This window comes from Aeromonas sp. 604176 (assembly GCF_049170755.1).
GTDB lineage: Bacteria > Pseudomonadota > Gammaproteobacteria > Enterobacterales > Aeromonadaceae > Aeromonas > Aeromonas veronii_A.
This window is the reverse complement of record NZ_JAAKNE010000026.1, coordinates 1-43,890: the sequence shown is the minus strand read 5'-3', so window position 1 is coordinate 43,890 and position 43,890 is coordinate 1. Positions and strand designations below refer to the sequence as shown.

General features: G+C 57.5%; 44 protein-coding genes and 1 riboswitch. Of the genes, 29 read left to right on the top strand and 15 right to left on the bottom strand.

The annotated features are described in order from the left end of the window. Positions 1-6: 6 nt before the first annotated feature. Positions 7-216: a cold-shock protein gene (locus tag G5358_RS06995; RefSeq protein WP_005302803.1), complete on the top strand. Its 210-nt coding sequence runs from the start codon at positions 7-9 to the stop codon at positions 214-216. Positions 217-306: 90 nt separating this feature from the next. Beyond that, on the top strand, positions 307-612 hold the full coding sequence (locus G5358_RS06990) for a hypothetical protein (protein WP_021231075.1): 306 nt from the start codon (positions 307-309) through the stop codon (positions 610-612). On the opposite strand, the gene G5358_RS06985 is transcribed toward G5358_RS06990, so the two are convergent. Beyond that, a complete protein-coding gene (locus G5358_RS06985; protein ID WP_005334209.1) occupies positions 599-847 on the bottom strand; it encodes a TIGR02647 family protein in 249 nt (82 codons plus the stop codon). The two genes, G5358_RS06990 and G5358_RS06985, sit on opposite strands and share 14 nt — an antisense overlap. A 245-nt stretch (positions 848-1,092) precedes the next feature. On the opposite strand from G5358_RS06985, the gene G5358_RS06980 reads away from it, so the two are divergent. Both G5358_RS06980 and G5358_RS06975 read left to right on the top strand, forming a co-directional pair. Beyond that, positions 1,093-1,641: a hypothetical protein gene (locus G5358_RS06980; RefSeq protein ID WP_216954128.1), complete on the top strand. Its 549-nt coding sequence runs from the start codon at positions 1,093-1,095 to the stop codon at positions 1,639-1,641. Positions 1,642-1,800: 159 nt separating this feature from the next. Next, entirely contained in the window at positions 1,801-2,193 is a 393-nt protein-coding gene (locus tag G5358_RS06975) for a DUF2750 domain-containing protein (RefSeq protein ID WP_005334204.1), read from the top strand. Positions 2,194-2,287: 94 nt separating this feature from the next. Here the strand turns inward: G5358_RS06975 and G5358_RS06970 are convergent, their stop codons facing one another. From G5358_RS06970 to G5358_RS06955, 4 genes are all read right to left on the bottom strand, one after another. After that, positions 2,288-4,138 (bottom strand): extracellular solute-binding protein, encoded by a 1,851-nt coding sequence (locus tag G5358_RS06970; protein WP_421323842.1) that lies wholly within the window; start codon positions 4,136-4,138, stop codon positions 2,288-2,290. 128 nt (positions 4,139-4,266) lie between these two features. Then, positions 4,267-5,013, bottom strand: a complete 747-nt coding sequence (locus G5358_RS06965) for a DNA-binding transcriptional regulator YciT (RefSeq protein ID WP_005350628.1) — start codon at positions 5,011-5,013, stop codon at positions 4,267-4,269. Positions 5,014-5,107: 94 nt separating this feature from the next. Further along, on the bottom strand, positions 5,108-7,540 hold the full coding sequence (locus tag G5358_RS06960) for a formate C-acetyltransferase/glycerol dehydratase family glycyl radical enzyme (protein WP_421276090.1): 2,433 nt from the start codon (positions 7,538-7,540) through the stop codon (positions 5,108-5,110). A 4-nt stretch (positions 7,541-7,544) separates the two neighbouring features. Next, the gene (locus tag G5358_RS06955; RefSeq protein ID WP_421276091.1) at positions 7,545-8,441 is read right to left on the bottom strand and encodes a glycyl-radical enzyme activating protein; all 897 of its coding nucleotides are present in this window, start codon (positions 8,439-8,441) and stop codon (positions 7,545-7,547) included. 128 nt (positions 8,442-8,569) lie between these two features. Here G5358_RS06955 and fsa point away from each other — a divergent pair, with 128 nt between their 5' ends. Beyond that, the gene (gene fsa, locus G5358_RS06950) at positions 8,570-9,223 is read left to right on the top strand and encodes a fructose-6-phosphate aldolase (RefSeq protein WP_245095160.1); all 654 of its coding nucleotides are present in this window, start codon (positions 8,570-8,572) and stop codon (positions 9,221-9,223) included. Between the two features lie 132 nt (positions 9,224-9,355). Further along, complete coding sequence (locus G5358_RS06945) at positions 9,356-9,535, top strand: hypothetical protein (RefSeq protein ID WP_005344504.1); 180 nt, start codon at positions 9,356-9,358, stop codon at positions 9,533-9,535. Positions 9,536-9,552: 17 nt separating this feature from the next. Here G5358_RS06945 and G5358_RS06940 read toward each other — a convergent pair whose 3' ends face one another. Next, positions 9,553-10,752 (bottom strand): HD-GYP domain-containing protein, encoded by a 1,200-nt coding sequence (locus G5358_RS06940; protein WP_421276092.1) that lies wholly within the window; start codon positions 10,750-10,752, stop codon positions 9,553-9,555. A 168-nt stretch (positions 10,753-10,920) separates the two neighbouring features. Between G5358_RS06940 and rsuA the strand changes: the two genes are divergently transcribed. Continuing rightward, positions 10,921-11,613 (top strand): 16S rRNA pseudouridine(516) synthase RsuA, encoded by a 693-nt coding sequence (rsuA, locus tag G5358_RS06935; RefSeq protein WP_128816503.1) that lies wholly within the window; start codon positions 10,921-10,923, stop codon positions 11,611-11,613. A gap of 19 nt (positions 11,614-11,632) precedes the next feature. On the opposite strand, the gene G5358_RS06930 is transcribed toward rsuA, so the two are convergent. Then, positions 11,633-12,532: a DMT family transporter gene (locus G5358_RS06930; RefSeq protein WP_216954115.1), complete on the bottom strand. Its 900-nt coding sequence runs from the start codon at positions 12,530-12,532 to the stop codon at positions 11,633-11,635. A 156-nt stretch (positions 12,533-12,688) separates the two neighbouring features. Here G5358_RS06930 and G5358_RS06925 point away from each other — a divergent pair, with 156 nt between their 5' ends. Continuing rightward, the gene (locus tag G5358_RS06925; protein ID WP_421323841.1) at positions 12,689-14,326 is read left to right on the top strand and encodes a peptide ABC transporter substrate-binding protein; all 1,638 of its coding nucleotides are present in this window, start codon (positions 12,689-12,691) and stop codon (positions 14,324-14,326) included. Positions 14,327-14,336: 10 nt separating this feature from the next. Beyond that, positions 14,337-14,879, top strand: coding sequence for a phosphodiesterase (gene yfcE / locus G5358_RS06920; protein WP_216954112.1), 543 nt, complete (start codon positions 14,337-14,339; stop codon positions 14,877-14,879). 36 nt (positions 14,880-14,915) lie between these two features. On the opposite strand, the gene G5358_RS06915 is transcribed toward yfcE, so the two are convergent. From G5358_RS06915 to flgA, 3 genes are all read right to left on the bottom strand, one after another. After that, positions 14,916-15,332 carry a flagella synthesis protein FlgN gene (locus G5358_RS06915; protein ID WP_421323840.1) on the bottom strand — a complete coding sequence of 139 codons (417 nt, stop codon included), beginning with the start codon at positions 15,330-15,332 and terminating at the stop codon, positions 14,916-14,918. After that, on the bottom strand, positions 15,329-15,649 hold the full coding sequence (gene flgM, locus G5358_RS06910; protein ID WP_005344518.1) for a flagellar biosynthesis anti-sigma factor FlgM: 321 nt from the start codon (positions 15,647-15,649) through the stop codon (positions 15,329-15,331). The genes G5358_RS06915 and flgM overlap by 4 nt, the downstream gene beginning before the upstream one ends. Before the next feature lie 92 nt (positions 15,650-15,741). After that, the gene (flgA, locus tag G5358_RS06905; RefSeq protein WP_216954405.1) at positions 15,742-16,425 is read right to left on the bottom strand and encodes a flagellar basal body P-ring formation chaperone FlgA; all 684 of its coding nucleotides are present in this window, start codon (positions 16,423-16,425) and stop codon (positions 15,742-15,744) included. A 144-nt stretch (positions 16,426-16,569) separates the two neighbouring features. On the opposite strand from flgA, the gene G5358_RS06900 reads away from it, so the two are divergent. The 14 genes from G5358_RS06900 (at position 16,570) to mgtE (ending at position 31,154) form a co-directional block, all read left to right on the top strand. Further along, positions 16,570-17,481, top strand: coding sequence for a chemotaxis protein CheV (locus G5358_RS06900; protein ID WP_005344523.1), 912 nt, complete (start codon positions 16,570-16,572; stop codon positions 17,479-17,481). Positions 17,482-17,500: 19 nt separating this feature from the next. After that, on the top strand, positions 17,501-18,325 hold the full coding sequence (locus tag G5358_RS06895) for a CheR family methyltransferase (protein WP_005344525.1): 825 nt from the start codon (positions 17,501-17,503) through the stop codon (positions 18,323-18,325). A gap of 260 nt (positions 18,326-18,585) precedes the next feature. Next, a complete protein-coding gene (gene flgB / locus G5358_RS06890; protein WP_005344526.1) occupies positions 18,586-18,984 on the top strand; it encodes a flagellar basal body rod protein FlgB in 399 nt (132 codons plus the stop codon). Continuing rightward, entirely contained in the window at positions 18,984-19,403 is a 420-nt protein-coding gene (flgC, locus tag G5358_RS06885) for a flagellar basal body rod protein FlgC (RefSeq protein ID WP_005350658.1), read from the top strand. The genes flgB and flgC overlap by 1 nt, the downstream gene beginning before the upstream one ends. Before the next feature lie 15 nt (positions 19,404-19,418). Further along, a complete protein-coding gene (locus G5358_RS06880; protein WP_216954111.1) occupies positions 19,419-20,159 on the top strand; it encodes a flagellar hook assembly protein FlgD in 741 nt (246 codons plus the stop codon). Positions 20,160-20,169: 10 nt separating this feature from the next. After that, positions 20,170-21,528 (top strand): flagellar hook protein FlgE, encoded by a 1,359-nt coding sequence (gene flgE / locus G5358_RS06875; RefSeq protein ID WP_216954110.1) that lies wholly within the window; start codon positions 20,170-20,172, stop codon positions 21,526-21,528. Positions 21,529-21,665: 137 nt separating this feature from the next. Further along, complete coding sequence (flgF, locus tag G5358_RS06870; RefSeq protein WP_005344530.1) at positions 21,666-22,412, top strand: flagellar basal-body rod protein FlgF; 747 nt, start codon at positions 21,666-21,668, stop codon at positions 22,410-22,412. Positions 22,413-22,426: 14 nt separating this feature from the next. Then, positions 22,427-23,215, top strand: coding sequence for a flagellar basal-body rod protein FlgG (gene flgG / locus G5358_RS06865; protein WP_216954109.1), 789 nt, complete (start codon positions 22,427-22,429; stop codon positions 23,213-23,215). A 14-nt stretch (positions 23,216-23,229) separates the two neighbouring features. Continuing rightward, the gene (flgH, locus tag G5358_RS06860) at positions 23,230-23,901 is read left to right on the top strand and encodes a flagellar basal body L-ring protein FlgH (RefSeq protein WP_421252152.1); all 672 of its coding nucleotides are present in this window, start codon (positions 23,230-23,232) and stop codon (positions 23,899-23,901) included. A gap of 8 nt (positions 23,902-23,909) precedes the next feature. Continuing rightward, positions 23,910-25,007, top strand: a complete 1,098-nt coding sequence (locus G5358_RS06855) for a flagellar basal body P-ring protein FlgI (RefSeq protein ID WP_216954108.1) — start codon at positions 23,910-23,912, stop codon at positions 25,005-25,007. Positions 25,008-25,050: 43 nt separating this feature from the next. Next, complete coding sequence (gene flgJ / locus G5358_RS06850; RefSeq protein ID WP_216954107.1) at positions 25,051-26,124, top strand: flagellar assembly peptidoglycan hydrolase FlgJ; 1,074 nt, start codon at positions 25,051-25,053, stop codon at positions 26,122-26,124. Between the two features lie 3 nt (positions 26,125-26,127). Continuing rightward, a complete protein-coding gene (locus tag G5358_RS06845) occupies positions 26,128-28,131 on the top strand; it encodes a FlgK family flagellar hook-associated protein (protein ID WP_216954106.1) in 2,004 nt (667 codons plus the stop codon). Positions 28,132-28,135: 4 nt separating this feature from the next. Next, a complete protein-coding gene (gene flgL, locus G5358_RS06840) occupies positions 28,136-29,344 on the top strand; it encodes a flagellar hook-associated protein FlgL (RefSeq protein WP_216954104.1) in 1,209 nt (402 codons plus the stop codon). A gap of 176 nt (positions 29,345-29,520) precedes the next feature. Beyond that, positions 29,521-29,690: riboswitch (M-box (ykoK) riboswitch) on the top strand. 120 nt (positions 29,691-29,810) lie between these two features. Further along, complete coding sequence (gene mgtE, locus G5358_RS06835; protein ID WP_216954102.1) at positions 29,811-31,154, top strand: magnesium transporter; 1,344 nt, start codon at positions 29,811-29,813, stop codon at positions 31,152-31,154. A gap of 60 nt (positions 31,155-31,214) precedes the next feature. On the opposite strand, the gene ppx is transcribed toward mgtE, so the two are convergent. The 3 genes from ppx to G5358_RS06820 all read right to left on the bottom strand — a co-directional run bounded on the left by ppx (position 31,215) and on the right by G5358_RS06820 (position 35,354). Then, complete coding sequence (gene ppx / locus G5358_RS06830) at positions 31,215-32,705, bottom strand: exopolyphosphatase (RefSeq protein ID WP_139444045.1); 1,491 nt, start codon at positions 32,703-32,705, stop codon at positions 31,215-31,217. Beyond that, positions 32,695-34,764, bottom strand: a complete 2,070-nt coding sequence (ppk1, locus tag G5358_RS06825) for a polyphosphate kinase 1 (protein ID WP_005350671.1) — start codon at positions 34,762-34,764, stop codon at positions 32,695-32,697. Before ppk1 ends, ppx begins: the two co-directional genes overlap by 11 nt. A 74-nt stretch (positions 34,765-34,838) precedes the next feature. Next, positions 34,839-35,354, bottom strand: coding sequence for a glycine cleavage system protein R (locus G5358_RS06820; RefSeq protein ID WP_216963538.1), 516 nt, complete (start codon positions 35,352-35,354; stop codon positions 34,839-34,841). Positions 35,355-35,550: 196 nt separating this feature from the next. Here G5358_RS06820 and G5358_RS06815 point away from each other — a divergent pair, with 196 nt between their 5' ends. From G5358_RS06815 to G5358_RS06795, 5 genes are all read left to right on the top strand, one after another. Next, the gene (locus tag G5358_RS06815) at positions 35,551-36,429 is read left to right on the top strand and encodes a DUF2726 domain-containing protein (RefSeq protein ID WP_227340833.1); all 879 of its coding nucleotides are present in this window, start codon (positions 35,551-35,553) and stop codon (positions 36,427-36,429) included. Positions 36,430-36,697: 268 nt separating this feature from the next. Further along, complete coding sequence (locus G5358_RS06810; protein ID WP_216954401.1) at positions 36,698-38,119, top strand: sigma-54 dependent transcriptional regulator; 1,422 nt, start codon at positions 36,698-36,700, stop codon at positions 38,117-38,119. 106 nt (positions 38,120-38,225) lie between these two features. Beyond that, on the top strand, positions 38,226-39,260 hold the full coding sequence (locus G5358_RS06805; RefSeq protein ID WP_216954098.1) for a sensor histidine kinase: 1,035 nt from the start codon (positions 38,226-38,228) through the stop codon (positions 39,258-39,260). A 76-nt stretch (positions 39,261-39,336) separates the two neighbouring features. Further along, positions 39,337-40,680 (top strand): sigma-54-dependent transcriptional regulator, encoded by a 1,344-nt coding sequence (locus G5358_RS06800; protein ID WP_421208156.1) that lies wholly within the window; start codon positions 39,337-39,339, stop codon positions 40,678-40,680. A 156-nt stretch (positions 40,681-40,836) separates the two neighbouring features. Next, a complete protein-coding gene (locus G5358_RS06795; protein WP_421323839.1) occupies positions 40,837-41,598 on the top strand; it encodes a Nif3-like dinuclear metal center hexameric protein in 762 nt (253 codons plus the stop codon). A 117-nt stretch (positions 41,599-41,715) separates the two neighbouring features. Here G5358_RS06795 and purN read toward each other — a convergent pair whose 3' ends face one another. Continuing rightward, positions 41,716-42,354, bottom strand: coding sequence for a phosphoribosylglycinamide formyltransferase (purN, locus tag G5358_RS06790; RefSeq protein ID WP_421323838.1), 639 nt, complete (start codon positions 42,352-42,354; stop codon positions 41,716-41,718). Beyond that, positions 42,351-43,388: a phosphoribosylformylglycinamidine cyclo-ligase gene (purM, locus tag G5358_RS06785; RefSeq protein ID WP_421323837.1), complete on the bottom strand. Its 1,038-nt coding sequence runs from the start codon at positions 43,386-43,388 to the stop codon at positions 42,351-42,353. Before purM ends, purN begins: the two co-directional genes overlap by 4 nt. Positions 43,389-43,564: 176 nt before the next feature. Between purM and upp the strand changes: the two genes are divergently transcribed. Beyond that, on the top strand, positions 43,565-43,890 hold a 326-nt coding region (upp, locus tag G5358_RS06780), incomplete at its 3' end, for a uracil phosphoribosyltransferase (protein WP_421297821.1).

Here is a 43,890-nt window from a genome sequence, read left to right as displayed (position 1 = left end):
AAAGATATGTCTAACATGATCACCGGTACCGTTAAGTTTTTCAACGAAACCAAAGGTTTTGGCTTCATCCAGCAAGAAAACGGCCCGGACGTTTTCGTTCACTTCAGCGCCATTCAAGGTAACGGTTTCCGTACCCTGGCTGAAGGTCAGCGCGTACAGTTCTCTGTGACCCAAGGTCAGAAAGGCCCGCAGGCTGAGAACGTAACCGCTCTGTAATTCTTACAGAATTTAAGAAAGCCGTGGTACCTCTGGTGCCACGGCTTTTTGTTTATCTGGCTTCTGCTACTGACTCCCATGTGCTGAATCATGTTGCTATCGCTCCTGCTTGCTGCCACCTTGACTCCGACGTCCGATGCGCCGGTACCGGTTCAATCCGCGATGGAAGCGCAGGTGATCTGCCAGCAATTTGTCCAGGTCCGAATAGGCGCTGCGCTGCAACCTGATGAGGTGAATGCGCGACTGGTGCCTGAAAGGGAGGGGGAGTGGCTGGTGGATGGCAAAGTAAAAGGACCCGAAGGTCCTTTGCTGTTTGCCTGTCATCTTCACCAAGGGGAGCGCTGGGAGCTACTCAACTTTTCGCTCTGGGCACCACAGCCGGTCAAAGCGGTTTGAGTGCGACCAACAGATGTTGCAGGTGTTCAACCATGGTCATGCCAAACGGGGTGAGATAGCCGCCATCTTCTGCGCTGATGAGCCCCTGTTGATGCAGACGGGCTGCCGCCTGGCACAACTCTTCAGACATATCGCTGCGTAATTTAATCCCCAGGCTCATGTTGGCCGGATCAAAGCATGCCAGTATTTTCAAATCGTTCACGAATTCGTTAGAAACCTGGTCGATCCCAATCATGGATTTACTCCTTACGCTAAAGATGTATGCAAACTAGCATCCCCGGATCCACTTTAGTGGGCGCTGGCTCAAATTATTGATCTTTGGCTGGATGCTGCGTTTCAAATGCTGTTTTTTTCGGCGTAATCAGATGGTTGGCTGACAGCTTCGTCAAGGGCCGAGCCGGACCAAACGTGGTAGGATAGGGCACTTCTTTATATCGGACGGTCTATTGGTGGCTGTTCGCCCTGTTCAAGGTATCGCTCATGGTCAAGATCACTCTGGTATCCCTGCTGCATTCACTTTGTACCCGCTTTCCGGTTTACCCCGCTGCTTCGTTGACGTCCCTGTTGGATGCCCATCAGGGCGAGGTATGGTTACCTGCACGCAAGGGGGCCGACATTGCGCTGTTACGCAAGCATGCCAAGGGGGCTCATGAGCTGGCGTCACTCGATGCGGGCTGGTGTGATTTTGCCGCCAGCGACAGCGGTGATTCACCCGAGCTGGATGCACTGGCCAACTACGACAGCGAGATGATGGATAACCTGCTGATGTACTGGCACACCGCCGCCAAGATCAACAGCCCGATCACCGATAACCTGTTCGAGTTGCGCCGCGAAGTGGTGGATGAGGCCCACGGTGCCAAACTCGCTGCCGCCTGGGAGCAACAGCAACAGCTGCGTTTTGAGCAGCTGATGGCGATGGCGGCCAATGGCCAGGATCTGCTCTGCTTTGTCGAGGTGGAGTCCGCCTACTGGCTGCGGCAAAAGCTGAGCGAGCAGCCTGATGTGGAGCTGATCACCCCTGCGTTGTAAAAGGGGCGATATGATGGCTGGCGGTCTCGCTATCGAGGAGGCTGCTCTATCCTTATTTGCGTCATTGTCCTCCCCATCCGGTGCCAAGGGGCTGCAAGCTGGACAAGCTGACGACAAGATGTGAACATGGCGCCCTTTATCGAGAGAGAGACTTGGCCAATGAGCTATGAACTGAGCGACACCGAGCGCAATGCCGCGCTGCAACTGAACGCTGATTACCGTTACGATCACTTCATCAGCAAGCTGGTCGAGCATGAAGAGCTGTTCGTCCTGACTGACGAGCATGGCGTCATGATGCTGACCACCGACGATGAAGATTGCATCCCGGTATGGCCGCACCCGGAGTACGCCAAGGCGTGGGCCGAAGGTGAGTGGGCCGATTGCAAGCCGCAGTCTATCACCCTCAAGGTATGGCTGGAGCGCTGGGTTGACGGTATGGAGCAGGACGAGCTGTGTGTTGCCGTGTTCCCGACCCCGGATCAGGAAGGGATCGTGCTGGAGCCGGCCGACGTGGCTGACGCCATTGCCGAGAAGCAGGCCAAACGCGGCTGATCACCGCTCGATTCGCAACACCGGTTGCCAACAAAGCCCCCGCTATCTGGCGGGGTCTTTGTTTTTGGTCAGTTTGCCAAACGAGTTGTCGCTATCAGGGCTGGCGATAGGTGGTGTCGATGATGGGCTCGGCCGGGAAGGTCTTGCCGCTCTTGATGGCTGCCTTGGTCTCGGTTTTTAGCTCTTCATCGATCCACAGCAGACCGCCATAGCTGTAACCGCTGTTGTCGCCACCGAGGGGCCAGTAGAGCTGCTCGCTCTTGGGCGTTGCAGGTACTTTTGGCAGTTTTATCCAGCGCCAGGCGCCTTCCCGGGTGTAGGGCACCTGATAGGCGGGGACGAAGCTTGCCAGCTCATAGAGCCGCTGCTGGATCTGCCGTGACAGGGCCGCCTTTTTGGCAAAGTCGAACTCCTTGTCATACTGCTCCACCAAGGCTGTGATGGCGTCGTCATCGATGTTCATGATGTTGTTGGTCTGGGGCTTGTTGGCGTTGACCTTGTGGAAGAACTCCCAATAGGCGGGATAGCGGCTACCCGCCCAGGCCATCCAGGCGCTCTGGTGCTTTTTCTCCAGCATCGATTTGAAACCGGCCGATGCATCCATCAGGTTGAGCTCCAGATTAAGCCCCGCCTTTTTGGCCTCTTCCCGCAGCAGTGTGAGCCGCTGGGCGTGCTCTGCGGTGGTGTAGGTGATGGCGAGGGTCAGTGACTGCCCCTTGTCGTTTTGCAAAATCCCCTGCGGCCCCACTTTGTTAAAGCCTGCCTTGGAAAAGTATTCCCGTGCCAGTTTGGGAGCGAACGGACGGGCCTTGATCTCGCTGTTGGTAAACTCCCCCTGACCTGAGCCATAGCTGTTGAGGCGTTGGTAATCCCCCCGCAGCAGGGTAGCGAGCATTCTGTCGAAATTGAGGGCATGCTGGATGCCGAGGCGAACATCGAGATTGCGTAGCAGCGGATCGGCGGTGTTGAGATAGAGCCCCATCGGCGGTTGCGGGGTCTGGTTGTAGAACCAGCGCCGCTCGATATACCCCTTCTCGAACTCGGCGGTGTTGGTCTTGTCGTGCCACCAGTTGGGGATCACCAGCGGGAAGCTGTCGAGATCGCCGCGCAGGAAGTGCTGCCAGGCGATGTTCAGATCCCTGAGCACCTTGATCTCGATCCGCGCAGGATTGAAGCGATGCTGGAAGTAGCGCTCGTCATCCCCCCACCAGTTTTCAATCCGCTTGAAGGTGACCGATTTGCCCTTTTTCACCTGATCGATCTGATAGGGACCGGTGACCGGCAACACCTTCCAGTTGTACTCCTTGACCCAGTTGGCGGTGAGCTTGATGGCATGGCTCGGCTCCGGGCTGATGGGCAGCGATTCGAGCAGATCCTGGCGGCTCTTTTCGGTGCCGCTGGTGATAGCCAGGGTGTGATCATCAAACTTGGTGATGTCTGCTATCTGGGTGCTGTAGTAGTTGTTGTACCAGGGGTCGTTGATCTCCTTGCTGCGCATCATCTTGAGGGTAAAGAGCCAGTCATCGGCGGTGACCGGCTGGCCGTCTGACCAGCGCGCTTTGGGATTGATGCGAAAATAGAGGGTCTTGTTGTCGGCGCCGAAGGCCCACTCGTTTGCCAGCATTGGCATGGGGTTGCCGGTGACGGGATGAGTGCTCAGCAGTGGCAGGTTGGTTTCCCGCACGTAACCGGCAAAGCCGCCGTTGGAGTCGGGGCCATATTTGCGCAGGGTCAGGGGGAAGCTGGTCATAAAGGTGCGAAAGGTGCCGCCGCGTTTGGCGGCCGGATCGGCATAGAGAGGGTCCTGGTTGTTGCTCTCCCACTTCAAGTCGGCGGGCAGCGTGGCACTCCAGCCAAACGGGCTCCAGCACAGGGTCAGGGTGATGGCGGTGGCGCGAATGATAGGGGAGAGTCGGCGCTCCCCGGCTGTGCTGGTCGATGGCATGTCCTTGCTCTCCTGAAAATCTGCTTCCTGCAGATCACGCACTGGTGATGTCAGTCCCGATGGGGACTGGCTCATCATGAAAATTTTATCCTGTCAGGTCAATGAAATAGCGTGAATTAGCGGGTTGCCTAGGCCGCGACGCAGTGCAGGGTGATCCCCTTGGCCGCGATGGCGGCCCGCATGGGGGCGGGCAGGGCATCGTCGGTAACCAGCACGTTGATCTGGCCCGGCGCGCCAAGCTGGCTCGGGTGGATGGCGCCGAACTTGCTGCTGTCGGTGATGACCACATTGGTCATCCCCTTGGCCAGCACGCTGTTGACCACGTCGGCCCGCATCATGTCGCGGCCGGTGAAACCCATCTCGGGATGAAAACCGTCGACCCCAATAAAGGCCTTGGAGAAGTGCACCTGCTCGATGCAGAGGCGCGTGAGCGGCCCCACCACGCTCTCGCTCTGATGTTGGAACAGCCCGCCGAGCAGCACCACCTGAGCCGGGGTGTCTTTGAGCAGATGGGCGATATAGCTGCTGATGGTGATGATGGTGACCCGTTTGTGCAGGGCCAGATGGCGCGCCAGCATGGCGTTGGCGCTGCCCCCTTCGATAAAGACTGTTTCGCCATCTTCCACCAGCTGGGCGGCCCGCTCGGCGAGGCGCTCCTTGAGCAGGTAGTTGATGTTCATCCGGGCATCCGGGTCATCGGTCTCCAGCGCCATGGCCGAGCCGTGTACCCGTCTGAGCAGTCCCTGCTTCTCCAGCGCGGTGAGGTCGTTGCGCACCGTCACCTCAGACACGCCGGTATGTCGGGAGAGTTCACTCACGCTCATCTTGCGAGCCTGATGGACCAGAGTGAGGATCAGTTGGTGGCGTGGATTCATGGTGCGCTCACATGCAAGGTGGTGGATAGCGGCAAGCCACCCGTGGGGTGGCTTGCCAATCATATGACGTCACTGGCGCCATGGGTGCGCCCCGTCAGAGACTGTGCTCGGTGCGGGCGATGATATCATCTTGCGCATCCGGGGATAAGGCGGTGAAGAAGGCCGAATAGCCCGCCACCCGTACCACCAGATCCCGGTACTGATCCGGATTGGCCTTGGCCGCCAGCAGGGTCTCGCGCGAGACAATGTTGTACTGCACGTGCCACCCCTTGTGCACCTCGAAGAAGGTGCGCAGCAGGCTCATCAGCTTGGCCTTGTCCCGCTCGTTCTCAAGGCTCGCCGGACTCAGCTTCTGGTTGAGCAGCACCCCGCCGAGGATGGCCGCCGTGGGCAGCTTGCCGATGGAGTTGAACACTGCCGTCGGGCCGAGACGATCCGAACCCGACGAGGGGCTGGCCCCTTCCGCCAGCGGCGTGCGGGCATGGCGACCATCCGGGGTGGCCATGGTGGCGGCACCGAAGGGCACGTTGGCGGAGATGGAGGAGGTGCCCGCATAGTAGGTACCGCCGATGGGGCCACGGCCGAAGCGGGTGTTGTGCAGCTCCTTGAGCTCGTCGATGTAGCTCTGGTAGGCCTGCACCAGCAGCAGGTCAACCTCGTCCAGATCGTTGCCATATTTGGGGGCGGCATTGGTGAGGCGCTGGCGCAACTGCTCCCCTGCTAGCCCGGTAAAATCTTGTTCGAGTGCTTCGGCCAGCTCTTGCTGATCCACAATCCCCTGCTCGAACACCAGTTTCTTCAGGGCTGCCAGACTGTTGCCGAGGTTGGCAATTCCTACCTGCAGACCTGAGACCCAGTCATAGACGGCGCCCCCCTCCTTGATGGTTTTGCCGCGCTCGATGCAGTCATCCACCAAGGTGCTGCAGAGGATGTCGTGGGCTTGGGCCTCCAGCACGCTGTCGACCACGCAGTCGATCTCGATGGATTTGCGGGTGAAGTAGCGCACCTGCTCATCCCAGCGGGCCATCACCTCGTCAAAGTTACCAAAGCTCCCGTCTCGCAGCGACTGGGGCTGGGGCAGGAATACCTTGCCGGTGGTGGCATCGCAGCCGCCATCAAGGGAGGCCAGCAGGATGCGGGCGAAGTTGATAAAGCTCATGCCGGTGCAGCGATAGCCCCACTTGCCGGGTACGGCGGTCTCGATGCAACCGATGGCGGCGTAGTGGTGGGCATCCTCCACGCTTACTCCGAGCTTGATGAACTCGGGGATCACCACTTCGTCGTTGTTGAAGGCGGGCATGCCAAAGCCGCAGCGGATCACCTGAATGCAGGCGTCGAGGAAATCCTCGCTCATCCCGGCATGGTAGCGCACCGACAGGTTGGGCTGGGTGGATCGCAGCTGGCCGCAGGACTCCAGAATCGCGTAGGAGAGGCCGTTGACCGCATCATGGGCAGTGCCATCCCGCCAGTTCTGGCCGCCGATGGTGACGTTCTGATAGAGCGGGCTGCCGGCGGAGGCCTTGGAGTGGGTGCCGGAGCGGATCTTGTTCACCTCCAGCAACTTGAGCCAGCACCCTTGCAGCAGTTCGATGGCGCGTGTCCGAGGCAGGGATTCCGACAATTCCACCTCGCGGCGATACCAGGGGTAGAGGTATTGATCCATCCGGCCAAACGACACCGAATGGCCGTTGGATTCGATCTGCAGGATGAGCTGGATAAAGTAGCAGAGCTGCAGTGCCTGCCAGAAGGTTTCGGGTGGCTGGTGGGCGATGTGGGCGCAGTTGAGCGCGATGGTCTCAAGCTCGTTTCGGCGCTCGGGGCGAGATTCTTGTGCTGCCATATCATGGGCAAGTGCGGCGTAGCGCGCGATGTGATCGCTGACTGCCTCCAGGGTGATGGCGACGGCGTGCAGGAACTGCTCGCGCTGCAGATCGGCCCAATCCGCCAGATCCAGCCGACTGCGGCGCTCGGCCACCTTGGCCTTGAAGCCATCGAGACCCAGCGTGAGCAGCTCCTCATAGTTGACCGCGAGGTGGGCATCCCCCGAGGTCATGTTGCCCTCGGCCTTGATGATGCCGCTCTCCAGCAGTGCTTTCTGTTCGTCGGTAAAGAGGCCGAAGCAGCGATCCTGCACCGTCTGGCCGCGCCAGAAGGGGGTGAGGGCGTGGATGATCGCCTTGTCGGTTTCGCTGACTGCAAAACCGGCACCGGGACGGTCTGCCAGCTCGTCGATCTCCTTCTCAATCCAGCTCACCGTGTACTCAGGAAACAGCGGCGCCGCCCGTACCTGACTGGCCTGATTGCCGACGATCAGCTCGTCGTGCTTGATCCAGATGGTGCGCGCCTTGAGGTGATGAGCCAGCGCCAGCGCGCGGCGCACCGGCAGCGGCCGGGCGAGATGAGCCTGATAGGCCTCGGTGTAGTGGCGGGCACGCTCGGTGCAGACCGGTGGCTGAACGATGTGGATCAGGCTCTCTTTGTGGGCGCAGATCCGCGGGCTGAGGGTATTGAGGTCGAGCTGGGTCATGATCTTATCCTCTGGTCACAGGGGTCAGCCCCTGACGTTGGGCGTATGCGTGGGCAAAGCTGAGTAAATCGGGATCGTCGAGCGGTGTCTCTGGCGCCTGATAGGGCAGATCCAGCAGGGCATATTTGCCCATCCCCAGGGTGTGATAGGGGAGGAAATGGATCTCCTGCACCGTGCCGAGGCTGGCGGCGGTGTCGGTGATGGCGCAGATCGATGCGCGGTCGGCATTGAAGCCGGGAATGAGTGGCACCCGGATCTGCATGGGCACGCCGTGCTCGGCGAGGCGCTTGAGGTTTGCGATGGGCAGCTCAACCTTGCCGCGGGTCCAGTGGAAGAAACGTTCTTTATCCACGTGTTTGAGATCCGCCAGCACCAGATCCAATGAGGGGAGGCTTGGCTCAATCTGGTGCCAAGGCACATGGAGGCAGCTCTCGACCGCGGTGTGCAGCCCTTCGGCCTTGCAGCGGGCCAGCAGGGACGCGGCAAAGTCGGGCTGCATAAACGGCTCGCCACCGGAGAGGGTGACGCCACCGCCGCTGCGCTCGAAGAAGGGACGATCCCGCAAGATGGTGTCCATCAGGGTGTCCAGGCTCTCCTCCCGACCACACACCTGCAGCGCTTCGCTGGGGCAGAGGCCGCGCAGCCGTTCCATATCGTCGGCCTTGAGGGCAGAACGGCTGAGCTGGATGCCCTCGCTGTCACGCAAGATTGCCGGACAAGCCTGGCTGCAGAGCTGGCATCCCTCGATGCACTGGCGCCGGTCGAGTAGTATGTCCGGCTTGGGAGAGCGGCTCTCCGGGTTTTGACACCACAGACAGGCCAGCGAGCACCCCTTGAGAAACACCAGGGTGCGAATGCCGGGGCCATCGTGAGTTGAATATCGTTGCAGGTCGAAAATCATACCGCCTCCTTTTGTATTTGCATTCTATTTGCTTTCATTCGAAAGTTGATTTGATTTCGATCAAGCTGTTTGCAGATGTTTTATCGCTAGAATGGCGACATATTGAACATCCCGTTAAGGAGTTAGAGATGGAGCTGTATCTCGATACCGCCGATGTGGCGGCAGTGCGTCGCTGGTCACGGATCCTGCCGTTGGCCGGTGTCACCACCAATCCTTCCATTACCGCCGCCGGGGGATTGCCGCTGAGCGAGCTGCTGCCCGCCCTGCGCGACGTGCTGGGGCCCAAGGCGCGCCTGTTTGCCCAGGTGATGGCCAAAACCGAAACCGAGATGGTGCGCGAGGCATTTGCCTTGCGTGAACTGGACCCGGATCTGGTGATCAAAATCCCGGTATGCGCAGAGGGGCTGGCGGCCATCAAGAGCCTGACAGCCAACGGCGTGCCGACCCTGGGCACCGCGGTCTATACCCCGCTGCAGGGCTGGCTGGCGGCGGTGGCGGGGGCGGAATATGTCGCGCCCTACGTTAACCGGCTGGATGCCCAGGGGGGCGATGGCATTGCCACCGTGCAGGAGTTGCAACAGCTGCTTGCGCTGCACGCACCGAACAGCAAGGTGCTGGCGGCGTCATTCCGTACCCCGCGCCAAGCGCTCGACTGCCTGCTGGCGGGTTGCCAATCGATCACCTTGCCGCTCGATGTGGCGGAGCAGCTGCTGAACGTGCCGGCGGTGGATGCGGCACTGGTGAAGTTCGATCAGGATTGGCAGCGCGCTTTCGGTCGCTGATCCCGGTGGCAAGCTGATTGCCGTGATTGAGAGGGGGAGGGTGAAGAAGCGCGGGTGATGGGGATTGACCGACTAGACTGGAAAGAGGTAGCCACGTTCGCTGGCCGCCCTGCAGTCTACCGGAGGTATCCCATGAGCGACCATCTGCTGCTCCCCCATGGTGAAGATTTGCGTCGTGCGGTGCTTTGGCTCAGCGAGCATCATCAGCACGATATCGCCGCCATTGAAGAGGCCAGCCTGCGTTTTGATCTCTCGCCGCTGGATGAGGAGTTTCTGATCCGGCACTGGCTCGACAGCCAGCGCCAATCATGAAGATCCGAGGTGAGGGATTAGAAGAAGTTGGCGAGGTTGATGCCAAATTCTTTGGGGTCGACCGTGTTTTCGATGCTCTCCTGCACCCCTGACTTGGCCAGATCCAGCCACTGTACCTCGAGGTAGTGACGCTGGGTGGCGTGATAGATCACCTTGACCACTGGCTTGAGCGGCTGCTGCTCGTTGCGCTGCATCACGATAGCCAGGCGCTGGTTTGAGAGCTGTACCAGCGTTCCCACCGGATAGACTCCCATGCACTTGATGAACTTGGTGACCAGTTCGGCATCAAAGTGCTGATTGATCCCCTTGAGCAGAATGCGGAAGGCCTGGGTCGGCTGCATACCTGCTTTGTAGACCCGATCCGCGGTGATGGCATCATAGACATCGACGATGCCGCTCATCCGGGTATAGAGGGAGAGCTGCTCCCCCTTGAGTCGCTGCGGGTAGCCGGAGCCATCGAGCCGCTCGTGGTGGTTGGCGGCTACCTCCAGCATGGTAGGGGTGATGCCCGGGGTATTGCTGAGGATCTCGTAACTGTGCACCACATGCTGACGCATGATGGTGAACTCCTCATCGGTCAGCTTGCCCGGTTTGTGGAGCACCTCGTCCGGGGTCATGATCTTGCCCACGTCGTGCAGCAGGCCACCCAGGGTCAGCTCCTTGAGCACGCTGCGCTCCAGTCCCAGATAGCGACCGAAGTTGGCCAGCAGAATGGCCACATTCATGGAGTGCTCCATCAGGTAGGCATCCTTGGCGCGAATACGAGCCAGACAGAGCATGGCATCGCCGTGGGTGAACATGGTATCGACCATCTCTTCAGCGACTTCGGCCAGCGGGGTGATGTCGATGGGTTCACCCGCCTTGAGATGGCGAATGAACTTGCCTTGCAGCTCGCGCGCTTCCTGATAGAGGCGGCGGATTTTAAGCTCCCGTCCTTCGCCGTTGGCACTGGCACGGCGCCCTACCAGGGCGCTGTTGGCATTGAGGTCGGGGGAGGTAACGGCATCACTTTCTGCACTGCCCAGCTTGCTGCGGGCCAGATCGATGCGTACCGTGAGCACCCCCTGGCGCACCAGATTGGCAATTTGCGCCACGCTGGTCACCAAGCCCATTTGGGCGATCTCCATCCCACCTGTCTGGCTGGCGATAGCAATGACATACATGCCGGGTTTCAGCTGGTTGACGGGAATGACGGGATAGGATGCTTGAGACTTCATGAGGGCTTCCTGACTCTTATTATTATGAGTATCGTTCGGATGGGTCACACCGGAGAAGTGTAACATCGGATGACCAGTTCGTCATAATTGGCAACCCCTTAACAGTGGCGTTGTCGCCCCCGCCCGATATAATGACGCCCCTTTACTTGTTGGACTTCGAGGTTGTGAATGCGGCTTGATAAATTTCTGTGCGATTGTTCCGATTTGACCCGCTCGCTGGCAGGCAAACTGATCCGTCAGGGCGAGGTCATGGTGGATGGCATTGTGGTCAAGCAGCCCGCCTTTCATATCAATGAGCAGAGCCAGATCGAGTTTGACGGCGTGCTGCTGACGCTGGAGCAGCGCAACCGCTATTTCATGCTGCACAAGCCGGAAGGTTACGTCTGCTCCAACGAGGATCCGGATCACCCGACCGTCTTCTTCCTGATGGATGAACCGGCGATGGGCAAGCTGCACGTAGTGGGTCGCCTCGACCTCGATACCACGGGTCTGGTGCTGGTGACCGACGACGGTCAATGGTCCCACCGCATCACCTCGCCGCGCCACGAGTGTGCCAAGACCTATCACGTCTGGCTGGCCGATCCGGTCAGCCCGGATGCAATCGAGCTGTTCGCCGAAGGGGTCTACCTGCGTAACGAGACCGATAAAACCCGTCCTGCCCAGCTGGAAATTCTCGGCGAGTGCGAGGCCCGCCTGACCATCCACGAAGGCAAGTACCATCAGGTCAAGCGGATGTTTGCCTCCATCGGCAACAAGGTCGTTGGCTTGCATCGCGAGCGGGTGGGCGGTTTGACGCTGGATGACGAGCTGGCACCCGGTGAATACCGCGAGCTGACCGCTGAGGAGATTGCCCTGTTCTGATCTGGGATGGTGCCGGGTGTCAGTGAGTGCTGAAACCCAGCACCAGCGCGGTGCCCAGGGTGGCAATCAGTGCACCCGCCCAGGCGGCAATGGATGGCCGCTCCCCCGAGTGCCACCACAACAGCGGCAGCAGCAGTACCGGTGTGGTGGAGGAGAGAATGGCCACCATGCCCACCTCGCCCTGCCGCAGCGCCATCAGGATCAGCGTCATCCCCAGCCCCATCGCCAGAAAACCGTTGGTGGCAATCATGGCGAGGATATGGCGATTGACCGGTTTGAGCGGCATGGCCAGTGGCAAACGCCCCAGCCGAAGGACGCAGTGGGCCAGCAGGGCACTGCCCATCCGGATACCCGATGCACTCACCGCATCCACCTCACCACTCATCATCACCGGCTTGGCGATGATGGCTCCCACGCTCTGACACAATGCCGCCGTCAGGCCAAGGCCAATTCCCAGCGCCAGATTGCCACGGATCTGCTCCCACTCGTTGCTGCTACTGCGTCTGCCAAACAGGATCGCCAGCATCACGCCGGCAAAGACCAGCACGGCCCCCAGCAGTCGCCAGCCCGTCAGCTGTTCATTAAAGAGCCAGATCCCAAGCAGGGCGGAAAACAGCGCATGGCAGGAGAAGAGCAGGGCACTGCGTCTTGGCCCCAGCCGGTTCATGCAGGCAAACAGCGCGGTATCGCCCACGAAGATGCCGACCAGCCCCGAGATGGCGAGCAGGGGCAGGGCGCTTGCGGTGAGGGTTTGCCAGCCACCGGTGAGCAGACTCATGGTGCCGAGCATCAGGCTGACCAGAAACATGCGCCAGCGGCTGTAGGCAAATGCGCCGAGATGACGGGCCGGTTTGACCGAAATTAGCGCTGCAATTGCCCATAAACTGGCCGACGCGAGTGCCAGCCACTCATAACCCATAAAAACTCCTGAAAAAATTAACCCGAAAGACTCCATCTCCCGGGCAAGCCCGATACAATACGGGGCGTTTTCGGGGATAACAAGAGCGGCATCAGGCATTCATCAGGCGCGCCGTCGGCCTTCCCCTCCTGCAGTGGTTTTATTCGAGGTTTTGTCATGAGGTATGGTTTCTTCCCCAAGCTGGCGCAACGCTGGCTCTCCCCGCTATTGCTTGCCGTGCTGGCTGGGCCCCTGGCCCATGCCACCACCGTTGAGCAGCAGCCTCTGCTTGCCGATCGGCAAACCCTGGTCAAGGGCAACGGTGCCGAGCCGGAGTCACTGGATCCGGCCCTGGTGCGCTCCGGTTTCCCGGGGGAGGCCGTGCTGGTCGATCTGTTTGAAGGGCTGGTCAGCGAAGATGGTCAGGGGCATATCGTCCCCGCTCAGGCACAGCGCTGGGAGGTGAGTGAAGATGGGCTGGAGTGGCGATTCTTCCTGCGCCCTCAACTGAAATGGTCCAATGGCGAGCCGCTGGTGGCCGCTGATTTCGTCTATGCCTGGCGCCGTCTGCTCGATCCGGCCATCAACTCCCCTTCTGCCGGATTGCTGCTGGCGACGGGGATCAACAATGCGCAATCCATCTATGCTGGTGCGCTGGAGCTCGGCAATCTTGGCATTGAAGCGCAAAGCGATCAGATCCTGAAAATCACTCTGGAGCGGCCGGCTCCCTATTTCCTGCAACTCATCAGTCAGCGCCCCTTTGTGCCAGTCAACCAGAAGGCGATAGCCAAATTTGGCAAGCAGTGGACCGAGCCCGGCAAGCTGGTCAGCAATGGTGCTTATCGGCTGGCAAGCTGGACGCCGAACGAGCAGATCGAAGCCGAGCGCAATATCCACTACTGGGATGACCTTCACACCCGTATCGGACGGGTCACCTATCTGCCTATCACTTCGCAACATGCCGAACGGCTGCGCTATGAGGCTGGTGAAATACAGCTCACCAACAAGGTCTCCCTCGGCTATTACCAGAAGATGAAGCGCGAATCTCCGGAGCGGCTCTGGGGCTTGCCGCTGTTTGGCACCTATCTCTATGCGTTCAATCTGAAACGCCCGGAACTGCAGGATGTGCGGGTGCGTCAGGCGCTCTCTATGGCGGTTGATCGACAGCAGCTCATTGGATCGGTGAGCGGGCAGGATGAACAGGCGGCATGGTCGCTGTTGCCGGAGATGCCGGGTTACCCCCGGGTGATATTGCCTGTGGCGCTTGAAGATATGCCAACCCGCCAGGCCAAAGCGGCAGCGTTGCTGTCAGCGGCCGGGTATAACAGTGCCAATCCACTCAAGCTGAGCATTACCTACAACAGCGCCGACACCCACAAGCAGATGGCGATGGCCATTGCTGCCATGTGGCAGAAGCTGGGGGTGCAGGTCACCCTCAACAGTCTGGAGTGGGGCGCCTATCAGGTGGCCAAGGATAGCGGTGATTTCCAGGTGGCCAGAAGCTTCCTGTTTGGCGATTACGTGGAGCCGTCTGCCATGCTGGGCAGCTTCCGTTGTCAGGATCTGCGCAACGAGAGCGGCTACTGCAATCCCGACTTTGATCTGTTGCTGGAGCAGGCTGCCAATACGCTGGACAGCGCGAGCCGGGTTGAACTCTACCGGCATGCCGAACAGTTGCTGCTTGAGGAGGCGCCGATCTTCCCCGTGTATCATTACAATCAGATGAGACTGGTCGATCCCGCGCTGCGGGGACTGCCCAGCCAGAATTTGAAAGGGACGATTGCCACCAAGGATCTCTATTTCAGCCCGCAGTGAGGAGCATTTCATGAAACTTGCCATCATTTCCGACCTCCACGGCAGCATCATTGCGCTGGAGCGGGTGCTGACCCAACTTGAGCCCTGGCAGCCGGATCACTATCTGCTGCTCGGCGATCTGCTCAACCATGGCCCGCGTAATCCTCTGCCGGAGGGATATAACCCGGCCGCTGTGGCCGATCGGCTCAACGAGCTGGCGCCACAGATCATCGCGGTGCGGGGCAATTGCGATTCCGAAGTGGATCAGATGCTGTTGCGCTTTCCCATCACAGCCCCCTACAACCAGTTGCTGGTCGATGAGCGGCGCTGGTTTGTCAGCCATGGCCATCTTTATCGCCCGGACGAGGTACAGCTACCGCCGGGTAGTCTGTTCCTGAGCGGCCACACCCATGTGCCGGTGCTGGAGTGGCAGGGGGAACGGATCTTGATGAACCCGGGGTCAATCTGTTTCCCGCGCGGCGAGTTGCCTGCCAGTTACGGGAGCTATGAGGACGGAGTACTGCGCGTCAATGCGTGTGAGGACGGGCGAGAGTTGTTGCGACTGGTGCTTTAAAACGGAGAGCAAAAATGCAAGGCCTGATAAGAGATGTCAGGCCTTGATACCGTAGGAGCGGGTGCCAGAGCGAGTATTGCCTTTGGCGTCATAGGTCAGGCTGTTGCGATCACGCAACTGACTCAGAAAGGTTGCCAGACGACGGTTGGAGACGATGCTCAATTCAAGCAAGCGACCGTTGATATCATTTTGTGCCTGGCAGGCATCCAGTTTTGCACGAAGCTGCGCCATCTCGTCGGGATAGGCTGCTAGCTGCAGTGCCAGTTCCGGCATCTCTGCCAGTGTCTTGTCCAGAGTTTCTATCGCAGCAAGCAATTGCTGTTTGCGCTCGGTCAGTGCAGGCAGGGCCAGTGCCTGATGCTGCTCGAGCAAGCTGAACTCCTCTTCCAGAATGCCTTGCATCTGGCTAAGGTTATCATCTTGGGTGTGCAGTAACGAAGGTAAGTCCATCATCCCAGAACTTTGTCCAGATTGGCCTCGAAACTGAACATCTTCTTGGCTACAGCGTCGCTGTTAACCTGATATTCGCCACTCGCGACGGCTTTTTTCAGTCGTTCAACCTTGCTCTCGTTGCCGGTTGAGGCGGTATTGAGGTTCTGTTGCATTTTTTGCAATTGTTGCGCCTCACTGGTCAAGGAGACGGAGTCCAGCTTGACAGTGGTCGCTTTGTTTTCGGGCGATGAGGTGACTGACTTGCTGCCTGTCCCTTGGCTATTAGCGGTATTTTGCAACCGATTATTCGCCAAGTTGTTGATATTGTTGATGGCCATTTTAGTTACCTTCGTCTGCTTTAAGATTTGCTTACCTGTTTATCGGTGCGGCAGGTCAAAACTTTAGAAAAAAAATTGTCAGGCTCCAGATATCAAAAAGTGACTGATGCGGCACCGACTGCTGTGACTTTACCTTCCACCGTTTTGCCGGAGCGAATATTGACGAGTTTGATGATCTCTCCGAAACTGCCATCTTGCAAGGCTCGGGCCATGGTTTTGATCTGGAAGTTGCTGTTTTCGGCTGTCAGGGTGACCTGATCCCCTTTACATATCACGCAAACCTGGCTCAAGCGGATGGGCTGTCCCGGTTTGATCTCCCGCTTGCTGCGTACCCCAATCAAAGGGGCCGGGTTGGTCAGATAGTCACCACGGATCAGGGTTTGATCCTGAAACGCCACTACCAGCTTGCTTTCATTCAGCAGATCCCCTTTGGCAATGGGGTCGGTGACAGTAACAAAGGGTTTTTGAATACTGACCCTTACCGGTAAGTAGACATCCCAGGGTTTTTCTTCCTCACACTTCATGTAAACAGTTGTATTACGACGAATTTCCATTTTTGCTGGCAAGCTGATGGTCAACAGATCATCGCAACGGGTTAGCGGGAGTCTCTCATCAAGGGTCGCGGCAGTGACCTCTGCTCTGGCATCCAGCGGCAGATCGAGTTGACCATAAACGAACTCTTGTGCCTGCTCTCTCAGATAGGTTGTGACATCCGAGGCATGGCTCGAGGATATGCTGCCAAAAAAGAGGCTGATGAGTAAAAGTCGGTTAATCATTTTCGCTCGTCGGTCGATAAGTTGTTCACGCATATCACCATATTTAACTATGATTGCTTCAGAATCTGTTTGTTGTCACATCGATAGTCTGACGCAATCCATCACGCATGCATGATTAATGCCAAGCGTTTTTAGGGAGTGTTTATGGCCAGTATCCTGGACTCGGTCAACCAACGTACCCAGCTAGTGGGGCAAAACCGGCTGGAATTGTTGTTGTTTCGTCTCAATGGACGTCAAAGATTTGGCATCAACGTATTCAAAGTGCGTGAAGTGTTGCAGTGCCCCCCCTTGACCGTGATGCCCAAGTTGAACTCCTGTATTCGCGGAGTGGCTCATATTCGTGGCCAGACTATCTCGGTCATCGATCTCAGCATGGCAATGGGCAAGCGCCCCATTGAAGATTTGAGCAAGTGCTTCATTATCATCTCCGAGTACAACCGCTCCATTCAGGGTTTTTTGGTGCACTCGGTCGAGCGCATCATCAATATGAACTGGGAATCTATCCTTCCTCCCCCCAAGGGGGCTGGTCGCATCAACTATATGACGGCGGTTACCGAGGTTGATGGCGAGTTGGTCGAGATCCTCGACGTTGAACGTATTCTCAACGAAATATCTCCGGTTTCTACTGAGGTCAGCCAGGAGCTGGTGGAGGCCAGTGTCGAGCATCCGACCTTGGGACGTCCCGTATTGGTTGCTGACGACTCTTCGGTTGCGCGCAAACAGGTACAGCGTGCGCTGGAGGCGATCGGAGTTGAATGCGTGCTGGCAAAAGATGGCCGCGAAGCATTGAACATGCTGCTGGAGATGACCAAAAATGGCCCTATCAAGGATCAGATTGCGCTGGTGATTTCCGATATCGAAATGCCCGAGATGGATGGCTATACATTCACTGCCGAGATCCGGAATAATCCCAATCTCAAAGATTTGCATGTTATTCTGCATACCTCGCTCAGTGGTGTATTTAACCAGGCTATGGTGCAAAAAGTTGGTGCAAACAACTTTATTGCCAAGTTCCAGCCTGATGAATTGGCCAAAGCCGTACAAAACGCACTCTAATTTAAAGAAGAACAGCTGCATGAAGACACTTTCGGATGACTTATACAAACAGTTCAGCAACTTTCTTGCGGTTCAGAGCGGGATCGTGCTGGGTGATAACAAACAGTATCTGGTGAAGAGCCGTCTTTCACCTTTGATGGCACAGTTTGGCATCGAGAGTCTGTCTGAACTGGTCACCCGTGCAATGAGTGTACGAGAGCGTGACCTGAAAATGGCGGTTGTTGATGCGATGACCACTAACGAGACCCTCTGGTTTCGTGATACATATCCGTTCCAGCTGCTGACCGACAAGATTTTTCCTGAATTGGGCAAAAGTGGTCGCCCTGTCAAGATTTGGTCTGCTGCCTCATCTTCGGGACAGGAGCCATATTCTATCGCCATGACGGCGCTGGAGCAGCAGATGAAGAAGCCGGGTACCTTGCCCGGTGGAGTGCAGATTGTCGGGACAGACATATCGACTACCATGCTGAATCAGTGCAAGGAAGGGGTATATGACAGTCTGGCTTTGGCACGCGGATTGTCGCCAGAGCGCAAGAAGATGTTTTTTGAGCCCTATGGTGACAACAAAATGCGGGTGGTAGAGCGAGTCAGAAAATTGACCACCTTTCGGCCGCTCAATCTGCTGGAGAGTTATAGTCTGCTCGGTAAATTTGACATCATTTTTTGCCGTAACGTGCTTATCTACTTTGCACCGGAAGTGAAGTCAAAAATCCTCAACCAGTTTGCATCCAGCCTCAATCCTGGTGGATACCTGATGCTGGGAGCGTCGGAATCGCTGGCGGGTTTGACTGACCGATTCGAGATGATTCGGTGCAATCCCGGAATTGTTTACAAGGTCAAATAACGTTGCAGCCCATGGTATTCAATGAGTTGTGATTGGTGACATTGTTATAAGAGAAGGAGGCACAGTGCCTCCTTCTCTCTTTATGGCTCCATTCTTATAGCTCCATTCGTGATGGCATTGCACCATGTTCCTATCTATCGCGCAGCAGATCCTTGCACTCCGTTTAAAGGCTTTTATAGCTAGGCTCGACGGCCCGCAGCATTTTGAAAATCGTCTGGCACATCTCTTGCAGGCAAAATATACCAAGCAGGAGGTGTGCTATGGCTTTTTCATTCGACAAGGCATTTGGTATCCATCAATACACGCTGGGTGTTCGCGCCAAGCGTGCCGAGGTGTTGTCCAGCAATATTGCCAATGCGGACACGCCAGGTTTCAAAGCAAGGGATATCAACTTTGCACAGGCATTGCAGGATGCCCAGCATAAACAGGGTTTTGGCCTGGTAACAACCAGTGAAAAGCACTTTGCCTTGAATATGGATGCCCCCGGTACTGTTCAATACCGCAATCCGTTGCAGCCTGATACGGGTGATGGCAACACGGTGGATGTGCAGCAGGAACGGAGCGAGTTCTTGCGCAACAGTCTGGAGTACCAAACCTCCCTGGAATTTATGAATCGCAAGATCAGTGGCCTGCTTAAAGCCCTGAAAGGAGAGCAGTGATGAGTTTGTTCAAGGTCTTTGATATTGCCGGCTCGGCCATGAGTGCGCAGTCCGTGCGCCTCAATACAGTTGCCAGCAACATGGCCAACGCGGACAGCGTAAGCTCCAGCGTGGAAAACACTTACCACGCCAGGCGGCCAGTTTTTGCCGCTCAGCTCGATCAGGCCATGTCAGACAAGCAGGGATCGGTCGGCGTTGAGGTGAAGGGCATTGTCGAGAGCAAGGCTCCACTGCTCAAGGAGTACAACCCCAACCATCCGATGGCGGACAAGGATGGCTTTATCTTCAAACCGAACGTCAACATGGTTGAAGAGATGGCTGACATGATCAATGCCTCGCGCAGCTACCAGACCAATGTACAGGTTGCAGATTCGGCCAAGAAGATGCTGCAGCAGACGCTCCAGCTTGGCAAATCCTGATAGGAGGGATGCAACATGGTCGACACCACAAACAGTGTGAACGGCATTGGCCGTACCACGACCCAGACCACAGGCACCACAACGACGCCGAAGAAAGAGCTGGATCAGGCTTCGTTTATGAAACTGCTGACCATGCAACTATCATATCAGGATCCCTTCAAGCCGGTGGACAATGCCCAGATGCTCTCCCAGATGGCTTCCATGTCTACCTCGGAGGGGATCAGCAGTCTGTCTACCCAGATGGGCAAGCTCAATGAGCAGATGATCTCCAGCCAGGCTCTGCAAGCATCTTCTCTGGTTGGCCAGAATGTACTCTTGCCCAGCAATGTGGGCTATCTGGACAAGGAGGGCCCTGTTTCCGGTGTCGTTCAGGTTGGCACGACCAATCAATACGCGGGTGTCAAGATTATCGTTGAAGACGAGGCGGGTCAGGTCATCAAGGAATTTAGCCTGGAAGGAGAACAGAAGGGCAATGTGGAGATCGCCTGGGATGGCACTGACAAGGCGGGCAACCGGGTCAAGCCAGGCAAATACGTGATCAAGGCCAGTGGCAGTGTGGATGGCAAGGCAGAAACTATTCCCACATACGCTTATGGCAAGGTCGACAGCGTTGCCCTGGGGAATGCAACAAATCCCACAATGCTTAATTTGAAGGGACTGGGGAGCACCCTGCTGAGTTCCGTCCTGCAAATATCAGGCACCAATCCAAACCAGACGGCTACTCCGTCAAAAACCACGTCGACAGCATCGATCTAAGGAGCTGGATATGTCATTTAACAATGCCTTGAGCGGTGTCAACGCGGCACAAAAAGACTTGAACGTCACCGCTAACAACATTGCGAACGTCAATACAATGGGCTTTAAAGAGTCCCGTGCCGAGTTTGCGGATGTCTACGCCAACTCCATCTTTGTCAATGCCAAGACTCAGGTCGGTAACGGTGTGGCGACCGGTGCTGTTGCCCAGCAGTTCCATCAGGGTGCGCTGCAATTTACCAATAACGCGCTGGATTTGGCCATTCAGGGGAACGGCTTCTTTGTCACCTCTGATGGTTTGACCAACCTGGATCGCACCTACACCCGTGCCGGTGCATTCAAGCTCAATGAAAACAGCTATATGGTCAACAATCAGGGCCACTATCTGCAAGGCTACGAGATCAACGCCGATGGCACACCCAAGGCGGTCAGTATCAATGCGACCAAGCCGATCCAGATCCCTGATCGGGCGGGTGAGCCGATCAAAACCAGCAAGATTGATGCAAGTTTCAACTTGCCTTCCACCGCATCGCCCCTGCCTGCAGGTAATGGTGCGGGGGATGCCTCCACCTTTGACCCTAAGGATTCCAAAACCTACTCCTCATCCACCTCAGTGGTGATTTATGACTCGCTCGGTGAACCTCACACTATCACCCAGTATTTTGTCAAAGAAGCAGATCCAGCAGACCTGACCAAGCCAGCCAGCCCGACAGCTTGGCGCATGTATCTTTATCAAGGTGACAAGCCGGTCGATATCGTCGGAGGGGTGACGCCAACAATGGCCACAGGGTTGAATCCTGCACCTGCCGGTGCCCGAATTACCTTTGGGGCCGATGGTAAAATGATTACTCCGACCACACCGGCAAACATCCAAACGGAGCCGTTGGGTGCAGCAGGAGCGGGAATTATTACCAATGGTGCGGATCCTACCCAGCAGGTAGATATCACTTTCGGCACTGTGACCCAATATGCCTCACCGTTTGAAGTCAACAAGTTGTCACAGGATGGTTCCACTGTCGGCCGTTTGACCAAGGTCGAGATCACGCCGGATGGGATTGTCTCTGCAACCTACAGCAATGCCACCACCATCAAGGTAGCCATGGTGGCCATGGCCAAATTTGCCAACTCGCAAGGGCTGACCCAGGTGGGTGATACTTCCTGGCGGCAATCCCTGCTCTCCGGCGATGCTTTGCCGGGAACGCCCAATTCAGGCACCTTCGGTACCATCAAATCGTCGGCGCTGGAGCAATCCAACGTAGATTTGACCTCCGAACTGGTTGATCTGATCACTGCCCAGCGTAACTTCCAGGCGAACTCCCGCTCTCTGGAGGTCAACAGTTCGCTGCAGCAGACCATCTTGCAGATCCGTTAATTCCTCTCAGGCGACGGGGCACCTTGGGTGCCCCGTTTTTTTATCGTTCTCTACTGTCGAATGGTGTGGCATTCCCCTTCTGTTGGCATCCAAATTGCAGTTCTGCTGTCAGAGTCATCTGTTTGACGGAGAATCCCATGGATCACCTGCTTTATATCGCCATGTCCGGGGCCAAAGAGAACATGAACAGCCTGGCTGTTCGCGGTAATAACCTCGCCAATGCCAATACCACCGGCTTTAAATCCGATTTCGAGCAGGCCCGCAGCATGCAGGCCTTTGGTGAGGGGCTGCCCAGTCGGGTATTTGCCATGACGGAACGTCCCGGCCAGAACCTGCAGCATGGCATGTTGATGACCACGGGGAGGGATCTTGACGTGGCGGTGGATGGTCCCGGCTGGATTGCGGTGCAAGATCCGAAGGGGGGGGAGGCCTATACCCGTATGGGAAATCTGCAGGTCAATGCGACTGGCAACCTACAGACCTCTACCGGCTTGAACGTCGTGGATGACGGTGGTCAACCCATCGTGCTGCCAATGCCGATGGAGAAGCTGGAGATTAACCGGGATGGCACCATCAGTGGCCGTCCTGAAGGGGCCGCCGCGAATTTGTCGGAAGATTTTCAGCGGATCAAACTGGTTAACCCGGCCGCCGATGCGGTAGAGAAGGGCCAGGATGGGCTTTTTCGGCGCAAAGATGGCCAGAATGAGCCTGCCTCTGCCAACGTTGGCCTGATCGCCGGCTCCCTGGAGGGGAGCAATGTCAATGTGGTGGATGAGATGACCAACCTGATCCGGTTACAACGACAGTTTGAAACCCAGGTCAAGATGATGAAAACGGCCGAAGAGAATGACGAGGCCCAAACCCAGTTGCTGCGTATCAGCTAATCAAGGAGTTACCTATGAATCCTGCACTCTGGATCAGCAAGACCGGGTTGGATGCTCAGCAGACCAATATTTCGGTCACCTCGAACAACCTGGCGAACGCCAGCACCGTTGGTTTCAAGAAATCGCGGGCCATTTTCGAGGATCTGCTCTATCAAAACATCAATCAGCCCGGCGGCCGTTCGTCGGCGGATACCGAGTTGCCCTCCGGCTTGATGCTTGGCGCGGGCGCCAAGGTGGTGGCTACCCAGAAAAACCACAGTCAGGGCAACGTACAGACTACGGATAATTCGCTGGATCTGATGATCAGTGGCCGTGGCTACTTTGAAATTCAATTGCCCGACGGCAGCCTGGCCTATACCCGTAATGGGCAATTCACCCTTAACAGCGAAGGCACCATAGTGACGCCGGGTAACGGTTATCCCCTGCAGCCAGAAATCCAGATCCCGGAAAATGCCCAGAGTGTCACTGTCGGCACTGATGGTCAGGTCTCGGTACAGCTGAAGGGGGATGGTGCTTCTCAAGTGGTCGGACAGATCACCCTGTCAGACTTTGTCAATGCCAGTGGTCTGCAGCCGATGGGTGAGAACATGTTTCTGGAAACCCAGTCCAGCGGTGCAGCCATTCAGGGAACTGCCGGGGCGGATGGCATGGGGGTCTTGAAGCAAGGGATGCTGGAAAGCTCCAACGTTAACGTCACCGAAGAGCTGGTGAATCTGATCCAGGCTCAGCGGGTCTACGAGATGAACTCTAAAGTCCTCTCTGCGGTGGATGGCATGATGTCCTTCCTGATCCAGCGGACCTAATGGGGGGAGCCATGATGAAAAGCGTATGGATGCTGGGGTTGCTGGTGTTGGGGGGGTGTAACAGTACCCCCAATACACCCAGGCCTGATGACCCCGAGTTTTCCCCCGTATACGGGGAGTCGGAGCCAGTCTCGGTGAGACCGACGGGTGCTATTTTTCAGCCGGATCAGGTTAATGGCATCTATTCGGATATCAAGGCGCACAAGGTGGGTGACATCATCACCATCGAGCTGGCCGAGTCCACTTCCGCCTCGAAGAAGGCAAATACCCAGAGTGGCAAGGATAACAAGTTCAATCTGGATCCGGTGACGCTGGGGGGCGTGCCTGTCACTGCCAGCCCCTATGATCTCTCCGCATCCATCGCTCAAAACAGTGCCTTCAAGGGGCAGGCCAAGGCGGATCAGAGCAACAGCCTGCAGGGCAATATTTCGGTCAGTGTGGCCAAGGTACTGCCCAATGGCAATCTGCTGGTACGGGGCGAGAAGTGGATCATGCTCAACAATGGCAATGAGTATATCCGTATCACAGGTCTGATTAGACCGGAGGATGTCACCTCGGATAACAGCGTGTCATCCCAGAAAGTGGCGAATGCCCGTATCTACTATGGTGGTACCGGCGATCTTGCCAATACCCAGGAACAGGGATGGCTTACCAGCTTTTTCAATGGTCCATGGTGGCCGCTCTAGGAGATGTTATGAAGTCACTCCGTTTGGTTACTCTGCTCTGCTGTCTACTGCCTTTGGGGATGGCGAATGCCGCCCGGATAAAGGACATCAGCTCAGTAGAGGGGGTGCGTAGCAACCAGTTGATCGGCTACGGTCTGGTCGTGGGTCTACCCGGTACCGGCGAGAAGAACAACGCCTTTACCGAACAGACCTTCCGCACCATGCTCAACAACTTTGGTATCAAGGTACCGGACAACATCAAACCCAAGATCAAGGATGTGGCGCCGGTGGCAATCCATGCGGATTTGCCGCCGTTTGCCAAGCCGGGCCAGACCATAGACGTCACTGTTTCTGCCATCGGTGAGGCCAAGAGCCTGCGCGGTGGTACGCTGCTGCAGAGTTTCCTGAAAGGGCTGGATGGGCGGGTCTATGCAGTCGCGCAGGGCAGCCTGGTGGTAGGCGGGCTGGGTGCCGAGGGAGCTGATGGCTCCAAGGTGGTGGTCAATACTCCGACCGTCGGCCGCATTGCCAATGGTGCCACTGTAGAGCGAGAGGTGCCCAATGCCTTCAGCCAGGGTGACACCATCACCTTCAATCTCAATCGCCCCGATTTTACCACCGCGCGTCGGTTGGCCGATGTGGTCAACGATCTGGTGGGGCCCAATACTGCGCAGGCACTCGATGCCACTTCGGTCAAGGTCTATGCCCCACGAGATCCGGGTCAACGGGTCTCCTATCTGGCGACCATCGAGAACCTGGAGGTGGATCCGGCCAACGAGGCGGCCAAGATCATCGTCAACTCCCGCACCGGCACCATCGTTATCGGCAGTCAGGTGAAGCTCAAACCGGCGGCTATCAGCCACGGAGGCCTGACGGTGACCATAGCCGAAAACCAGCAGGTCTCTCAACCCAACCCGCTGGCAGGGGGTGAGACCACGGTCACCAACAACTCGACCATCAATGTCCAGCAGGAGCCCGGGCGGATGTTCAAGTTTGATACCGGTGCGACTCTGGACGATCTGGTCCGAGCGGTCAATCAGGTCGGGGTCGCCCCCGGTGATTTGATGGCTATCCTTGAGGCGCTGCAGCAGGCAGGTGCCATCGAGGGGCAACTGGTCATATTGTAACTGGCGGCAAGTGATTGCCACGGGTGGCAATGAGGTAAGCAAAATGGCGGAGTTTGACACCAACAGCGGCATGAATCTCGGGGTGGTGCAGGATATCAAGAACCTGGACCGTCTGCGCCAGATGAGCCACAGCAAAGAGGGACAGGCCGAGGCACTGCAGGGGGCTGCGCGCCAGTTCGAGTCAATCTTTACCCAGATGTTGTTTCAGAGCATGCGTCAGGCCAACGGGGTGTTGACTCAGGACAACCCGATGAACAGCAGCTATACCCAGTTCTATGAAGGGATGCTGGATGAACAGCGAGTGGCAGACATGTCCAGCAAGGGGGGGCTTGGATTGGCTGATATGGTGGCTAGGCAGCTCTCACCGGCGACATTTGTCCATCAGGATGGCCGGGTGCTCAAGATGCCGCAACGGACGGAACGGGTCTATAAACCCTACGAGCCACCCAAGACGGCTGCCACTGATTTGATCTCGGCATCAAAAGTTGGCAAAGATTTTGCTGAAAAAGAGATGACCGAGGGGGTCAAGGAGAGCCACGCACTCACTATGCCCCGTCGACCGCACCGCAGCATTCCGCCCATGGGACGCATGGCCAGCGAAGAGGGCAGTGCCGCCAGTAGTGGGGGCAAAGAGTTCGATACGCCGGAAGAGTTCGTTAATCGCCTGATGCCGCTGGCCAAGAAAGCGGCCGACAAGTTGGGGTTAAGCCCGGCGGTACTGGTCGCTCAGGCGGCATTGGAGAGCGGCTGGGGCAAACGGGTGATCAAGGATGGTGAAGGGCAGATGACCCATAACCTGTTTGGCATCAAGGCCGATCCTCGCTGGGAAGGGCCCAAGGCGGTAGTCAGCACCCTGGAATATGAAGAGGGAGTGGCGTCCCGCCAGAAAGCGGCGTTTCGTTCCTATGGCTCGTTTGAAGAGAGCTTCAACGACTATGTGGACTTTCTCACCTCCGGTTCCCGCTACAAGGGGGCCCTGGCCAGAGTGGACAGTCCGGATCGCTACTTCGAGGCGCTGCAACAGGCGGGTTATGCCACCGACCCGCACTATGCCAGAAAACTGAAACAGGTATTGCGCAGTGATGCCATTGCCCGATACAACGAGATGGAGCTGTAACATATGGCAAGCGATCTGCTTGGAATTGGTACATCGGGCGTGCTGGCACAGCAGCGCCTGCTGCAGAGCACCAGTAACAATATCGTAAACGTCAATAGCCAGGGCTATGTGCGTGAGCGTACGCTGGTGTTTACCAATGCCATCGGTCTTGGCACCGGTGACATCAGGACCGAGCGGGTAATCAACAGCTATATGCAGGGAGAAGTGCGTCGCGATACCTCTGCCTTTTACGCATCCCTGACTCATTACGAGCAGCTGGCCGGCGTGGATCGCCTGCTGGGAGACAGCAGCAATAGCGTAGGGGAGACCATCACCTCTTATTTCAAGTCCTTTCATTCGGCAAATGAATCACCCGCCGAGATCGGTGGCCGCAAGGTAGTGATGACGGAGCTGAGCGGTATGGTGAACCGCTTTCACACACTCTCGGCCCAGCTCGACAAGCAGAGCGATACCCTCAACACCCGTATTGAAGATGAGACCAAGCAGGTCAACAGTCTGCTCACCAGCATCAATGATCTCAACCAGGCGATCATCCGTACTCAGGGGTCTCCCGAAGAGAACCTGATGCTGTTTGATCAGCGTGACGAGGCGATCAGGCAGCTCTCCGAGAAGATGGATATCCGTACCGTAACCCAGGCTAACGGCAGCGTATTGGTCAATATGAGCACTGGTCATTCGCTGATCCTGGATGGGGGCGTTGCCCAGTTCAAGGTGGTGGCGGGCGATCCCGATTCCCGTGATCAGGAGTTGCAGCTGACTCTTGGCGACAATCAGGCTCTCATCGATCACGATACCTTCGGGGGGGCCATGGGAGGGCTGTTCAAGGCGCGTACCGACCTGGAGCCGACCAAGCGTGAACTGGGCCAGCTGGCCGTTGCGATGGCGGATGCCATGAACCAGCAAAACCGTCTCGGGATGGATCTGGACAACGAGTTGGGCAGCGATATTTTCACCCTGCCAACCAGCAAGGGATTGCCTTATGGCGACAACACAGGGTCGGTCGGAGCGAATGTCAGCTTTGTACCCGGCAAAGGAAGCTCTGTAACCCCCTTCGACTATGAAGTGCGCTTTAGCAGTGCGACCGGATATGAAGTGTTCTCGCTGGACAAATCTGGTAATCGCACCTCTGTGGCGACGGGCACCACGCCGCCAGCAACGTTTGAACTGGCTGGCCACGGGATCTCGATCGATCTCACCGGTACGCCAGCGGCAGGAGACAAGCTGCTGCTGCAACCAACCAAGGGGGCTGCTGCCGGGCTGGCTCAGCAGATCAACCGGCCGGAAGACCTGGCCTTGGCTGCACCTCTCAAAGTACAGAAGACTACCAACAACATCGGCAGTGCAGACATCAAGCTCGATGGCATCTTCAATACCGGAACGGGTTCCGGTTTTGGTACCAACAGCCTGGATCCCGCCGCTCCCCAGATCGTCAAGATCGGCAATAACGGCAATTATGAGGTGTATGCCGGTGATGGCACTACCTTGATCGGTGTCGCGCCGGCAGCCAGCAAAGGGCAGAATTTGATGGCCTCGATAGTAAACCCCTTTCCGGGTGGGCCTGCGGTCTACAGCAACCCGAAACAGAGCCCGGGCTACGAGTTCAGCATTACCGGCACGGTAGAACAAACCGACAGCTTCCAGCTTAGTTACAACACCAATGGTTTTGCTGATAACAGCAATGGTCTGGCAATGGCTGAGTTGCAGAACAAGGATCTGGTACGCAAAAGCACCAATGGTGGTACCACCAACGACAAGATGACCTTTAACCAGGCTTACTCCGGGTTGGTGATGGAAGTGGGTAACAATACCAGTCAGGCAAAAACCCTGCTCAAGGCTAATGAATCCAAGCTGATCCAGAGTACTGGGATCTACGAGAGCGTCTCCGGGGTCAATCTGGAGGAGGAAGCGGCCAATCTGATCCGTTTCCAGCAATCTTACGCGGCATCCGCGCAGGTGGTCAGTACGGCCAAAACCATCTTCGATACACTGCTTTCGTCCGTGAGGTAACGTCATGCGCATCACTACAAACATGATCTACGATCGGAATCTTTACTCACTCACAAATACCAACGAGCGACTGGACAAGGCCTATCAGCAGCTGCAAACCGGCAACAAGTTTCAGAGTGCCGGTGAGGATCCGGCAGGCATGAGCCAGAAGATGGCGCTGACCAAAGAGATTGAACTGTTTAAACAGTACGGGGTGAATGGCAGTCTGCTGCAGAACAGTCTGGGGCATGAAGAGACAGTATTGGACTCTCTCAATACTGCGATGCTCAGTGCTCAGACCCTGATCCAGAAATCCAATAATGGTGCCATTAGCCTGGATGACCGAAAGGCCATTGCCAGCGAACTGGAAGGGTTGCAGCAGCAAATGTTTGACCTGATGAACAGCAAGAACTCATCGGGTGAATTTATTTTCGGGGGCAATCAGAGCAAGACCCAGCCCTATGTGAAAGATGCCAACGGTAAATACATTTATCAGGGAGATCCTGGCCAGCGAAATATTCAGGTATCGCCCACAGTGCAAATTGCTGCCAATGACTCCGGACAAGATCTGTTTGAAATCGTAGCAACCAGAAGAACCGCCAGTGCCACCAGTGCGAATATCAAGGTCGGGGTCGGGGATCAGGGGGATTTTGATAATTTCTATAAATCCAGTTACGACCCGGCACTGCCCAGCAACACCTACACAGTCTCCACCACAATTGGCCCGCCCGATACCTATGATATCAAGGATGCGGGTGGCAATACCCTGCAGACAGGTAATTACACTCCCGGTACCAAAATACCGTTCAATGGTCTCGAACTGACACTGGATCAGCCTGCAGGTGGTGCAGCACAGCAGTTTGCTCTCAATCCTCCCAAGAATGACAACGTGTTGAACGGGATGTCAGACTTCATTACGGCTCTGCGTGATCCCAATATTTCAGCCGAGAGTTTTGAGCAAAAAGTGGCCGATGCCACCGTTCATATGAAAAATGCCCGTTTGAACATTGATCATGGGCTGGGTGAACTGGGTGGCCGGATGAACAGTCTGGAGCAGGTGATGGGTTCCAACGAGGGGTTGAGCACCCTCAATGCCGAGGCGAGAGCCAAGGTGTCGGAAGCCGATCTCTATGAGGTAATTTCAGCACTGTCAAAAGAGGATGCGGCATTGAGTGCCTCGCAGCTCTCGTTCAGCAAAATAAGTCGTCTGACGCTATTTGACTATATTCGCTAAGAAAAGGCCCCTATGGGGCCTTTTTGCTATGCATCCCCGGCAGAGTTCCCCTGATATGTTCCGACAATTGTAACAAGCTGTTGCCATACCCTGTTTCCTGGTTGAGGCGGGGTTGACCTCCCTGCGGGATTGGATAATCATGCCGCCCGCACAACAGAGGGTTGTGCATATTATTTGCAGCATCTCGTTAGGCGAGGCTCCTGTATAAACACAGGCCACTGATCTCACGACGTCCAGAGACGCCCAAGATCAGGACAGTTTTCATCGGATTAAGGTGTAAACCCAAGTGGCTTCCGGCATGCCGGATACGTTATGCAGTGCTAAAGCTGGTACGTGGGGATGATGACACGCCGAACGGCGTCATTTCCTGCCTATTACTCGTCAATCAAATTGCTGTTTTCTTTCAGACAGCGAACGGTCTCCGCTCGCGCTCAGGCTTGCCTGAAATCACATGAGGTTCTTTGTGATGAAGAAAACACACACCATTCTCAACCGTCATCAACTGCTCGATCTCGCCAGCCTGCAAGGCTGGCTGGAACACAATCTGGATCCGGTTCAGCGCGCCGATCAGCTGCTGACCCTGCGTCCGGAAGAGCTCAACTGCATCTTTGACACCTTGCCTGCGTCAGAAGGGGCAGAACTGATCGCTTCTCTCTCCGCAGAGAGTGCCGGTCGCCTTTTGCTGCGGCTCCATGGCAGCATCGTCAGCGTGTTGCAGGAGGCTATTCCCCGTCGCGAAATGGTGGCTATCCTGCGCAAACTGAGTCGTCAGGATCGCACCATGTTGCTGGCTCGCTTCCCGACCCAGGCGCAGGCCATCTACTACTCACTGCTGGATTGGCCGCCTGAGTCCGTCGGGGCCAATATGCGCCACGAGTATCTGGCAGTGAGCGAACAGGATTCAGTCGGCAAGGCCAAGCAGCTGATCCACGATGCCTGGGACAATGCCCAGCTGTTCCGCCACATCTATGTGGTCAACGTGGATGGCCGTCTACAGGGGAGTATCTCGCTCAAGAGCTTGCTGATTGCTGACCCCGAGGCCAGTGTCGCTAACCTGATGGACCGGGAGACGGTGCGGATCAACGCTCGGGCTGATCAGGAGCTGGCGGCGCGCCTGCTGATCGACCGCGACCTGTCGGTATTGCCGGTCGAGGACCAGGGGCGACTGGTCGGTATTTTCCACGTCGATGATGCCGCCGACATCCTGGAGCTTGAATCTACCGAGGATGCCGAGATGCAGGGTGGCTCATCACCGCTCGATACCCCTTACTTGCAGGCGACCCCCTGGCAGTTATGGCGCAAACGGGTGGGCTGGCTGCTTATCCTGTTCGTGGCGGAAGCTTACACCGGCACCGTGCTGCGGGCATTCGAGGAGCAGCTGGAAGCCGCCATCGCGCTAGCCTTCTTTATCCCCTTGTTGATTGGGACTGGCGGTAACAGCGGCACCCAGATCACCACCACCATAGTACGTGCCATGGCGGTCGGGGAGGTGAGTCTGCGCAATCTCGGCACCGTGCTGAAAAAGGAGCTCTCCACCGGTCTGCTCATCTCGGGGGCCATTGCCATGGCGGCCTGGGTACGGGCATGGAGTCTCGGCGTCGGTCCCCAGATTGGCATGGTGGTGACCTTTACCATCATCGCCATCGTGCTCTGGAGTGCCACGGTCGCATCCATTATTCCCATGGTGCTGCGTCGTTTCCGCATCGATCCGGCGGTGGTCTCTGCACCCTTCATCGCGACGCTGGTGGATGGTACCGGCCTTATCATCTACTTCGAGATGGCCAAGCTGTTGTTGCCCGAGTTGCAGTAACCGGGAGATTGAGATGCAAAAGGCAGCCAGTGGGCTGCCTTTTGCATTTATCTTTCCGGTTTAGCCGAGTTGGAACAACAGTGGCCAGCCCTGCTCCTGGCAATAACGATGCTCTTTCTCCAGATTCTGCATCAGGAGACGGTTCTCCTCGCACCAGTCAATCGGCAGGGTCACGACCAGCTGATCCCCTTGTACCGCGACTTTCCACTCGGGCAGCAGGTTGTCCTGGCGCTTGTGGTGAGCGGCGACTGCGAGGCGCAAGATGCGGATGCAACGCAGCACCGTTTGCATGTCGTGGTTGGGCAGGGGAGGCAGCTCGGAGAGCTTGAGCCCCTTGCGCTGAAAGCGTACCAGCGCTGCCAGCAGCGCCTGATCGTCCTGGTTGAAGCCAGGCAGGTCGGTGTGTTGCAGGATATAGGCGGAGTGGCGATGAATGCCGCTGTAGTTGATGGCAAGGCCGATTTCGTGCAGCCGCGCTGCCCAGCCGAGGATGGCGCGATAGGGCTCAATCTCCATCTGCCAGGGCTCTTGCAGGGCATCAAACAGGGTCAGCACGCTCTGCTCAACCCGGGCTGCTTGTTTGCGGTCCATCCGGTAGTGGGTGCCGAGCGCCTGCGCGGTACGCTCGCGAATATCGTGGTGCTGCAAGCGTTCCTCGAATTCATAAAGCAACCCTTCGCGCAGCGCACCATCGGAGTAGTCGAGCCGCTCGATGGGCAGCGAGGTAAACAGCCCGAGCAGGATGGCGACCGCAGCGGCAAACACCTCCTGACGCTCCTCGGTAAGCCCGACCAGTTTGAGGTTATCGACTCGCTTGCGCTCAATCATCAGCGCCTTGAGCCGCTCCAGCCCCTCCAGCGTAATGCTGCCGTCAGTCAGCCCTTCCCCCTGCAGCACGTCGCGCACGGTACGAATGGAGCCTGAGCTGCCAAGGCAGCTCTGCCAGCCCAGCTTGCGGTACTGGTTGACGATGGGGGCGAGTTGGTGCTGCGCCTCTAGCACGGCATTGGTGAAGTGTTTGTCGCTCAGCTTGCCGCTGGCGAAGAAGCTTTGGGTAAAGCTGACGCAGCCCATCTTGCGACTGGTGAGGGCCTTGTGTTCAAACCCTTCACCGATGATGAGTTCGGTGCTGCCGCCACCGATATCGATCACCAGTACCTGACCCTCGATATGCTGGGTATGGGCGACACCCTGATAGATGAGGCGCGCTTCTTCCTGCCCGCTGATGATCTCGATGGGGTGGTTGAGCACCTTGGCTGCTTCACTCACAAATTCGCGGGCGTTGCTGGCACGGCGCAATGTGTAGGTACCGGCGATGCGGATCTGATCCGGTTTGATGTTGGTGAGCCGCTCGGCAAACAGCGACAGGCAGGCGAGACCGCGTTCCATCGCCTCCGGGCTCATGCGTTTTTGCTCATCCATCCCTTCCGCCAGCCGCACTCGCTCCTTGATGCGATCGACGATGCGAAAACGCCCTTCGCTCAGATGGGCGATCACCATATGAAAACTGTTGGAGCCGAGATCCACGGCGGCATAGAGACTATTGTCCATTGTTTGACTCGATACGTTTGAGATAGTCGTAAATCGCCACCTGAGAGCGGATCTTGCGGCGGTTGCCCCGCTTCACATATTCGTTCTGCTGGTCGGCATCAATGACCCGCGCCTTGCAGGTATCACTCAGTTGTAGTTCGAGAATGTCCATGATGCGCTGCTTGAGCCGCTCATCATAAATGGGGGTGCCCACCTCAATACGGCCGTCGATATTGCGGCTCATCCAGTCAGCGCTGGAGATATAGAGCTGGGGGTTGCCCTTGTTGTGGAACACCATCACCCGCGGGTGCTCGAGGAAGCGGTCGATGATGCTGATCACCTTGATGTTGTCACTGAGGCCAGGTACGCCCGGACGCAGGGCGCACATGCCACGGATGATCATCTGGATCGGTACACCCGCCTGCCCGGCGGCATAGAGGCGGTTGATGAGATCCTTGTCCACCAGATTGTTGATCTTGAGGATGATGCCGCTCGGCTGGCCCGCCTTGGCGTTGGAGAGCTCGTTGTCGATGAGGCGATAGAGCTGACGGCGGCTGTTGATGGGGGAGACCAGCAGGTGGTTGAATTTGTAACGCTTATAGGGGTACTCGATGTATTCAAACACCCCTTCCACTTCGGCGGTGATATCCGGATTGCGGGTCAGCAGCGAGAAGTCGGTGTAGATCTTGGCGGTCTTCTCGTTGAAGTTGCCGGTGCCGATATGGGCGTAGCGCACCGCCTCGCCATTTTCGTGGCGGGTGATGAGGCAGAGCTTGGAGTGGATCTTGAGGCTCGGCACCCCGAACACCACCTTGACCCCGGCATCGGTAAGGATATTGGCCCAGTCGATGTTGGCCGCTTCGTCGAAACGGGCGCGCAGCTCGACCACCACGGTCACCTTCTTGCCGTTGTTGGCGGCATCGATGAGGGAGTGGATGATCCGCGACTTCTTGGCCACCCGATAAATGTTGATGCGAATGGCGCTGACCGCCGGATCGAACGCCGCCTGGCGCACCAGCTCGGTGAAATGGTGGAACTTGTGGTACGGGTAGTAGAGCAGGATATCCTGCTTGGTAATCGCATCGAAGGCGTTGACGAAGCCGTCAAAATCGCGGCAATCGAGGGCCGGCAGCTTGGGGTTTTCCAGATAGTCACGGCCCACGTTGGGGAAGCCAATGAAATCCTTGAAGTTGTGGTAACGCCCGCCCGGCATGATGGCATCGTAGGAGCTGATCTGCAGCTTGAGCTTGAGGAAGCTTATCATGGCAGCAGGCATCTCCCGCTCGTAGACGAAGCGCACCGGCATGGCGGTGAGGCGCTGCTTCAAGCCGTCACTCATCTTGTCCACCAGGCTCAAGTCCAGCTGGTCGGAGAGATCATATTCTGCATCCCGGGTCAGCTTCACCGCATAGGCGGCAATCTCGTCGTAGTCGAAGAAGCCTTTGAAGATCTCGTCGAGGCAGAAGCGGATGACGTTATCCAGAATGATGATCTGCTTCTTGCGGCGGGTCCCTTCCGGCGGCAGCTGGAAGAAGCGGGGCAGGTCGTCGGTCGGCACTTCCACCAGAGCGTACTGGATCACCTGACCGTTCTTCTTCATCTCGATGGCCAGATAGGTGTACTCATCCTTGAGGAATTTGACCGGATTGACCTCTTTGTTGAGCAGGATCGGGATGATGTGGCGCAGCACCTTCTCCTTGAAGAAGACCCGCAGCCACTTCTGAATGGCATCGGAGAGCTGGTTCTCGTTGACCAGAAAGATGTTGTGGCGAGCGAGCGCAATCAACAGCTCTTTATAGGTGTTGTCGAACGCTTCACCGAGCGCCATCACTTTTTGCTGGATGGCGCGCAGCAGCACTTTTGCTTCATCGTCGCCACCATGTACTTCATTGATGAGGATGCGGCGCTTGACGTCCGATACCCGTACCTTGAAGAACTCATCCTGGTTGGAGGAGAAGATCCCCAGAAAACGAACCCGCTCGATGAGGGGCACCGTCTTGTCCATTGCCTCTTGCAACACCCGTTCATTGAATGAGAGCCAGCTCAGCTCTTTCTCTTCATACTGCTTGTCGGTGCTCATCTTGTGCCTCTGTTTCAGGTCGCGTCTGCGCGGCAGTTATGGCGTTAATATATGACAAATAAATGACAGTATTGTTACTGCTCGCTGAACGCTTCGTCGATGTCGACGACCAGATCGTCGGAGAGGGATTCCAGCGCGGTGATAAGCGTATCCATCGCGAGCCCGTCGGGCAGGGCTACCAGCGCATGGGCATAGAAGAGCGGGGCGCCGGAGTGGGGAGCCGGTTCACAGCCAGTGGTGAGATCGGCCACATTGATCTCGAGCTGACGCAGGATGCTGGCTACTTCATGGACGATGCCGGGGCGGTCGTTGCCGGTCACCGTCATCATGACTTGATGGGCTGGCTCGGTGGTCGGTGTCCCTTCGGCAAAGCTGATGGTCAGACCCGGTAGCATGGCCAGTGCTTCGCACAGGCTGCGATAGTGCTCATCGGGGACAGAGACATGGAGAATACCGGCAAACTGGCCCGCCAGTTCGCTCATGGCGCTGCCCAGCCAGTTGCCCTGCTCGCGGCTGATGACTGCTGCCAGACTCTCGACGATCCCGGGTTTGTCTGCACCGATCACGGTGACCACCAATTGCTTTTGCATCCTGCTCTCCTTGAAATGGGATTTCTTGCTCTATCCCTATTGTGCCTGCTGGGGCTGGTCATATGAACCCCCGCCTGCTGACAAATAGATAAAAAGACGGGACTTTTCACTTTCTATACACGGGTCTGCTGCCTTGCTCCGTGGCGGCTGTGGTAAAGTAATTCCCCTTTCGTGTCGTGAAATGGATCGTGCTCTCATGAATACCCTTGTCCTATCGGGATTGTTGTTGCTGGCGCTGCTTGTGCTGGCGATCTTCTGGAGCAGAGGCAGACAGCAAAAGCGCCTGCCCTATGATATGCAGGAGACCCTGTTCAGTCCCGCCGAGCGCTCCTTTCTCGGGGTGCTGGATCTGGCGGTGGGTGACAAGGCCCGGGTCTTTGCCAAGGTGCGGGTGGCTGATGTGCTGACGCCGCAGGCCGGGATCGGCAAAAGCAAATGGCAGCAGTACTTCAACAAGATCAGCGCCAAGCATTTCGACTATCTGCTTTGCCACCCCGCTGATCTCTCCTTTATCTGTGCCATCGAACTCGATGACAGCTCCCACCGTCACCAGAAGCGCAAGGCGCGGGATCTCTTTCTGAAAACCGCCTGCGACAGCGCCGGACTGCCGTTGCTGCAGATCCCGGCAAGTGCCAGCTATCTGGTGGAAGAGCTGCGCGAACAGATCCTGCCACTGCTGGTCAAAACCAGCGAACCATTGATCGATGATCTGCCGCACGGGGCGCGGCGCGAGCCGACGTTCAATCCTCTGTTGCTGGACGGCGTGGATGTCGGTGCCGGGATGCGTGGCCGCAATGCCCATGCCGAGGCCATCTCGCCTGCGTCGCTCCACGAGCCCGCCATCCAGGTCAAGGGGATGGTGGAGGCGCCACAGAGTGAGGGGGAGTTGGTCGATAGCCTGTTCGCCGATGTGGAAGATGATGAAGAGCACGAGGTACACCACTGCCCTCGTTGTGATGCACCTCTGGTGGAGCGGGAGGCGAAAAAAGGCCCCCACGCCGGTCGACTCTTCCTGGCCTGTAGTCGTTTTCCCGCGTGTCGTTATGCGGCGCCGCATCACCACCACAGCCACTGAGTTCATCTGACCGTATTGCATGCTGCCCTCTGACGAGGGCAGTTTTCTTTCCGCCATTGGCGGCGTTTGCTAGCGGCGCCAATGCAGAAAATTCCTCGGCAAAATTTATCTAATCTCCCGTTTCTATCGATACACTTAGCCTGAATACGACAATTTTTGACAATGTGTCGGTTTTTTGGCACTTTGTGTGCCTGCAAAAAGACAGTCAGTAGCTGTTTTATTACTAAATAAAACAATAAGTTAGTTCAGGATATCGCGAGGGATGGATATGGTGGAGATGGGCGTGTTGATTGTTGATGCCGATGCGCAGCGGCGCCAGCAGTTGGGAACCGTGCTCACGTTTATGGGGATCCTGTGGCAGGATGTCGCAGAAGGGGACCTGGATGTCGCCATCGAATCTTCTGGCCCACTGCAAGGGGTGCTGGTGGGTGAACTGGCAGGTCGCACCTTGCCCGAGTTACTTGCCGCTTTCCCTCGTACCCCCTTTATCTCGCTGGTTGAGGCGGAACTGCCCAACAGCAACTTTATCGGTGTTGCCCAAGCCCCCTTTACCTATGAGTCGCTGACTCGTCACCTGCACTTCTGTCAGGCTTTTGTCTCTCTCCATCCCCGTCAACAGACCCACGACAAGGGGCAGACGTTGCTGCGTTTGCTGGTGGGCAAAGGGAAGGGGATCCAGGAGGTTCGCCGCCTCATCAGCCAGGTGGCCGAGACCGATGCCAACGTGCTGATCCTTGGTGAATCGGGAACCGGCAAAGAAGTGGTGGCCCGTGCCATTCACGAACTCTCGGCCCGCAGTAGTGGCCCCTTTGTGCCTATCAACTGTGGTGCCATTCCTGCCGAGTTGCTTGAGAGCGAACTGTTCGGTCACGAGAAGGGAGCCTTTACCGGCGCCATCGCAGCTCGTCGCGGTCGTTTCGAGCTGGCGCAGGGGGGCACTCTGTTCCTCGACGAGATTGGCGACATGCCGATGCCGATGCAGGTCAAACTGCTGCGGGTATTGCAGGAGCGGCTGTTCGACAGGGTCGGTGGCGGCAAGCCCATTCAGGCCGATGTGCGCATCATTGCGGCGACCCATCGGGATCTGGAGGCATTGATCCGCAGTCAGGGTTTTCGTGAAGATCTCTACTACCGCCTCAACGTCTTCCCCATTGAGACCCCGCCACTGCGGGATCGCATCGATGACATTCCGCTGCTGCTGCAGGAGTTGCTCAACCGTCACGCGGAGCAGCACCACAGTGTGATCCGTCTGACCCAGCGGGCGCTGGAGTCGCTGATGCAGTACCCCTGGCCGGGCAATGTGCGCGAGCTTTCCAACCTGCTGGAGCGGCTGCTTATCCTCTACCCGCAACAGATCGTCGATGTGGCGGATCTGCCGAGTCGTTATCGTCTGTTGCCGAGCGAGCCGCGGGATGAGCGGCTGACCGAGATGGATGAGCGGGATGCGCTGGCGGCGGTGTTCCAGGAGCCGCCGGAGCTGGATCACCCCCTCGCCTCTGCCCGCACCATGCAACTGCCGGAGGAGGGGGTCAATCTCAAGGAGATGCTGGCCGACCTTGAAGTGGAGCTGATCCGCCAGGCGCTGGAGTCGCAGGACGGGGTGGTGGCCCGCGCCGCCGATCTGCTCGGCATGCGCCGTACCACCTTGGTAGAGAAGATGAAAAAGTACGGGATGAGCAAGGACGTTTAAGGGTCAAAGCCTTGACGTTAACATGCAATCTATTGTTTTAATTAACATATTTTAGTGGCATGGAAATTGAATGACCTGACCCAATAGCCAGTTTGAGGTCAGGTTTATGACGATCCAGCAGCAGGACATGCCACTCCAGTCCCACGAAGTGAGCCAGCTCTATGCCATCTTCAAGGCGCTCCCCACCGGGGTGTTGCTGCTTGACGGGGCTGGGGTGGTCACCCGCGCGAATCCGGCAGCCATCTCCCTGCTGGGGGAGCCGTTGGAAGGAGAGCTCTGGCGCCGCATCATTGCCCGCTGTTTTGAACCACGTGAGGATGATGGCCACGAGATCTCCCTGCGCGATGGACGACGGGTCCAGCTTTCTACCCAGCCGCTGCCGGATCAGAGCGGCCAGCTGGTCTTTATCAATGACCTCACTGAAACCCGCAAGCTTCAGGATCGCATCAACCACATGAAGCGGCTGTCGGCGCTGGGCAATATGGCGGCTTCGCTCGCCCACCAGATCCGCACTCCGCTCTCCGCCGCCATGCTCTATGCCGCCAACCTGGCCAACCGTACCCTCAAGCCGGAGTCCCGCAGCCAGTTTCAGCAAAAGCTGATGGCCCGCCTCCAGGATCTGGAGAAGCAGATCAACGACATCCTGCTGTTTGCCCGCAATGGCGACAATCAGGTGGTCACCCCCATCTCGGTACAGGGCTTGCTGGCTGAAGTGCAGGCTGGTGCCGAGGCTTTCTGTCAGCAACAGGGCTGCGAACTGCACATAGAGGCGCCGGAGCCCGATCTCTGCCTGCTGGCCAACAGCAGCGCACTGGCGGGCGCCATCAACAACCTGATCGCCAATGCCCAGCAGGCGGGGGCCACGTCACTCTTGGTCAGCGCGGTGCGCAGTGGTGTCCGGGTGGAGATGCGTGTCATCGACAATGGCAAGGGGATCCCTTCTCACCTGCTTGGTCAGGTATTCGAACCCTTCTTTACCACCCGCTCCCAAGGCACTGGCCTCGGGCTGGCGGTGGTGCAATCCGTCGTGCGTGCCCATCAGGGGGAGGTCGGTGTGGCCTCGGTTCCCGGTGAAGGCACCTGTTTTACTCTGTCGTTCCCCCTGCATCAGCAGCAGGTGCAACTTGGAGGTGCAGCATGAGCCTTGTTAAGGAGCTGTGCCTGCCGAGAGGGAGCCATATCAATGCGGCCAGGTTGGCTGTCGTGGGAGGTGTAGCATGACTCAGGCCCGGATCCTGGTTGTAGAAGATGACAATGGCCTGCGCGAAGCGCTGGTGGATACCCTTTTGCTCGGCGGTTATGAGTGCCGCGAAGCGGACAGCGGCGAGCGTGCTCTGCTGGCCCTCTCCCGTCAGCCGTTTGACATGGTGATCTCCGATATCCAGATGGGGGGAATGGACGGCCTCACCCTGCTGGCTACCATCCGCCAGCAATATCCGCAGATACCTGTGTTGCTGATGACCGCCTACGCCAATATCGACGGCGCGGTGCGCGCCATGCGCGAAGGGGCCATCGACTATCTGGCCAAGCCCTTTTCGCCGGAGGTGCTGCTCAATCAGGTCAGCCGCTATGTGCCTGCTCAGAAGGTGGAAAAACGTGCCGTGGTCTACGGGGATCCCAAAACTGCCGAGCTGTTCCAGCTGGCGACCCGGGTGGCCAGAAGCGAAGCGACCGTGATGGTGACCGGCCCGAGCGGGACGGGTAAAGAGGTGCTGGCCCGTTACATTCACGACAACTCCAGCCGCGCCGAGCAGCCTTTCGTCGCCATCAACTGCGCCGCCATTCCGGAAAACATGCTGGAGGCAACCCTGTTTGGCTACGAGAAGGGAGCCTTCACTGGTGCGGTACAGGGGTGCCCGGGCAAGTTCGAGCAGGCGCAGGGGGGCACCTTGCTGCTTGACGAGATCACCGAGATGGATCAGGGGCTGCAAGCCAAGTTGCTGCGGGTGTTGCAGGAGAAAGAGGTGGAGCGGCTCGGCAGTCGCAAGATGATCCCGCTGGATGTGCGGGTCATCGCTACCAGCAACCGGGATTTGAAAAAAGCGGTGCAGGATGGCCTGTTCCGCGAAGATCTCTACTATCGCCTCAACGTCTTCCCGCTGCGATGGTCTGCCCTGAGTGAGCGGCCCGGCGACATTCTGCCGCTGGCGGAGCACCTGCTGGCCCTGCATGCCAGCCAGCAAGGGCTGCCCACCCCGCAGCTGGAGCCGCAGGCGCGCGAGCGGCTGCTCTCTCATCCCTGGCCCGGCAATGTGCGGGAGCTGGATAACGTGGTACAGCGTGCCCTGATCCTTAGCCCCGACGGGGTCATTGATTGTGACCACCTCATTCTGGAAGAGCTGGACGAGCAGGAGATGGAGTTTGTCAGCGTGGAGCGCAGCTATGGCGGCGATCGCCTCGGCAGCGAGCTCAAGCAGCAGGAGCACCAGATCATTCTCGACACCCTGCAAGAGTGCAACGGCAGTCGCAAGGATGTGGCCGACCGGCTCGGGATCAGCCCGCGCACCCTGCGCTACAAGTTGGCCCAGATGCGGGATGCCGGCATCGACTTGCCCGCCTGAATCAGGCTGGTGCCTCAATAGAGGGATGTATCACTGTGTGGGAACCGTCATGGTCTTGATGACGGCTCTCGATTATCATAGGGCCCTTGGCGTTTTGAGCCGGGGCCTTGTTTTTATTGGTAAAACAGGGAATCGCGCCGTTATAAAGGGACCCTTATGATCTCTCATCGAAAATTGGAAACCGTACTGAACCACCTGCTCGAACCCCACGCCATCAAGGATTACTGCCCCAATGGCCTGCAAGTGGAGGGGCGCGAGCGCATTCGCAAGGTGGTGACCGGTGTCACCGCCAGTCAAGCCCTCATCGATGCCGCCGTGGCTGCCGATGCCGATGCCATTCTGGTTCACCACGGCTACTTCTGGAGCGGTGAGCCGGCCCAGATCACCGGTATGAAGCAGCGCCGCATCAAGACCCTGCTGGTCCACGATATCAACCTGTTTGCCTACCACTTGCCACTGGATGTCCATCCCGAGGTGGGCAATAACGCCCAGCTCGCCAAGCTGCTCGATATCAAGGTGCGTCGCGGTCTGGAGCCGTGGAATAGCAAGAGCGTCGCCATGGTGGGCAAGCTGGAAGAGCCGATGAGTGGCGCCGACTTTGCCAAGCTGATTGTCGAGCGCCTTGGTCGTGAGCCGCTCCACTGTGGCGACAGCGGCCCCGAGCTGATCCGTTCCGTGGCTTGGTGCACCGGCGGCGGTCAGAGCTACATCAATCTGGCGGCGGAGCAGGGCATCGATGCCTTTATCTCTGGCGAAGCCTCCGAGCAGACCATTCACACCGCTCGCGAGATGGGGATGCACTTCTACGCCGCTGGCCATCACGCCACCGAGCGTTATGGTGTCAAGGCGCTGGGGGAGTGGCTGGCGACCGTGCATGGGCTGGATGTCACCTTTATCGATATCGACAATCCGGTCTAGGGTCGCTTGGCCGCCTAGCGGCGTAATCGGACCTGACCTAAGCCATCGTGAGGTAGGTAGAAATGACAAGGGAGGCCTAAGCCTCCCTTGTTGTATCTGACATGCAGTTGTTAGCGGTTACTCGCAGGCGTAACCCGCGGCACCCAGCAAGGTGCCATCCAGTTGTACGGCGCCATCAACCATCTGCAGCCTGCCTTCGCAGAACCAGCGTACCACCAGCGGATAGATGCTGTGCTCCTGCGCCTGTACCCGTGCCGCTACCTCGTCCGCACTGTCTCCTTCAAAGATGGGCACACGGGCCTGCAGGATCACCGGGCCACCATCCAGCTCTTCGGTCACGAAGTGGACACTGGCGCCGTGTTCACTGTCACCGGCATCTATGGCGCGCTGGTGGGTGTGCAGGCCCTGATACTTGGGCAGCAGGGAGGGGTGGATATTGATCATTCGCCCGGCGAAATGGCGCACCAGATCGCCGCTCAATATCCGCATAAACCCGGCCAGTACCACCAGATCCGGCTGATAATCTGCCATCAGCGCCAGCAGGGCGGCGTCATACTTCTCCCGGCTGGCAAACTGCTGCTGGGCCAGAATGGAGGTCGCCACGCCTGCTTCTTTGGCGCGAACCAGACCATAGGCATCGGCCTTGTTGCTGATGACGCCGACCACTTCACCGGCAATCTTGCCGCTGGCGCAGTGGTCGAGGATCGCCTGCAGGTTGCTGCCGCTGCCGGAGATTAGGACGAGGATCCGCATCATTTGATGACGACCTGCTCCTCACCGTCGGCTGCCTTGGCGATATGACCGATGTGCCATGCATTTTCGCCTTCCGCCTTGAGCAGGGTCAGCGCCTTATCCAGCTGGTTGGCGGGCAGGGCGATGATCATGCCGACACCACAGTTGAAGGTGCGATACATCTCGTGACGGGTGACGTTGCCAGCCTGCTGCAGCCAGCTGAACACCGTCGGCCACTGCCAGCTCTGCTCATCGATCACCGCTTGAGTGTTGGCAGGCAGTACGCGGGGGATATTCTCCCAGAAGCCACCGCCGGTGATGTGGGAGAGGGCGTGGATCTCGCACTCCTTGATGAGCTTGAGCACAGGTTTCACATAGATGCGGGTCGGCTCCAGCAGGGCGTTGGCCAGGGTGGTGTCCCCCAGCGGCTGATGCACGTCTGCTTTGGAGACTTCCAGAATTTTACGGATCAGGGAGAAGCCGTTGGAGTGAGGGCCGCTGGCGGCCAGGGCGATCAGGGCATCCCCTTCACCGACCTTGCTGCCGTCGATGATTTCGCTCTTCTCCACCACACCGACGCAGAAACCGGCGATGTCGTAGTCTTCCCCTTCATACATACCCGGCATCTCGGCAGTCTCGCCGCCCACCAGGGCACAGCCTGACTTCTCGCAACCGGCACCGATCCCGGTGACCACCGCGGCCGCGGTGTCCACGTCCAGCTTGCCGGTCGCATAGTAGTCGAGGAAGAACAGCGGCTCGGCGCCCTGTACGATCAGGTCATTGACGCACATGGCCACCAGATCGATGCCCACGGTGTCGTGCTTCTTCAGGTCGATGGCCAGCCGCAGCTTGGTGCCCACACCATCGGTACCGGAGACCAGTACCGGCTCCTTGTAGCCCGCAGGGATTTGACACAAGGCCCCAAAGCCGCCAAGACCACCAAGGACTTCAGGACGACGAGTGCGCTTTGACACGCCCTTGATACGTTCAACCAGTGCATTGCCGGCATCGATATCTACGCCAGCATCCTTGTAGCTCAGTGAGGTTTTGTCAGTCACGAGTATTCCCCGTCATGTAAAGAAGTGGAGGGTAAAATTCGGGGCGTATTCTAACAGTGGCGGTGAAAAACCAGAAAGGAAATCGTTTGCGCGTTTTTGCGCGGAAATGCTCTACAAGCGGTGGCTTTTGTTGTATGATTCCGCGATTTTTTTGCGGCAGGTTAGAGGAGATAATAATGAAAGTCGTTGAAGTCAAACACCCCCTGGTCAAACACAAGATCGGTCTGATGCGTGAAGGCGATATCAGCACCAAGCGTTTCCGTGAACTGGCCAAAGAAGTGGGCAGTTTGTTGACCTATGAAGCGACCTCTGACTTCGAAACCGAGAAGGTTATCATCGATGGCTGGAATGGGCCAGTAGAAGTTGACCAGATCAAAGGCAAGAAGGTAACCGTCGTACCCATCCTGCGTGCCGGCCTTGGCATGATGGATGGCGTGCTGGAGCACATGCCGAGCGCCCGCGTCAGCGTGGTCGGTATCTACCGCGATGAAGAGACCCTGCA

What these genes read in the sequence shown, in the direction of transcription:
- flgB (WP_005344526.1), top strand. Translation starts at nt 18,586, where the DNA reads ATGGCTTTTTCATTCGACAAGGCATTTGGTATCCATCAATACACGCTG.
- G5358_RS06815 (WP_227340833.1), top strand. Translation starts at nt 35,551, where the DNA reads ATGAATACCCTTGTCCTATCGGGATTGTTGTTGCTGGCGCTGCTTGTG.
- G5358_RS06795 (WP_421323839.1), top strand. Translation starts at nt 40,837, where the DNA reads ATGATCTCTCATCGAAAATTGGAAACCGTACTGAACCACCTGCTCGAA.
- G5358_RS06945 (WP_005344504.1), top strand. Translation starts at nt 9,356, where the DNA reads ATGAGCGACCATCTGCTGCTCCCCCATGGTGAAGATTTGCGTCGTGCG.
- G5358_RS06970 (WP_421323842.1), bottom strand. Translation starts at nt 4,138, where the DNA reads ATGCCATCGACCAGCACAGCCGGGGAGCGCCGACTCTCCCCTATCATT.
- G5358_RS06990 (WP_021231075.1), top strand. Translation starts at nt 307, where the DNA reads ATGTTGCTATCGCTCCTGCTTGCTGCCACCTTGACTCCGACGTCCGAT.
- flgG (WP_216954109.1), top strand. Translation starts at nt 22,427, where the DNA reads ATGAATCCTGCACTCTGGATCAGCAAGACCGGGTTGGATGCTCAGCAG.
- flgE (WP_216954110.1), top strand. Translation starts at nt 20,170, where the DNA reads ATGTCATTTAACAATGCCTTGAGCGGTGTCAACGCGGCACAAAAAGAC.
- G5358_RS06915 (WP_421323840.1), bottom strand. Translation starts at nt 15,332, where the DNA reads ATGATGGACTTACCTTCGTTACTGCACACCCAAGATGATAACCTTAGC.
- ppk1 (WP_005350671.1), bottom strand. Translation starts at nt 34,764, where the DNA reads ATGAGCACCGACAAGCAGTATGAAGAGAAAGAGCTGAGCTGGCTCTCA.
- yfcE (WP_216954112.1), top strand. Translation starts at nt 14,337, where the DNA reads ATGAAACTTGCCATCATTTCCGACCTCCACGGCAGCATCATTGCGCTG.
- rsuA (WP_128816503.1), top strand. Translation starts at nt 10,921, where the DNA reads ATGCGGCTTGATAAATTTCTGTGCGATTGTTCCGATTTGACCCGCTCG.
- G5358_RS06895 (WP_005344525.1), top strand. Translation starts at nt 17,501, where the DNA reads ATGAAGACACTTTCGGATGACTTATACAAACAGTTCAGCAACTTTCTT.
- flgJ (WP_216954107.1), top strand. Translation starts at nt 25,051, where the DNA reads ATGGCGGAGTTTGACACCAACAGCGGCATGAATCTCGGGGTGGTGCAG.
- flgC (WP_005350658.1), top strand. Translation starts at nt 18,984, where the DNA reads ATGAGTTTGTTCAAGGTCTTTGATATTGCCGGCTCGGCCATGAGTGCG.
- G5358_RS06805 (WP_216954098.1), top strand. Translation starts at nt 38,226, where the DNA reads ATGACGATCCAGCAGCAGGACATGCCACTCCAGTCCCACGAAGTGAGC.
- G5358_RS06965 (WP_005350628.1), bottom strand. Translation starts at nt 5,013, where the DNA reads ATGAATCCACGCCACCAACTGATCCTCACTCTGGTCCATCAGGCTCGC.
- fsa (WP_245095160.1), top strand. Translation starts at nt 8,570, where the DNA reads ATGGAGCTGTATCTCGATACCGCCGATGTGGCGGCAGTGCGTCGCTGG.
- G5358_RS06980 (WP_216954128.1), top strand. Translation starts at nt 1,093, where the DNA reads ATGGTCAAGATCACTCTGGTATCCCTGCTGCATTCACTTTGTACCCGC.
- G5358_RS06855 (WP_216954108.1), top strand. Translation starts at nt 23,910, where the DNA reads ATGAAGTCACTCCGTTTGGTTACTCTGCTCTGCTGTCTACTGCCTTTG.
- G5358_RS06930 (WP_216954115.1), bottom strand. Translation starts at nt 12,532, where the DNA reads ATGGGTTATGAGTGGCTGGCACTCGCGTCGGCCAGTTTATGGGCAATT.
- G5358_RS06955 (WP_421276091.1), bottom strand. Translation starts at nt 8,441, where the DNA reads ATGATTTTCGACCTGCAACGATATTCAACTCACGATGGCCCCGGCATT.
- G5358_RS06880 (WP_216954111.1), top strand. Translation starts at nt 19,419, where the DNA reads ATGGTCGACACCACAAACAGTGTGAACGGCATTGGCCGTACCACGACC.
- purN (WP_421323838.1), bottom strand. Translation starts at nt 42,354, where the DNA reads ATGATGCGGATCCTCGTCCTAATCTCCGGCAGCGGCAGCAACCTGCAG.
- mgtE (WP_216954102.1), top strand. Translation starts at nt 29,811, where the DNA reads ATGAAGAAAACACACACCATTCTCAACCGTCATCAACTGCTCGATCTC.
- G5358_RS06975 (WP_005334204.1), top strand. Translation starts at nt 1,801, where the DNA reads ATGAGCTATGAACTGAGCGACACCGAGCGCAATGCCGCGCTGCAACTG.
- flgL (WP_216954104.1), top strand. Translation starts at nt 28,136, where the DNA reads ATGCGCATCACTACAAACATGATCTACGATCGGAATCTTTACTCACTC.
- G5358_RS06940 (WP_421276092.1), bottom strand. Translation starts at nt 10,752, where the DNA reads ATGAAGTCTCAAGCATCCTATCCCGTCATTCCCGTCAACCAGCTGAAA.
- G5358_RS06900 (WP_005344523.1), top strand. Translation starts at nt 16,570, where the DNA reads ATGGCCAGTATCCTGGACTCGGTCAACCAACGTACCCAGCTAGTGGGG.
- G5358_RS06925 (WP_421323841.1), top strand. Translation starts at nt 12,689, where the DNA reads ATGAGGTATGGTTTCTTCCCCAAGCTGGCGCAACGCTGGCTCTCCCCG.
- G5358_RS06810 (WP_216954401.1), top strand. Translation starts at nt 36,698, where the DNA reads ATGGTGGAGATGGGCGTGTTGATTGTTGATGCCGATGCGCAGCGGCGC.
- G5358_RS06995 (WP_005302803.1), top strand. Translation starts at nt 7, where the DNA reads ATGTCTAACATGATCACCGGTACCGTTAAGTTTTTCAACGAAACCAAA.
- ppx (WP_139444045.1), bottom strand. Translation starts at nt 32,705, where the DNA reads ATGGACAATAGTCTCTATGCCGCCGTGGATCTCGGCTCCAACAGTTTT.
- flgF (WP_005344530.1), top strand. Translation starts at nt 21,666, where the DNA reads ATGGATCACCTGCTTTATATCGCCATGTCCGGGGCCAAAGAGAACATG.
- G5358_RS06845 (WP_216954106.1), top strand. Translation starts at nt 26,128, where the DNA reads ATGGCAAGCGATCTGCTTGGAATTGGTACATCGGGCGTGCTGGCACAG.
- flgH (WP_421252152.1), top strand. Translation starts at nt 23,230, where the DNA reads ATGAAAAGCGTATGGATGCTGGGGTTGCTGGTGTTGGGGGGGTGTAAC.
- G5358_RS06820 (WP_216963538.1), bottom strand. Translation starts at nt 35,354, where the DNA reads ATGCAAAAGCAATTGGTGGTCACCGTGATCGGTGCAGACAAACCCGGG.
- G5358_RS06800 (WP_421208156.1), top strand. Translation starts at nt 39,337, where the DNA reads ATGACTCAGGCCCGGATCCTGGTTGTAGAAGATGACAATGGCCTGCGC.
- G5358_RS06960 (WP_421276090.1), bottom strand. Translation starts at nt 7,540, where the DNA reads ATGACCCAGCTCGACCTCAATACCCTCAGCCCGCGGATCTGCGCCCAC.
- flgA (WP_216954405.1), bottom strand. Translation starts at nt 16,425, where the DNA reads ATGATTAACCGACTTTTACTCATCAGCCTCTTTTTTGGCAGCATATCC.
- flgM (WP_005344518.1), bottom strand. Translation starts at nt 15,649, where the DNA reads ATGGCCATCAACAATATCAACAACTTGGCGAATAATCGGTTGCAAAAT.
- G5358_RS06985 (WP_005334209.1), bottom strand. Translation starts at nt 847, where the DNA reads ATGATTGGGATCGACCAGGTTTCTAACGAATTCGTGAACGATTTGAAA.